Source organism: Intestinibacillus massiliensis, assembly GCF_900155735.1.
GTDB lineage: Bacteria > Bacillota > Clostridia > Oscillospirales > Butyricicoccaceae > Intestinibacillus > Intestinibacillus massiliensis.
Genome location: NZ_LT707033.1, coordinates 1 through 46625 on the forward strand (window position 1 = coordinate 1; position 46625 = coordinate 46625).

43 protein-coding genes and 3 pseudogenes are annotated in these 46625 nt (G+C 49.7%); 25 read left to right on the top strand and 21 right to left on the bottom strand.

What is annotated here, in order from left to right:
• Positions 1 to 386, top strand: a 386-nt coding sequence (locus tag CZ203_RS00690; RefSeq protein ID WP_143436032.1) for a substrate-binding domain-containing protein, incomplete at its 5' end; no start/stop codon positions are given.
• A gap of 189 nt (positions 387 to 575) precedes the next feature.
• Here CZ203_RS00690 and larC read toward each other — a convergent pair.
• The 5 genes from larC to CZ203_RS00715 all read right to left on the bottom strand — a co-directional run bounded on the left by larC (position 576) and on the right by CZ203_RS00715 (position 6658).
• Complete coding sequence (gene larC, locus CZ203_RS00695) at positions 576 to 1784, bottom strand: nickel pincer cofactor biosynthesis protein LarC (RefSeq protein WP_087064194.1); 1209 nt, start codon at positions 1782 to 1784, stop codon at positions 576 to 578.
• Positions 1759 to 2538: a nickel pincer cofactor biosynthesis protein LarB gene (gene larB / locus CZ203_RS00700; RefSeq protein ID WP_087064195.1), complete on the bottom strand. Its 780-nt coding sequence runs from the start codon at positions 2536 to 2538 to the stop codon at positions 1759 to 1761. Before larB ends, larC begins: the two co-directional genes overlap by 26 nt.
• On the bottom strand, positions 2538 to 3287 hold the full coding sequence (gene larE / locus CZ203_RS00705) for an ATP-dependent sacrificial sulfur transferase LarE (protein ID WP_087064196.1): 750 nt from the start codon (positions 3285 to 3287) through the stop codon (positions 2538 to 2540). The genes larB and larE overlap by 1 nt, the downstream gene beginning before the upstream one ends.
• 67 nt (positions 3288 to 3354) lie before the next feature.
• Positions 3355 to 4482: an aldo/keto reductase gene (locus CZ203_RS00710; RefSeq protein WP_087064197.1), complete on the bottom strand. Its 1128-nt coding sequence runs from the start codon at positions 4480 to 4482 to the stop codon at positions 3355 to 3357.
• A gap of 496 nt (positions 4483 to 4978) precedes the next feature.
• The gene (locus CZ203_RS00715; RefSeq protein ID WP_087064198.1) at positions 4979 to 6658 is read right to left on the bottom strand and encodes a recombinase family protein; all 1680 of its coding nucleotides are present in this window, start codon (positions 6656 to 6658) and stop codon (positions 4979 to 4981) included.
• A gap of 233 nt (positions 6659 to 6891) precedes the next feature.
• Between CZ203_RS00715 and CZ203_RS14095 the strand changes: the two genes are divergently transcribed.
• A complete protein-coding gene (locus tag CZ203_RS14095) occupies positions 6892 to 8133 on the top strand; it encodes a hypothetical protein (protein ID WP_143436034.1) in 1242 nt (413 codons plus the stop codon).
• Positions 8134 to 8184: 51 nt separating this feature from the next.
• Here the strand turns inward: CZ203_RS14095 and CZ203_RS00720 are convergent, their stop codons facing one another.
• The 12 genes from CZ203_RS00720 to CZ203_RS00775 form a co-directional block, all read right to left on the bottom strand.
• Positions 8185 to 8727 (bottom strand): hypothetical protein, encoded by a 543-nt coding sequence (locus tag CZ203_RS00720; protein WP_143436036.1) that lies wholly within the window; start codon positions 8725 to 8727, stop codon positions 8185 to 8187.
• Positions 8728 to 8966: 239 nt separating this feature from the next.
• Entirely contained in the window at positions 8967 to 9509 is a 543-nt protein-coding gene (locus CZ203_RS14100; RefSeq protein ID WP_143436038.1) for a hypothetical protein, read from the bottom strand.
• Positions 9510 to 9541: 32 nt separating this feature from the next.
• Positions 9542 to 9823: a winged helix-turn-helix domain-containing protein gene (locus CZ203_RS00730; RefSeq protein WP_087064201.1), complete on the bottom strand. Its 282-nt coding sequence runs from the start codon at positions 9821 to 9823 to the stop codon at positions 9542 to 9544.
• Positions 9824 to 9848: 25 nt separating this feature from the next.
• A complete protein-coding gene (locus CZ203_RS00735; protein ID WP_207651254.1) occupies positions 9849 to 11513 on the bottom strand; it encodes a transcriptional regulator in 1665 nt (554 codons plus the stop codon).
• Positions 11434 to 11742, bottom strand: a complete 309-nt coding sequence (locus CZ203_RS00740) for a hypothetical protein (RefSeq protein ID WP_087064203.1) — start codon at positions 11740 to 11742, stop codon at positions 11434 to 11436. The genes CZ203_RS00735 and CZ203_RS00740 overlap by 80 nt, the downstream gene beginning before the upstream one ends.
• Before the next feature lie 14 nt (positions 11743 to 11756).
• Complete coding sequence (locus CZ203_RS00745) at positions 11757 to 12557, bottom strand: helix-turn-helix domain-containing protein (RefSeq protein ID WP_087064204.1); 801 nt, start codon at positions 12555 to 12557, stop codon at positions 11757 to 11759.
• 14 nt (positions 12558 to 12571) lie between these two features.
• Positions 12572 to 14044 (bottom strand): LlaJI family restriction endonuclease, encoded by a 1473-nt coding sequence (locus CZ203_RS00750; RefSeq protein ID WP_087064205.1) that lies wholly within the window; start codon positions 14042 to 14044, stop codon positions 12572 to 12574.
• Positions 14041 to 15984, bottom strand: coding sequence for an McrB family protein (locus CZ203_RS00755; RefSeq protein WP_087064206.1), 1944 nt, complete (start codon positions 15982 to 15984; stop codon positions 14041 to 14043). Before CZ203_RS00755 ends, CZ203_RS00750 begins: the two co-directional genes overlap by 4 nt.
• Before the next feature lie 12 nt (positions 15985 to 15996).
• Positions 15997 to 17349 carry a restriction endonuclease gene (locus tag CZ203_RS00760; protein WP_087064207.1) on the bottom strand — a complete coding sequence of 451 codons (1353 nt, stop codon included), beginning with the start codon at positions 17347 to 17349 and terminating at the stop codon, positions 15997 to 15999.
• Positions 17350 to 17351: 2 nt separating this feature from the next.
• On the bottom strand, positions 17352 to 18410 hold the full coding sequence (locus tag CZ203_RS00765) for a DNA cytosine methyltransferase (protein ID WP_087064208.1): 1059 nt from the start codon (positions 18408 to 18410) through the stop codon (positions 17352 to 17354).
• Positions 18407 to 19468, bottom strand: a complete 1062-nt coding sequence (locus tag CZ203_RS00770) for a DNA cytosine methyltransferase (RefSeq protein ID WP_087064209.1) — start codon at positions 19466 to 19468, stop codon at positions 18407 to 18409. Before CZ203_RS00770 ends, CZ203_RS00765 begins: the two co-directional genes overlap by 4 nt.
• Positions 19469 to 19484: 16 nt before the next feature.
• The gene (locus CZ203_RS00775; protein ID WP_087064210.1) at positions 19485 to 19685 is read right to left on the bottom strand and encodes a helix-turn-helix domain-containing protein; all 201 of its coding nucleotides are present in this window, start codon (positions 19683 to 19685) and stop codon (positions 19485 to 19487) included.
• 641 nt (positions 19686 to 20326) lie between these two features.
• Here CZ203_RS00775 and CZ203_RS00780 point away from each other — a divergent pair.
• From CZ203_RS00780 to CZ203_RS00870, 20 genes and pseudogenes are all read left to right on the top strand, one after another.
• A complete protein-coding gene (locus CZ203_RS00780) occupies positions 20327 to 20647 on the top strand; it encodes a hypothetical protein (RefSeq protein ID WP_087064211.1) in 321 nt (106 codons plus the stop codon).
• Between the two features lie 286 nt (positions 20648 to 20933).
• Positions 20934 to 21143, top strand: coding sequence for a hypothetical protein (locus CZ203_RS14105; RefSeq protein ID WP_143436040.1), 210 nt, complete (start codon positions 20934 to 20936; stop codon positions 21141 to 21143).
• A 228-nt stretch (positions 21144 to 21371) separates the two neighbouring features.
• Positions 21372 to 22501: pseudogene (locus tag CZ203_RS00795) on the top strand (DUF2800 domain-containing protein).
• Position 22502: 1 nt separating this feature from the next.
• On the top strand, positions 22503 to 23078 hold the full coding sequence (locus CZ203_RS00800) for a DUF2815 family protein (RefSeq protein WP_087064213.1): 576 nt from the start codon (positions 22503 to 22505) through the stop codon (positions 23076 to 23078).
• 14 nt (positions 23079 to 23092) lie between these two features.
• Entirely contained in the window at positions 23093 to 23311 is a 219-nt protein-coding gene (locus CZ203_RS00805) for a hypothetical protein (protein WP_087064214.1), read from the top strand.
• 65 nt (positions 23312 to 23376) lie between these two features.
• Positions 23377 to 25257, top strand: coding sequence for a DNA polymerase (locus tag CZ203_RS00810; RefSeq protein WP_087064215.1), 1881 nt, complete (start codon positions 23377 to 23379; stop codon positions 25255 to 25257).
• A gap of 139 nt (positions 25258 to 25396) precedes the next feature.
• Positions 25397 to 25792, top strand: a complete 396-nt coding sequence (locus CZ203_RS00815; protein ID WP_235847424.1) for a hypothetical protein — start codon at positions 25397 to 25399, stop codon at positions 25790 to 25792.
• Positions 25792 to 28041, top strand: a complete 2250-nt coding sequence (locus CZ203_RS00820) for a phage/plasmid primase, P4 family (RefSeq protein ID WP_235847426.1) — start codon at positions 25792 to 25794, stop codon at positions 28039 to 28041. Before CZ203_RS00815 ends, CZ203_RS00820 begins: the two co-directional genes overlap by 1 nt.
• A 23-nt stretch (positions 28042 to 28064) precedes the next feature.
• Positions 28065 to 29429 (top strand): annotated as a pseudogene (locus tag CZ203_RS00825) (SNF2-related protein).
• Positions 29430 to 29484: 55 nt separating this feature from the next.
• Positions 29485 to 29715 carry a hypothetical protein gene (locus CZ203_RS00830; RefSeq protein WP_087064217.1) on the top strand — a complete coding sequence of 77 codons (231 nt, stop codon included), beginning with the start codon at positions 29485 to 29487 and terminating at the stop codon, positions 29713 to 29715.
• Positions 29712 to 30137: a hypothetical protein gene (locus CZ203_RS00835; protein ID WP_087064218.1), complete on the top strand. Its 426-nt coding sequence runs from the start codon at positions 29712 to 29714 to the stop codon at positions 30135 to 30137. The genes CZ203_RS00830 and CZ203_RS00835 overlap by 4 nt, the downstream gene beginning before the upstream one ends.
• 118 nt (positions 30138 to 30255) lie before the next feature.
• Positions 30256 to 30615, top strand: a complete 360-nt coding sequence (locus tag CZ203_RS00840; RefSeq protein ID WP_087064219.1) for an HNH endonuclease — start codon at positions 30256 to 30258, stop codon at positions 30613 to 30615.
• A gap of 120 nt (positions 30616 to 30735) precedes the next feature.
• On the top strand, positions 30736 to 31278 hold the full coding sequence (locus tag CZ203_RS00845; RefSeq protein WP_087064220.1) for a P27 family phage terminase small subunit: 543 nt from the start codon (positions 30736 to 30738) through the stop codon (positions 31276 to 31278).
• 2 nt (positions 31279 to 31280) lie between these two features.
• The gene (locus tag CZ203_RS15575) at positions 31281 to 31769 is read left to right on the top strand and encodes an S-adenosylmethionine synthetase N-terminal domain-containing protein (protein WP_456236172.1); all 489 of its coding nucleotides are present in this window, start codon (positions 31281 to 31283) and stop codon (positions 31767 to 31769) included.
• Positions 31770 to 31823: 54 nt separating this feature from the next.
• On the top strand, positions 31824 to 32063 hold the full coding sequence (locus tag CZ203_RS15580; protein ID WP_456236173.1) for a hypothetical protein: 240 nt from the start codon (positions 31824 to 31826) through the stop codon (positions 32061 to 32063).
• Positions 32063 to 32461 (top strand): annotated as a pseudogene (locus CZ203_RS00855) (DNA modification methylase); the annotation flags it as partial. The gene CZ203_RS15580 and the pseudogene CZ203_RS00855, both read left to right, overlap by 1 nt.
• A gap of 184 nt (positions 32462 to 32645) precedes the next feature.
• Positions 32646 to 32825 carry an SHOCT domain-containing protein gene (locus CZ203_RS00860; RefSeq protein ID WP_087064221.1) on the top strand — a complete coding sequence of 60 codons (180 nt, stop codon included), beginning with the start codon at positions 32646 to 32648 and terminating at the stop codon, positions 32823 to 32825.
• Positions 32826 to 32865: 40 nt separating this feature from the next.
• Positions 32866 to 33675 (top strand): recombinase family protein, encoded by an 810-nt coding sequence (locus tag CZ203_RS14830; protein ID WP_200809397.1) that lies wholly within the window; start codon positions 32866 to 32868, stop codon positions 33673 to 33675.
• Positions 33676 to 33711: 36 nt separating this feature from the next.
• Complete coding sequence (locus CZ203_RS14835; protein ID WP_200809398.1) at positions 33712 to 34473, top strand: zinc ribbon domain-containing protein; 762 nt, start codon at positions 33712 to 33714, stop codon at positions 34471 to 34473.
• A 110-nt stretch (positions 34474 to 34583) separates the two neighbouring features.
• Entirely contained in the window at positions 34584 to 35906 is a 1323-nt protein-coding gene (locus CZ203_RS00870; protein WP_456236174.1) for a recombinase family protein, read from the top strand.
• A gap of 306 nt (positions 35907 to 36212) precedes the next feature.
• On the opposite strand, the gene CZ203_RS00875 is transcribed toward CZ203_RS00870, so the two are convergent.
• On the bottom strand, positions 36213 to 36398 hold the full coding sequence (locus tag CZ203_RS00875) for a hypothetical protein (RefSeq protein ID WP_087064222.1): 186 nt from the start codon (positions 36396 to 36398) through the stop codon (positions 36213 to 36215).
• A gap of 121 nt (positions 36399 to 36519) precedes the next feature.
• Here CZ203_RS00875 and CZ203_RS00880 point away from each other — a divergent pair, with 121 nt between their 5' ends.
• The 3 genes from CZ203_RS00880 (at position 36520) to CZ203_RS14110 (ending at position 40165) form a co-directional block, all read left to right on the top strand.
• Positions 36520 to 37122 (top strand): hypothetical protein, encoded by a 603-nt coding sequence (locus CZ203_RS00880; protein WP_143436041.1) that lies wholly within the window; start codon positions 36520 to 36522, stop codon positions 37120 to 37122.
• 553 nt (positions 37123 to 37675) lie between these two features.
• On the top strand, positions 37676 to 38083 hold the full coding sequence (locus CZ203_RS00885) for a DEAD/DEAH box helicase (protein WP_087064224.1): 408 nt from the start codon (positions 37676 to 37678) through the stop codon (positions 38081 to 38083).
• A 939-nt stretch (positions 38084 to 39022) separates the two neighbouring features.
• Positions 39023 to 40165, top strand: coding sequence for a hypothetical protein (locus CZ203_RS14110; RefSeq protein WP_143436043.1), 1143 nt, complete (start codon positions 39023 to 39025; stop codon positions 40163 to 40165).
• A 437-nt stretch (positions 40166 to 40602) separates the two neighbouring features.
• Here CZ203_RS14110 and CZ203_RS00900 read toward each other — a convergent pair whose 3' ends face one another.
• The 3 genes from CZ203_RS00900 to CZ203_RS00910 all read right to left on the bottom strand — a co-directional run bounded on the left by CZ203_RS00900 (position 40603) and on the right by CZ203_RS00910 (position 46094).
• Entirely contained in the window at positions 40603 to 43284 is a 2682-nt protein-coding gene (locus CZ203_RS00900) for a DEAD/DEAH box helicase family protein (protein WP_235847425.1), read from the bottom strand.
• Positions 43274 to 44860 carry a site-specific DNA-methyltransferase gene (locus CZ203_RS00905; protein WP_087064227.1) on the bottom strand — a complete coding sequence of 529 codons (1587 nt, stop codon included), beginning with the start codon at positions 44858 to 44860 and terminating at the stop codon, positions 43274 to 43276. Before CZ203_RS00905 ends, CZ203_RS00900 begins: the two co-directional genes overlap by 11 nt.
• A 346-nt stretch (positions 44861 to 45206) precedes the next feature.
• Entirely contained in the window at positions 45207 to 46094 is an 888-nt protein-coding gene (locus CZ203_RS00910) for a recombinase family protein (protein WP_087064228.1), read from the bottom strand.
• Between the last annotated feature and the right edge of the window lie 531 nt (positions 46095 to 46625).

Genomic DNA, 46625 nt, shown 5'->3' on the forward strand with positions numbered 1-46625 from the left:
GCTGGAAGCTCAACATGGTGTTCGAGGACGCATGCGACTGGGACCGCGCCAAGGCGATGGACAAGATGCAGCAGTTCCTGGGCACCGGCAAAACCTATGACGTCATCATCGCCAACAACGACGACATGGCGCTCGGCGCGCTTGAAGCGCTGACCAGCGCGGGCACGTCGGACTACCCGCCCATCGTCTCCATCGACGCGAACCAGGAGGCGCGCACCGCCATCAAGGACGGCCAGATGGGCGCGAGCGTGTTCCAGGATGCGGACGGCCAGGGCACCGGCTCCCTGCAGTGCGCGGTCGACCTGCTGGACGGCAAGGACGTGGGCGTCTACAACTGGATCCCCTTCCAGCTCGTCACCAAGGACAATGTCGCCGACTTTGACTAAAACAGTTGTTGCTCGCTGTTTTTCAGCCCATACCTCAGGCTCATGTAAATCTCCTCTTTTCATTTGCCGGGATCCCTCAGTCCCGGCCGACAGCGGCAAAGCGCCCGCAACCAAAACTGGTTGCGGGCGCTTTGCCGCTTATTGTGAGGTTTTCCCGGACGGGATACGCGGCAAGGCTGCCCCACCGCGTTAACTTTTGTCCCCGCCGCCTTCCAGCCGACCCGGGGCAAATACCGCGCGCTGCACCTGCTGCAGCGATACGTTTTGTTCCCGTGCAATCCGGGCGAGGTCTTCATATTCCGCTTTTTCCCGCGCAACGCCCCATCCGGAGGCCCGTTTGATGCGGATCTGCCCGAAAGGGCTTTCCGCGACATCCATACTGCGGGCGAGCGTATAGCGACGGCAAACCGTCTCCCGCAGGCCGAGCGTGGTGGTGTGCAGGAACAGCAGGCGGATCATTTCCTCCCGCTGCCCGGCACGGCACATACATGTTAGCAGCACACCGGGGCGGTTCTTTTTCATGCCGACCGGCACGGTATAAACGTCGAGCGCGCCAGCTTCCAACAGCCGTTCCATGGCAAAACCGACCGCCTCGGGCGTCATATCGTCCAAATTGCAGCACAGCTCGATCACGCATTCCTGCCCCCCGTCCGTCTCGCCGAGCATGGCACGGACACAGTTTGCACGCTCAAAATCCTTTTTACCAAAGCCATAGCCGATTTTCTCCACGCACATGACCGGCTGCGCGCCAAACGACTGCACAAAATGCCGGAGCAGTGCCGCGCCGGTCGGGGTACAAAGCTCGCCGCGCACTTCTCCGCCATAAGTGGGGATACCGCGCAGCAGCAAGGCGGTGGCGGGCGCCGGTACCGGTAAAACCCCATGCGCACAGCGCACCTGGCCGCTGCCCACATGGACGGGCGAGGCCAATATGCGCCCTGGCGCAAGTTCATGCATCAGCAGGCAAACCGCCGTCACGTCGGCCACGGCGTCCAGCGCCCCGACTTCATGGAAATGGATCTCTGTAACCGGTTTGCCGTGCACCTGGCTCTCCGCTTCGGCGATCAGGCCGTAAACGGCTAGGACGTCGTCCCGCACAGGCTTTGGCAAATCCAGATGCGAGACAATGTGCGCAATGTCATGCATCCCATGGTGGCCATGCCCCCCATGGTGATGCCCCTGTGCGCGGCCTTCCTCCGCCCCATCCACGAGCACCGCCATTTGGGTGCCGGTAATGCCGCATTTAACGGCCGGGGCTGAGCGGAATTCCACCTTTGGCAGCCCAAGCGCGTTCAGCCGCCGGACAAACCCGGCGGGGTCGGGATGAAGCTCGAGCAGCGCCGCAGTAAGCATATCGCCCGCCGCGCCCATATTACATTCCAGGTAAAGTGTTTTCATTGCCGCCTCCCATATGGTTGATCATGCTTGCCAGGTATCCGGCGCCAAACCCGTTGTCGATATTGACCACGCTGACGCCGCTGGCGCATGAATTGAGCATAGCCAGCAGCGCGGCCAGACCGCCGAACGCCGCCCCGTAACCCACGCTCGTCGGCACGGCGATTACCGGGCAGTCCGCCAGGCCGCCGATCACGCTGGCAAGCGCGCCCTCCATCCCGGCGATCGCGATAATGACCCGCGCGGACATGATGTCCTCGCTGTGCGCAAGCAGCCGGTGCAGCCCGGACACGCCGACGTCGTACAGGCGGGTCACCCGGTTGCCGAAGGCCTCGGCCGTCTGCGCCGCTTCTTCCGCGACGGGCATATCGCTGGTGCCGCCGGTCGCGACGACGATTTTCCCCACACCGTCCGGCTCCGGGAGCGTCCCAGCCACGCCGACGCGGCTCAACGCATCATACCGGAGCGGCACGGCCGCGCCGACATAATCCGCCGCCTGCGCATCCATCCGGGTGATCAGCACCGTGCGCTGGCCGCGCGCGAGCATGGCCGTCGCAATCGTGCAAATCTGTTCCGGCGTCTTGCCCGCGCCGTAGATCACCTCTGCGATCCCCTGGCGCAGCGCCCGGTGATGGTCGGGCTTGGCAAAGCCCAAATCCTCAAACGGCGCCCCCTTGAGCCGCAGCATCGCTTCCTCTATCGGGAGGGCGCCCGCCGCGACCTGTTCCAGCAGGCTGCGGATTTCCTTTTGTTCCATTAAGACGGCCTCCCTTCCAAATCCAGCAGGACGGTTTCAAAATAGGGCTTTAGCGCATCCAGCACGCCCTGCCGGCTATCCAGGGCGCGCCGCATCTGATCCTGCGGCAGTTGCAGGCGCGCCGCGCCATGAAACAGTCGGACGCGGAAATCCGTGAAGCCCAGAAGGGACAGCGCGCGTTCCGCGTGCTCGATACGCGCCAGCTCGTCCGCGGTCAGTGGCTGCCCCGCCGGGACACGGGTAGCCAGGCAGGCATAGGCGGGCTTGTCCCAGGTGAAAAGCCCCGCCTCCCGCGACAGGCGGCGGATTTCCGGCTTGGTCAGGCCGCATTCGCGCAGGGGCGAGTAAACGTCCAGTTCCCGCAGGGCGCGCATCCCGGGGCGGTCGCCCACGTCGTCCGAAGCATTGGTACCGTCCAGCAGCATGCTATAACCGTCTTGCGCCGCACGCGCTTTCAGGCACCCGAACAGCGCCTTTTTGCAATGATAGCACCGGTCTGCCGGGTTTGCAGCGGCTTTTTCACAGGAGAGGATATCGTATTCGATCACCGCCAGCGTGACGCCAAGCTGCGCCGCCAGCCGCCGCGCGTCCGTTAGCTCGAACGCGGGCTGGAATGCCGTTTTGATAAAATACGGCTGCACATCCGCGCCGTACTGCACCGCGGCGTACAATAAATAGGCGGAGTCCACGCCGCCGGAAAAGCCCAGCGCCGCTTTCGGGTGGGCTGTGAAATACTCTTTTAAGTGCATGTACGTTTCCTCCTGTATACGCGCCGACAGTTTCCCGTGCGGCGTACCCGCGCTTCGTATCGGGATGTCACACGCCGAGCGCGGCCGTTACCTTTTCCAGCTCCTGGCGGATCGCAATGTGCTGCGGGCATACCTGCTCGCACTTCCCGCATTTGACGCACTGCGAGGCGCTTTTCCTGCCATGGCCGCCGACAAGCCAGTTTTCCTGCGACAAAGCAATTTCCTTGTTCCCATACAGCGTCAGGTAATTCATGGCGGTAAAAGCGCCGGAAATCCCGATGGCATTGGGGCACACTTTGGCGCAGTAATTGCAAGCCGTGCAGGGGATCAGCGGGATCCGGCTGAGCGCTTCCTGCGCCAGGCGCAACGTTTCGCGCTCCGCATCGGACAGGGATACGAAATCCTTCATATAGGACAGGTTATCCTCCATCTGCTCCAAGTTGCTCATGCCGGAAAGCACGGTGATCACGCCATCCAGGCTGGCCGCAAACCGGACGGCCCAGGATGCATTAGACGCCTTGGGATCGGCCTGGCGGAAGATTTCGCCCACCGCTTCGGGCGGGTTTGCCAGCAGGCCGCCCTTGACCGGCTCCATAATGACGATCGGCTTGCCATGTTTCCTTGCCACTTCATAACAGGCGCGCGACTGCACCGCCGGGTTTTCCCAGTCGGCGTAATTGATCTGCAGCTGCACGAATTCCATTTCCGGATGGCGGCTTAAAATCGCATCCAGCTCCTCCGGCGTGGAATGGAACGAAAAGCCGACATGCCGGATCAGCCCTTCCCGCTTCTTTTCCTGCACCCACGACCACAGGTCAAATTTGTCAAAAACCTCTGTGCGGCTCTCCCCCAGGTTGTGAAGCAGGTAAAAGTCAAAATAGCCCGCCCCGGTCTGCCGCAGCGAGGTATCGAATTGCGCGATGGCCTCCTCGCGGGTCTTGCAGCCGATCCACGCGGCGTTCTTGGTTGCAATCTGGAATCGCTCACGCGGGTAACGCTCGACCAGCGCCTGGCGGATCGCATCCTCGCTGCCTGCATAAGCCCACGCCGTATCAAAGTAGGTAAACCCCGCCGCAAGGAACCGGTCGACCATGGCCTTGACCTGTTCCACGTCGATGGCCTCCCCGTCCTTAGGCAGCCGCATCAGCCCGAAGCCGAGTTTTTTAATCCCTTGTCCCAAATATGTAGTTTCCATTATTGTACCTCATTTTTTCCTGTTCCGATAGTGTGTGATTTGTTTTATGGCCTGGCAAGGGTTTTGTCCAGGCAGGCAAGCGCGTTCCGGGCGCATGGGAAACCGGCTTACGGAAGGCACACCGTCAGCGCGCCCGGCAGGGTATCCTTGCCGGGCACCTGCCGCTCATGTCCCGCAACCTGTGCTATCTCTATCTTGCACCTTGGAGTGCGCTCCATGTCAAGCATTATTTTCACCCGGCTTCCGGGCATACCGCCCCCCTTGGTACGGGTAACGTATTTGGGACAGGCTGCTGCCAATGGGATTACATGGGCAGTACCTTATGATACGCCAGCTTAAGTATGATGTGGCGTATCACGGCGGGGCAAACGGCTACGCGCATTATGTAAACAAAGGCCGCCAGTATTGCACCGGCAGCCTTTATATCCCGGATAATAGGGAAGGCCGGTCAAAGCCTCATGGTTTTGACCGGCCTTCTAGCAATTGCACAGCTTAATTAGCCGCGCGCAGCCAGACCCTGCTCGTAGGATTCAATCATCTTCTTGAACGTGTTACCCGAACGACGTTCGAGTTTCTCCAAGTAACGCGTCGTAGTTTCACCGGAAAAAACCCTGATTTCCAGCCGCAGCGTATCTTCCTCCGGCGTTACAAAGATGCGGTCGATATACTTTTCCACAAAGGCGCGCGTGATCATACCGTTTTCCGCATCCTGGACGGCGGCGCGCATCGTCTCACGAAGCTGCTGCAGATGCGCCTGCAATTCCGCGCGGCTGAGCTGCTGCTGTTCCAGCTCATACAGTTCCTGCTCGGCTTGGCTGATTTCCCGGTCGCACGCGGCGTTCATGGAAAGAAAATCACGGTCGCTGATCTGTCCGGAAGCATTGTAGCCGAGCAGCTTACCCTTCTTCTTTTGGGCAAGCTCTATTTTTTGGTGAAGCGCATCCAACTGCACCACGACGCCGTTATCGTCGTTTTCCAGCGAGCGGTACATCTCCAGATAGCGTTCGATCAACGCCTCCGTATCCGCCCGCGTACCCTGGAATACGCTGAACAACACCGGCTTTAATTCGTCCTCATACAGCGGGACGGAGGGGCAGGAATCCGCGCCGTTTTTGATTTTGCCGGAACAGACCCATTTACTGTTCATATTACCCTGTTTGTCTTTGGAATCGCGGCGGTAATACGCCGTGCCGCAATGGGTACAAAACAGCTTCCCCGTCAGCAGGTTGCTGTGGTTACATTGGTTCTGACGGCGTTTTACATCGGTACTGCGCCGGGAGAGGACGGCGTTTGCTTCGTCCCAAAGCTGTTCGGGCACGATGGCGGGTACGATGTCTCCGGTTTCATCCTTAAACATCACCCACTCCTCCGGCGGGAGGAATTTTTGTTTTTTGGTGAACATATCCACAATGCGCACCTTGTTGCCGACATAATACCCCTTGTACTTCGGATTGGAGATCATACCGGACATCGTTGTATGTGCGATACGCTTGCCGTTGTGGTTGCGGTAGCCCTTTTTCCAGAACAGGTCTTCGATCTGTTTCATACTGTATTCGTCGGTCGCGTACAGCTCAAATAACTTGCGTACCATCGGCGCTTCGTCCTCATCAATCACAAGGCGCTTGTCCTGCTTGCGGTAACCGAAAATACGGCCGTTACCCAAAACCACGCTGTTCTTGATCGCCTGCTGGTGGCCAAATTTTACGCGGGAGGACAGCTTGCGCAGTTCATCCTGCGCAATACCGGACATAATCGTCAGCCGCAGCTCAGAATCTTCGTCAAAGGTATTAATGTTATCGTTCTGAAAAAAAATGCCGACCCCTGCGGCCAGGAGGTCGCGGGTATATTGAATGCTGTCCAGCGTGTTGCGCGCGAAACGTGTGATTTCTTTTGTGATAATCAGGTCAAACAGTCCGGTTCTGCCATCCTCGATCATGCGGTGAAAATTTTCGCGTTTTTTCGTGGTCATGCCGGAAAGGCCCTCGTCGATATAGCCCTCCACGAACGTCCATGCCGCGTTGCGCGCGATCAGATCGCGGTAGTAGCCGATCTGGTTGTCCAGCGAATTGAGCTGTTCATCGCTTTCACTCGAGACGCGCGCATAAAAGGTGACGCGAAGAGGAATATCATATACCGAGCGGGTCTTGAGCTGCTGCCGGATGCTATGGATGTCCATTTTCGTGCCCTCCCCTACAAAAGTCATTGTATCATGTTTATAATATCACAGAATGTCTTTCATGGCAACAGCGGTCTGTTGACAGGAAAAATGAAGAGGTGTAAAATGTACGTAAAATTACATTGTTCCGTGTTTTTTGTTCTTTGTTCTCCAGGATACAGTAAAAAATATGTTTATAGCCGCACCATATTTATAAAATTAATAAGATATCAACATAAAAAGAAAGGCACGATATGGCAAACAAATTGGGGGAAACGACAAGGTGTTGTTTATACCACTGGCGTTATGACGATCTGACAGAGGGCTGTTTTGTCGTGGATGACGAGACAGGCAAAGTAATAAAAAAACGTGTATTTGACAATAGGCATCGGGAATCAAAAAAAGATAGGATAAAGTATCAAAAGAAAGAAAAATCCGATGCCGATAAAAACGGGCGAACTTTTAAAACAAAAAAACTAAAACTCCATGTGGGCATCAATTACATTAAGCATTACCATTGTGAAGCTACACATATTAAGAACGGCTTAGAAGAATTTACAACTATGCTATCTATTTGCGGCAGTGATGAGGTACAAAGGGCACAAGCCATTCAGCTGGTTAGCGGCCTGCTGTCTGCTTACATTGTACGAAAGGCGGCGAATACAGGTGCGCTTGATGATTTTTCCAAACACAAATGGCGTGGGCTGATTTTTTCGTGTCCTTACAGTACGGGTGCATTCGAAACGATTGCCCAAATTGTAGCAACCGTTTCCGTGGATACTATTTATCAAAACAAGGGGGCTGATTTCCTCGTCTCCGCATCTGTGCTTTTACCAGATAGGGCGGTCTCAAAATCCCTGGCAGGCGATGCGGTAATTTATTTTAATGGAGGCACCCAATGTCATAACAAAAAATTTGCGCTTCCCGCACAATATCGGGATACTTGTGTCTTGATAGATGGCCGAGCATATTCTACAGGGGATATCCGAAACTTTGAACGGCGTAATTTGTGGAATACAATCGTCGTATATGGCAAACCTGCATCGGTCTCACTTGTTGATACTATTCCACTGAAAAGTGAGTCCTTTGGAGAAAATCATCTAAAATTTAATTACAAGCCTGTACGCAAGCTATGTCGAGGCTTTGCTGGTTGGATCGGAAACATGAAAAAAAAGAAGTTTTCTAAAACATTGCAAAATGTATGGAACGATCTGCTAACATATAATTGCGCATTCCGCACCGCGCGTATTAAACGCGGCGATTTGTACCACACTTTTTTGCAAGTGTCTGCTCTAACATTATTTTTGAATTACATTTCTATGTTCCTACCGTATTGGATACAAAGAAAAAGCCCTTCTTCGGCACATAAAATACCGAAAAATGGCATAAACCAAGGGCTTTCGAGGTCAATCGCTGACTTCGGAAGCCCTTATTTGCTTTATGGAATTGTGGTATGCCGGCCGGCTGCACGATGCAGTGTCAACCTTGCGGTGTAGTGAAAATCGAATAATTAAAAGGTGAAAAGAGTGGATGTCGAAAACATTTACTCACTCCTCTTTGCCCTTTCCTCCGCGAGGATACGGTGCTTTATCTCTCCATTCAACACCATTCTTGGTGTGATACCTCTGCGAATGCCATGGAACTTCATGTTCACGTGGAGACGATCGTTCTCTGCTGTCCGAGTGAGGCGAGCTGTAGCTATCGTCGTCAACAGCATATGACTTCTTATCATCTGTTGATGAGTCGCTCCTCACATCATCAGGGTGAGGTGTTTCCTTGGAACTATTACCAGAAGATGTTGCTGCATCAATTATTGCAGGAATTGTTGTCACCAAAAACGTGATGACGCCACCAACAATCTCTCCCTTGTGGTCGCGCCACAACTGTTTGGCTGTGTTTCCAACACCAGTAAAAAAATGCTTAACCCCATCGGGCTTCATAGCATTCTTTTTAAGAGGTGGCTGATGGGCTGTACCTGTAGAATCAGAATGCTCAAACTGCCTTGGGGTGCTTTCCTTCACCGGTGGTTCTGCATATAAAGACTCAGCGGACTCAGTGGATTCGGCCGCACAGTCTGTTTCTTCATTCACCCCAACCACCTCTGCAATAGGTTGGCTCTATGTTCCTACCGTATTGGATACAAAGGCAAAGCCCTTATCCGGCACAGAAATACCGAAAAAGGGCATAAAACAAGGGCTTTCGAGGTCAATCGCTGACTTCGGAAGCCCTTGTTTGCTTTATGGAATTGTGGTCTGCCGGTCGGCTGCACGGTGAAATGTCAGCCTTGCGGTGTAGTGCAAAGCGAATAATTAAAAGGTGGAACAGTATCTCATATATACAGCCATCTATTGCCATCCCAGTAAGGTTGTTCTTGATTCCGGGACTCATGCAATTCGTCAAACAAATTAAACGCTACCACCCTTGCCGTGTCGAAGTCGGTAATCTTTCTGCCGTGATACTCCCAACGCTGAGTTCCTTTGAAAATAATACCCCAGCCTGAGCCGTATTTGCTCTTCATGATAGTAATATAGTCGCCCTTGTAGCGTAGTGTAAAGTTGCCGGTTTCGGGCTTACGATACCACTCTTGTTTCATGAAGTTTTTCCTTCGGTTTACACGGTTTTTTAGGTTACGCTCTCGTTCTTGAGGAGTCACATAATCGCATATCATTTTTGAAGCACAATCGCATCCTACTCTTATCTCGCCATCATAGTCGGGGTGTTTAAGCAGATGGACATATCGGATTTTTTCCTTTCCACACATTTCGCATTGCTCATACGGAATAGGTTCATCAGGGTAAACATTCTCCCCCAAATCCTCCATCCCAATATAATCCCACCCCTTATGTGGAATATCTGGTTTATTCCAACGCAACAAAATCACCCCTCGCAATAATCATATTGGTCTCATTTTCCCCTTTTATCGGCTACAAAGTTCAAACTCCAGTACACTCTCTGAGGATTTTGAATGATCCCCTTTTTCTTCAAATCAGTCCTTATCCATCTCATCTGATATGCAAATTCTGTACCAGTGCAATTTGCATCTTCGATTTCCAAGACTTCTTTAGGAATCTTTAGGCGAAATGCAACTTTTGTATTGATATCGGCAGCTTTAAGCATCTCCTGTGTTTCCGAAAGAACCAAAACAGTTGCCTCTGCAAGTAAACTCTTTGATGGTAATACGCCCATGATAACCTCCAGAAAAAATATATGTTTATTCCGTGCCGGTCATCACCGGCAGATTTTTGGATACCAACATATCGTTACATTCGTGAATTGATCCCATGTAAAGGTGGTTAAGAAAGAAATTATACATCAAGTGAGCCTCGTTCTGTGCCAATCGCAATGTAAAGCCAGATCTACTGATAAGTGCATTACTCAACTCTGGCGGCAGATTCATACCAATACACACAGCAACCACACAGTCAACATTTTTGGGGTATGCCGGATTGTTTCGCATACGCTGAACCAACTTTGTGGAAATAAGAGCCTTTTCTGCCAGGGTCTCTTCGGAGATTTCTACCCATTCCATAAGGTAGAGCAAGGCGGCACCAAATTGGGCTGCTAGTTCTTGAAGAACTCGTTGAATCTCCATTTCTCGTGCAAGGATGGCATCTGCTTTTCCCATAACATCAGCGCTGACCTCTTTGGCAAAAGTGGTCTGGAACACAATGCCAGAATCCACATCTCTAAAGAGAACGCACTCTTTATAAAATTCCTCGCCGTATTTATTCGTTGCCTTTACTTTCAGTTTGAAGACCAGGCAACATTCATCAATGTGCAAACGACCATACTCGGTCATCTTCACAGTATTATTTTCGTCCCTGGTGACATACTTCGGATCGTTCAAACACATATGCGAATCCACATATATGTATGAGCCCTTTTGAGATTGAGCAGAAAGGCGCATATCGCTGAAGGCGATGATTTGGGCATCGTCCGCGCTGATACAGTATGTCTGGTCTTTCTGCAAACTGCCTTTTTTGAAGGCGTGTGGTTTTACATAGTGTCCGTCAATATAAGTAAACGCACCGATAGCCTCTTCGTAGCCTGCATCCACCATACGCATTTTTGCTGCATGGCGTGAGACAACAAAAAAGGTAGCGAGGGCATCAATGACAGCCTCCATCACATCCACGATATGTGCTGCATTCATTTCCCGTTGGAATATACGGACAAATTCGGCAGCTTTTGTCTTAAACGCACCTATCGGCATCTGGATGCGAGGTGCCAGCGAGTTTGCCTGCCACTCCATCCAATCAGCGGCGGTACGGTCGGAAGAACCCTTTGACCCGCCAATGACCATGCACTTTATTTGTGTTGCATCGCGGTTATAAAGCCGCTCCAGTTCAAAGGCTTTTCTGTGCTGATCCCAATGGACGCACTCATGTACGATGGTGTTGTTGACAGAACCCAGATTCCTTAAATGGAATGCTTTGGGGGCTACAACGATGGTTTTTGCCGGAAAGTGAGCAGCTTCCACTTTTCCCGTGGCAGAGTTAAATACTTCTGTGGTACAGTCTTGGAAGAAAATCTGTCCAAATACAGAAAAATCCTCCGTCAGTTCCTGGGTAACAACCGAAAGACCGAGCCTATCGGCAAAAACCATAGGGTCAATAGGCATAGGGGTTTGCAGGGCTTCTGGGTAGTATTTTCGCAAAAACTCCGTAGCTATCTTATCGAGGTCGATTTTATAACTAATCGGAACAAGGGAATCTGACAAAGGTTTGTATTGCTTGTTCTTTTGATTGTATTGATCAACTCGAAGGATACGGAGGTCATCCAGATTTTTGGATAAATCAGCCATACAGGAAAGGAATGAACCAAGGGAAACAAGTATCCTCCTCAACATCACGGTGGCGGTGGTGTTCTTTAACATAAACCTCCGCTTCAACAATGACATCAAATGCGATTTCCATACCATCCCTGTCATCTATCCCTACGGACTTAATTGTGAAATCGGAGAGTTCTGCATAATCGGGACTGCTGACCGTGTGGGAACTCAGTTCGATATTATGGCGGTTTTGTATGACATAAGATTTTATGGCGTTGAAGAACTGGTCATAAAATCTGCTGCCGATGTATTCCTTAAACGAACGGTCAGCCACAAAAATCCCTCCTCTTATAGATTCGTTAGTGGTGACATTCCTGACTTTTTCAGGAACTCATTGCACTCATATACTGTGTTGTTGTATGCAGCATCAATAAGGTATTGATACGCTCGTTCTTTTGGGGTCTTACGCAATTGATACCCTGCCGCACCAAGCAGATTCATAATCTGGTGAGGGAACAAATGCAAAGCGATACCAATTGCAACAACATTTTCAAGTGTTGGGCGTTCACCTTCGTCATTTTTGTATCGACGAATTGTGCGGTCAGAAATACCTGTTAATTCAGCTAGACCCTCTTCAGTAACATCTTTCAGTTCCATGAAGAAAGACAACATTCCGCCAAAATTAAAGGGAGGTTCTTGACCACCACCAGATGTGATGTTCCGAAACATTTCTTGAGAAATAGTGTCAATTGATGCGACCTTTTCAGCATGGGCTATCCGCTTACCCTTATATTTTCTGGCAGAATGATATAATTCATTGGGTTTTGGCTTCCTCTCGACAAAGAAATACTCTTCGCACAAGCAAAAAGCCGTCAGTCCATTTTTATCTCCGAAAAGTTTTGGGGAACGAAAAAACGAGTGGACATCAATACTCTGTTCCAACAGGATAATTGCTATCGGACGAAGGACAAAAAGACCATCAATATAAATGTACTTTCCGCTATCAACGGCTCTTCGAAAATCATGATGCCGTTTATAATACGACAGCACCTGCTCTTTCGGTAAGCGAAGGACTCGCTTTTCGGAAAAGACACGTCCGTCTGTATTATCATTTTTCTTTGATGGTGCAGGACGAGCACCAGGAGCCATGTCTTTCCCTCCTTTTACAAGAATAAGGTTTGAATATCGATTTTCGAATTTTCAATGTAGTGCCGATACATCAGTTCTGCAGGCAGTAATCGCACTTGGATGTCCTGCAGTCCTAAATTGCTTAACATAGCAAAAGAAACAGTACCTATTGGAACAATCTCCCTCAAAGCCGTGGGCATAAGGAAACAGTTACGCACCGTGCTAATCTGATGCGCCTCTACAAAGGGCTGATACGCCAACTTGTACAAATACTGCTTAGTTATGGATTCAATACCGGGCTGGCCACGCAGCTTCTTATTGTGTTCCAACTGGATGTTATAATACTTTGCATCGAAAATAACAAACTGATAGTCTTCGTTGATATTGACAAGAGAAACGATGTCTGGGATAAGCGTGTCCTCTGCCAGCTTTGCAAACGGCTCACCGCTCGGTGCAGTTCCAGTCCACTGCGGTTTATCAATCAAATCAATGAGTTTCTTATGCCGCATATCGCAGTATTGCTCTGCTAACGGTACAGGCAGTCGCAGTCCGCCGATTGGCTTATGCAACTGGTTGTCCATTACTTCTGCACAGACCTTTTCCCATACAAGATTGAAGCTATTTGTGCCGAACATACTGAAACAGTCGAGATCGTCCAGTGTACTGCTGTTGGCTATGTAGGCATACAGCGTTTTCAGCAGAAGCTGTTTGCGGGTATTGAACTGGACATTGAGTTCTTTGACAATGCGATCTAGGACATACTCCTTGTCACCAAAGTCTTCGATATGCTCATCAGAAATATCGACACCCATAATATCGAATAAATCTAACAGATCGGCATCTCGTAATTCCTCCGTACAGCGGGTGAGTATACACTCATGCAGGCGCTTGAAGAAATCGAAATCGTCATTCACTCGCTTCATGGTCAACAATTCCGGGTAATACGGCCGGTTGTTGCTTAAAAGTGTGAATGTTTCGTTGATGGTCTTATCCCAAAGAATGTCGCCGGACCCGTTGGACTCGATGATATCCTGCGTGTTGGTATAGGCACCATACTCGAAATAATCCTGGAGGAGGAACAGCATAACAGCCAACATATTAAATGCACTGCTGTCACTCGTATCGTTGTACATACGAATGATTTGTTCCTTGGAATTGTACTTTTCCAAAACCTTCAGCACTTGTTTCAGTTCTGCTTTAGGAGCCGTGGCATCAAGCAGATATTTCGGATAGCATTTCAACACACGACCCTCAATTGTAATAACGCCCACAAAAGTAAACACATACAGATATTCGTTTTCGCCGACCTCAACATCGGCGATTTCTATGTCCTCATCCAACAAATCAGTGAGATCCTTCTGTGTGTCATTTGCTTTTACGGCCTTCAGAACGCCATATTCTTTCAAGCGCTTCAGAATGCGAACAGTCTTTTCCTCGGAGCAACGAAACTCTTTAACCAGGTCTTCCTGGGTATAGCGTTTTTGTTCTTGTAAAAATACTGAAATCATTCTCCATCATCCTCTGGGAAATTATCAATAAACAGACTGCTGATTCCTTCGCAGAAAATATAAACACCCTTGGTGTCAAATTCCCTGCAAATCTTGGAATACTGGTTCTTTGCCTTCTCATCGCAGCCGCCGAACAGCGTAATGCGCTTCTGTTTTGCGGCATCATCAAACAGGTACATAATGACCTTGTTCTTAAAAATACGGGTGAAGACGGCAGGGTCAATCATTTCGCCATCTGGCAGATTCTTCTTGGAAATGAAATACGGACCCATCAGCTTATCCTCGTTCACCTTGTAAGTGAGCAGTTCATTATTGATAGCCTTGCGGAGCGCATTCCATTCCACAATGCGGCGATAATCACTTTGACCGAGGATGACCTTTTTGCCAACGATTCCGGCTTCACTATCATCGATGCCCAAATAGGTGAAATCCCATCTGCGCTTAAACGCCGTATCCATCGGGAATACGCCCTGGTCAGCACTGTTCATGGTGGCCCAGATAAACATATTGTCTGGGATGCGGATTTCAGCGTAATCGTCGGGATTGCCGCCGAGTTCTCCTGCCAGATACTTTTTGATGTCCTCGGATGCCTGAATCGGATATTCGCTGACCTCGTCATCACCACGGTCAAGCAACTGGAATACATCACCGAACACGGCAGCGACATTGGCACGATTGATTTCCTCGATTACAAGCAGGAAAGGTTTGGGGGCATCAGTTCTGCTGTTCAGGAGGGCTTTCACATAAGTACGCATGAACGGACCAGGTACATAGGAATAAGTGATGGCATCCTTGCCATCGCTGTCCTTGCAAGGCACAGGTTTATATGTACCGACAAAATTGGCGTAGGAGTAGTCCGGGTGGAATGTCACACGCTCGTATTCGCCACCATCAGTCAGCAGGATGTCTTTTTCACAGTTCAGAGTAAAACTTTTACCAGTTCCAGGTGCGCCAAAGAGAATGCGGTTACGAGCAAATTCACTCTGATAACCTGTGTTATAATGTATTTCTTGCACAACGCTTCTCTGCTCGACCAAAAAACGTTTATATAGATCCAAGCCAGCAGACAACGAGCCATTACCGCGATTGCGGTTAAATTCCTCAAAACCATCATCTGCCTTAATAGCTGCCTCTGCTCTTTCAAACACTTCAATATCATCGATCTCAAAAATGGACGAGAAGGGGGCGATAGCATCCCCAAAAGTTGTGCTCACCGCTCTCAAGGCGCTAATGTACTGATTCCTGGTATTTTCCGAGTAGTGTTCGCCGTTATCCCTTTCTAGTTCTTCAAACCATGCCTTAAAGGCTGCTTCATTGTCAATAGAAGCGTCAGGCAATGGCTCGTTGTGATTTGCAAGTTCAGTTACGAGAGAACCATGAATCCATTCTGCATTACGAATATAAAAATACATGAACTCTTTGCGAAAAGCGCAGGCATATTCACCAGAGCCTTTATCTTGCTGCACAAATCCCTCTTTCATTGCTTGGGCAATTGTCGCAATTTTGATTTGTTTGGAGATGGGGGTTTCTGCTCCGGCAGTTGAAGATTTCAGCTTCCATGCGCAAAAAATCGTCTGACCGTCACGCCTGTAAACGCCTAATTGAACTGCTAAATGACCGCTTTGCATTTGACCAAAAGCATAGTTGATATATTTGCTTTTTTGCTGAGTGCGCTGTTCATCGTTCAAATTAGAACGACCTCCAGGTGTTGTGCCTTTAGCACAAATGATGACTTTATCTTGTTCAGTCTCTTCAAAAGTGACTTCATATACCTCGGACAAATTATCACTGACTGATTCGCAGTGTACAATATGACCGAACTGCTCAAATGCTGACAAAAGTTCGGTTCGAACTTGTTCAGATGAAAGAGAATCTGTTGCCCGATTATAGTCAGCAGATACAATTTCGCCGTTACCAAGCGCCCATTGATATTCTGGCATAGGTATCCCTCCTTATTCGAAGACTTTTATATGCTTTGCATTCAAAGACTCACGATTGAAAATATCTAATATTTTTGTGGGTTCCTCAATAATTGCATCGATATCCGAACCCTCGACCATTATGATGCATAGGTTCATCGCTCTCATAATCTGATTGGCATACTCTCTAGCAGTTTCGGATACTGTGCCTGTTGTCATTATGACAATGGCATTTGTTCTTAAAACATGAGACAGCCCCACTTCTTTGGCAATCTGATCAAGAGACACTCTGTTTGTGTTTTTGCACTGAACCTGCCATCTGGTATATAACAACCGACTGGAATCAAAGAGGACATCAACCTCTGCGCCTGCTGTTTCGCTTCCTTTGAGGCGTGTCTGAATAAAATCCAGGCCGATTATTCTCATGACTTTTATAGCAAAAGCCTCTAAAGCAAGTCCTTTCAAATGAGTACTGTCAGAATTCATATCCTCTCTGAGTTCAGAAAGGGGCTTTTGAAGGTGTTCTACTATTTCGCTTTCGGTTTTTCCTTCAAGTTGTTGCAGGGTAGGTAAAACAATTTCCCGCATTGTCAATTCCGTCATTTTAATTAACGGAGTTCTAGCGCCATGACCTTCGGTGGTTCTTTGTACTTCAATGAGACCTTTCTGCTGCAATGGCTGAATGACTGCCTGAGAAAAATTACTTTGACCAAAGGCAATACCATATGTAGCTGTTGCCAATCTTCGGATATCCGCCGCCTTTTGGAATTCCAATGTATGGGTGTTACATAATGCACGCAGAAAATAGTATTGCTCCGAGTTCAGCGTTTTTAATAATCTAAACTCTGCCTCGGTTAATTCAGTAAGTTCACTTAACCTGTGTTCGTCAATTCGCCATGCCTGTAAAACCCCTGCTTTGGCTAACCACAACTTCATAACAGGAATATTGTTGGATGTCTGGCTCAGTTCAAATCCATTTGCGTTTAATTTGGCGGCAACAGTTTCCTTGGTTATTTTCTCTCCGTTACGCTTCATACTGCGTAATGTATCGATAAGCACCATACCATTCAAATTTTTCAATATGTGCTTAACTAGGGTTTCGCACTGCTCAGATTCATCTCTGATGCTGTGTAGCCGACGTCCGAATTCTGTGAAATGTACGCCACCGCCAGATTCCATAATTCCGTAAGATACCAAGGAGTTTTTGCAGTTTCCTGCCATAGTACGACGCTCTCGTTCGGCCTTATTGCTAAAAAAAGCAGCTACAATTGCATCGATTAACGGAGCGGTTTCATCTCCTTCGTTTTCAGAAACCAGTTGCAACAATTGAGACAAATCAATTTGATTGGGAGAAAATTGTGTGCCGAAAGGTAATGTATTAGGCATAGTTATCCCTCCTTAAAGTACTGTTCAGCTATTGCAGTTGCGATTTGAGCAACAAGGTGCGGAGGAACAGCGTTACCGATTTGTCGCCATTGATCCTTAAAGTCACCGCAAAATTCGTAATCATCATCAAACGTCTGAATGCGCTTGATTTCATTAATGCGAAGAAAGCGATTTTTCCAATGGAAAGGCCCCATATTGTTAGAGAAACTTGCCTGGATTGTCCACGAAGGTTTTTCAGGAGAAAGTTTCAACAGGAACGACCAATAGCGAGATCTCCACTTGAAAATGGGTTCAGGATAGCCACGTTCTGCAGTGAAATACAGATAATTGTCGCCGGGAGGAACGAGTTTGAGAAGATCTTTATGCTTTGAACCAGCCTGCATATCCTTATCTTCAGGGAGGTCATAGTCCAAATCACCAATAGCATCACCACAGGTAACCCAAGGTTTCTTTCCTAATGCAGCATCGCCACCAGGTTTTTCAGGGTTAAAGTGTGTCTCCTCGGGAAACACGAATGGTTTGCCGATGTCTCGTCTAACGCCAATGCAAATGAAGCGCTCTCTAATCTGAGGAACACCATAATTTGCGGTGTTGATAACCTTAAAGCTTATATCATAACCTAGGGTATCAGCGCGTTCTTTCAGAAGATCAAATGCAGCTTGGTGAGGTTTATAAACAAATCCAAACACATTCTCGAAGAAGAATACCTTGGGGCGAATTTCCTCAAGTGCTCGGAAATACTCATACAGAGTAAAGGAGTTCTCGTCTTCGAGTGCACGTTTCTTGTCAGTTCTGTAAAATCGCGATTTTGAATACGCGGGGCACGGAGGACCTCCCGCTAATACATCGATGTCTTTTACGGTCAATCCGATCTTTGCCAACTCATCAGCATAGTTGACAGTTTGGATGTCAGCACACTTTACTAGTTGACCGACCTTGTTTCTTTCAAGCGTATCACAGGCCGGTTTCCAAAAATCAGTGGAGAAACAGATATCAAACCCAACTCGCTTAAAGCCACAGTCGATTCCACCACCGCCAGAAAAAATACTTAATACTCTCATCCGTCTATGCTCTCTTTCAAAAATTCTATCATCGCCTTGCCCATAAGAGAAGGCACGGCATTACCTATCTGCTTTTGCACGGATCTCCTGTTGCCGTAGAACTTATAGCCTCTGGGAAAGGATTGAATAGCAGCAATTTCAGGCACACGCAGTCTACGATTATCCCAATGGAACGGTCCTACCCATGGGCCAGGTTGAGCAGTAATAGTCCAAGAGGGAACATCTGGAGACAACTTAAGGAGAAAACTCCAAAACCGTTTATCTGCAACAAACTTGGGGTTGGGGTATCCATACCAAGCGGTCAATGCCTTATAATTCATTCCAGGAGGTACCTCACATAGGTCCGCATGGTAAGTGCCGCCCTCTGTCCTTTCTTCGGGTTCGAAGTACTCCGGCCCATCAAAACCAGCGATTACCTCGCCAACTGGAACATATGGCAACAAGCCGGTCCGTACACATTCATCAGGAGGGCAGTGAGTCTTTCTGGGTTCCTCTGTCTTGAACTCACCAGTAGTTCCGATTATAAAAAGTCTTTTTCTTCTTTGCGAAACACCATAATCAAGTGCGTTCGCTTTTACAATTTTATACTTATAGCCGTGCTCAGTAATGATTTCTATAAAGCAATCAACAATCACTTTGTTTGTCGGGTGAAGAAGACTTTCAACATTCTCAAAAACGAAACCGTCAGGGTGCAAGTCTGTAACTACGCGCAAATACTCATCCACAAGAGTTGCTCTGGGATCATTGATACCTCTACGTGTATTATTACCAACCCAATAGCCTGCTTTGGAAAAAGGCTGGCAAGGCGCTCCTCCAATTACGATGAATTTGTCATGAGGGGTTCGATTGACAATATCCATAAACACTTGGCTATCAATTTCATGCAAATCTCCATGGATTACTTCGCTGTCTTTATAAAGGTCATTCATTTTTAATGTTTTGATGCAATCAGCATCAAAGTCTGTGCTAGAAGCAACAGGGACTCCAGCCATGAAACTAGCTACATCCAGTCCACCTGCTCCAGAAAAAAGGCTGATTGCAATAATTTTCTTACTCATATATATCTAACACCTGTTACCTTTCAATTTCTGCAATATCGCTTAATTCACAGTTAAGAACATCACATATCCGTACAAGCACTTCAAGTGAAACATATTCGTTTCGGCTCATTTTTGCAAGTGTACTCGATGCAATATCTGTTTTCTTTCTCAAATCCGTCTTTGTCATATCCTTGTCTATTAGAAGTTTCCAAAGCCGCTTATAGTTAATTCCCATAATACACCTTACCTTTCTTGCAGTTGCTCGTAGCACATCTAATATAATATTATACACCTAAAAGAGCGAGATGTCAATGATTTTTGACGAGTTCTCGAATTTAATGTTGCGACTGTCGTGTAAATAATCTGTGAACTCATTTTGGAATCTATTAACCTTTTTATTTAATAGTATCAAAAACCAAGTCCAATAAACGGGACTGATGTGCTTGAACATTAAGCGATAAAAAAATTTTTGGGGTTGCTGGACATGATTTGTCCAGTCTTGTAGCGGTTCTTTGTTCTCATATGAATAAATTCTCCCTCTCCTGTTGGTTGTAAAACTACCTGGAAAGGGCTTTTCTGTTTATTACCATCGTTTTTAACGGACACGGCGTGTCCGGGTCAAATAGCAGTCTTTCTTCTATAATTAAGGCACAGTCAGACAGAAAACTGTCGACTTCCATCATCCACAGCATCACTTGATCACTGATGGCTCAACTTTGGGCGATGGACAAGTAAATACCACGGCTGCCCATTGAGCGGGTCAGCCGCATTCCGAAACGGAGATAATCCGTCAGGACTGCGGTTCTTTCACTGCGCCCATTTTGCAGCCGACCCGATTCCTCCGTTTCGAGATTTTCGACAAACGGAGGAATTTTTATGAAAATCAACGACAACCAGCCCTACATCTACATCCGCTCTACCCGTGAGCGCATCCCGGTCACCCAGCAGGAGTTCAACGACTACTACCGTGACATCAATACATTTCGGAAAAAGCAACAGCGCCACGGTCGCTGTGTCTGCCCGGAGCGCAAGCGCCTGGACTGTGACATGGATTGCATGACCTGCCCCTTCCATAGAGCCGGTGATGGGCTATCCCTGGATTACACCACCGTTGATGACGAGGGCAACGAGCAGGCTTGGGCTGACACTTTGGCAGACGATTCACCGCTCATGGACGAGATCATCGCTGACAGCTAGCAGTTAGAACAGCTTTTTACCCGGCTCAAGGAACTGATGCCGGAAGCTATTCAAATCGGTGAGCTTCGTCAGGAGGGTCTGTCTGAGGATGCAATCGCAGCCAAAATCGGGACAGGCCGTAAGACATACGCCTATCGGCTGAAAAAGGTCGCCGCTATCCTTGCAGCCGAGTTCCCAGAATTTTTCTAAAAAAGTTTTGCGGATTTTTTCCGAAACGCCTCTCACGTGTCCAGTGGGAAGTGTAAGGAGCAACCCGACACCGCTCCTTCCAAGGAGGTGAACGAGAATGCATGAGTCCGCAAACAAGATGATGACCCCGGAAGAGGAACTGGTTGATATCCTCCTGGATTTCATCATCGTAGCCGCAAACCTGGCGAAGAAAATCAACCAGGCAGTCAATCAGAAGCAAATCAAGGAAGGAGGCACCGTCAATGGGCAAAGTCAGCGAACTGGACATGGCAATCAGCGACCTTCGCAAAGCTGCTGCCGCTATTAACGATGTAGCGGACACCCTGGCTGGGATGTTCAGCGGTGCCGCCACCGAGGAAGCCCCGGAGCCCCCCTCTCACCCTGGAGCAGGTCAGAGCCGTTCTCGCCGAAAAGTCCCGCAACGGACACACCGCTGAGATTCGCGCTCTGCTCCAGAAGTACGGAGCTGCGAAGCTGTCCGGCATCGACCCCGCCCACTACAAGGCTCTGCTTGCAGAAGCGGAGGTGATGACAGATGCCACCTAAAGCACACGCCACCCTCTCCGCATCCTCATCGAAACGCTGGCTTAACTGCCCACCTTCCGCAAGGCTCTGTGAGAACTTCGAGGACCGGGGCAGCGACTATGCTGCTGAAGGCACCGATGCTCACACTCTTTGTGAGTTCCGGCTGAAGCAGGCCCTGGGGATGCCCACCGAAGACCCCATCGAAAATCTATCCTGGTATAACACCGAAATGGAAGAATGCGCCTCCGGCTATGCCGCCTATGTGGTGGAACTGCTGGAAACGGCAAAGCAGACCTGCTCTGACCCTGTGGTCATGATTGAGCAGCGCGTTGACTTCTCCCGCTGGGTGCAGGATGGGTTCGGTACTGCCGACTGTATCGTAATCGCCGATGGCGTTATGAACATCGTGGATTACAAGCACGGCAAAGGGGTCGAGGTTTCCGCAGTGAGCAACCCCCAGATGAGGCTCTACGCTCTGGGCGCTCTGGAGATTTTCGATGGCATTTACGACATCGACCGGGTCTGCATGACTATCTTCCAGCCCCGCAAGAGCAATGTCAGCACCGACTTCATCGAAAAGGATGCTCTGCCTGAATGGGCAGACGGAGACCTTTCCGAAAGAGCAAAGCTGGCCTACGAGGGGCTTGGTGATTTCCACTGTGGTGAAGGTGTCGCTTCTGCAAGGCGAAAGCCGAGTGCAGAGAACGCGCCGCCGCCAACCTGGAACTGGCTCGTTACGAGTTTGAAGCCCCGGCACTCCTTGAGGATGATGAGATCGCTGACATCCTGGGCAAGGTCGATGCACTGACCACCTGGGCCAACGATGTCAAGGAGTACGCTCTCCAGCAGGCTGTCAGCGGCAAGGAATGGGCTGGCTGGAAGCTGGTCGAGGGTCGCTCTAACCGCAAGTACACCAGTGAAGCCGTTGTCGCCGCCACCGTTGAGAGCGCAGGCTTTGACCCCTATGAGCGAAAGGTCCTGGGCGTAACCGCCATGCAGAAACTGCTCGGCAAATCACGCTTTGAGGAACTTCTCGCTCCCTACATTGAAAAGCCGCAAGGCAAACCCACGCTTGTGCCGGACAGCGATAAACGCCCGGCAATGAACACCGCAAAAAATGATTTTATGGAGGAATTTTAATATGTCTAACAACACAACCAGAGTCAACAACCCTATGAAGGTCATCACCGGTCCCGACACCCGTTGGTCTTACGCCAATGTCTGGGAACCCAAGTCCATCAACGGCGGCACTCCCAAGTTCAGTGTCAGCCTCATCATCCCCAAGTCCGACACCAAGACGGTCGCTAAGATCAAGGCGGCTATCGAAGCTGCCTACCAGGAGGGTCAGTCCAAGCTCAAGGGCAACAGCAAGTCTGTGCCGCCCCTCGCTGCCATCAAAACCCCTCTGCGCGATGGTGATGTCGAGAGACCCGATGACCCCGCATACGCCAATGCCTACTTCATCAACGCCAATTCCGCAACTGCTCCCGGCATCGTGGATGCTGACCGCAACCCTGTGCTGACCCGCTCCGAGGTTAACTCCGGCGTGTACGGTCGCGCCAGCATCAACCTCTACGCCTTCAACAGCAACGGAAACAAGGGCATCGCCTGTGGGCTGAACAATCTTCAGCTCATCCGTGCCGGTGAGCCCCTCGGCGGCAAGGCAAGTGCCGAGTCTGACTTCGCTACCGATGCGGATAATGACTTCCTGGCTTAATGGAGGTGGCGAAGATGGATATTGCAACTGTTCTCTGCATCCTGCTTCTCAGCCTTTACATTCTCCTGGCGCTGTTCTGGATTGTCCGCTCCGTCATCGACACCATCGATGACCGCAAGCGTGACAAAAGGAATGCCGCCTGGGAAGCCGAAAGGCAGCAGCTTGAAAAAGACCGCGCCCTGCGTGAAGTCGAATACCACGAGGCTCGTATGAAAGACCTCGAAGGCAAGTAATCTCGGAATTTGGGTGGCGGGAGCATTCCTGCCACCCTTATGTCCTATGGAAAGGGCGTGAATACATGAAAACTCTGTCAATTGATATTGAGACCTACAGCGACCAGAACCTTGCGAAATGTGGGGTGTATCGCTATGTGGAGTCTCCCGTTTTTGAAATCCTGCTGTTCTCATACAGCGCAGACGGACAGCCGGTGCAGCTTGTCGACCTTGCCTGCGGAGAGAAAATCCCGGACGAGGTTATCACCGCTTTGGAGGACGAGTCTGTCACGAAGTGGGCATTCAATGCCGGATTTGAACGCATCTGTTTGTCCCGCCACCTGGGGTATCCCACCGGGGATTACCTCGACCCGGAAAGCTGGCGTTGCTCCATGATCTGGGCGGCTACGATGGGGCTGCCCCTCTCACTGGAAGGTGTCGGTGCCGTGCTTGGCTTAGAAAAACAGAAGCTGACCGAGGGCAAAGACCTCATCAAATACTTCTGCCAGCCTTGCGCTCCTACAAAATCCAACGGGCAACGCACCCGCAATCTGCCGTGTCATGCCCTGGACAAATGGCTGGCCTTCAAAAAGTACAACATCCGAGATGTGGAAACCGAGATGTCCATTCAGGCTCGGCTGGCAAAATACCCCGTGCCGGAATCGGTATGGGATGAATATCACATCGACCAGGAGATTAACGACCGTGGGGTGGCTCTGGATATGGAACTGGTGCGGCAGGCCATTGTGATGGATGGTCGCTCCCGCTCGGAGCTGACCCAGGCGATGAAGGAACTGACCGAACTGGAGAACCCCAACTCCGTGCTGCAGATGAAACTGTGGCTTGCCGACAACGGTCTGGAAACAGACACCCTCGGCAAAAAGGCTGTGGCAGAGATGCTCAAAACAGCCCCTCCGCAGTTGCAAACAGTGCTGTCCCTCCGACAGCAGCTTGCCAAGTCCTCCGTGAAAAAGTACCAGGCGATGGAAACGGCGGTCTGCTCGGACGGTCGCGCCAGAGGGATGTTTCAGTTCTACGGTGCCAACCGTACAGGCAGATGGGCTGGCAGGATTATTCAAATGCAAAATCTGCCCCAGAACCACCCGGAAGATCTGTCCGAAGCCCGCTCCCTTGTTCGCTGCGGTGATTTTGAAGCCGTGGAACTGCTCTACGAAGATGTGCCGGACACACTCTCCCAGCTCATCCGCACTGCATTCGTTCCCCAGGGTGACCGCAAATTTATCGTTGCCGACTTCTCGGCAATTGAAGCCCGTGTTATTGCTTGGCTTGCCGGAGAGGAATGGCGGCAGAAGGTCTTTGCCGAGGGCAAGGATATCTATTGCGCCAGCGCATCACAGATGTTTGGTGTGCCGGTCGAAAAGCATGGTATCAACGGACACCTCCGGCAGAAAGGTAAAATCGCTGAATTGGCTCTGGGCTATGGTGGCTCGGTCGGCGCTTTGAAAGCAATGGGCGCTCTGGAGATGGGTCTTTCCGAAGATGAACTTCCACCTCTGGTAGATGCTTGGCGACAGTCCACCCCCATGATTACCAGGCTGTGGTGGGCGGTTGACCGTTCCGCAATGGAGGCAGTCCGCTTTAAGTGCGAAACCGAAACCCACGGCATCACTTTTTCCTGCAGGAGCGGAATGCTCTTTATCACGCTCCCCTCGGGCAGGCGGCTTGCCTATGTAAAGCCCAAGATCGGCACTAACAAGTTCGGTGGCGACTGTATCACCTATGAGGGGGTCGGTGGCACAAAAAAGTGGGAGCGGCTTGACAGTTATGGTCCCAAGTTCGTGGAAAACATCGTCCAGGCGACTGCCCGTGACATTCTCTGCTACGCCATCAAGACTCTGCGGTGCTGCTCCATCGTGATGCACATCCACGATGAGGTGGTCATTGAAGCGGATCGCCGGATGTCCTTGCAGGCAGTCTGCGACCAGATGGGTCGAACCCCACCTTGAGCCAAAGGGCTGCAGCTTCGTGCAGATGGCTACGAGACAGATTTTTATAAAAAAGATTGATGCATTTTTCCGAAAACGGACTTTGCTGTCCAGTGGAAAGTAGAGATGGCGGCAAAGTCCATCGTGAAAGGAGTTCCAAATGAGTGTAGATAAATTCAACAGCGAGGGGTATTACGACCCCACCGCATACGAGGCCATGACCACCATTGAGAAAGAGGAACGGGCGCTCCGTGCGTTTCGCCCCATCGTGTATATCTGCTCTACATATACCAGGGAGATTTACAGTGCCAATATTCTGGAGGTCGAAGCCGGAACGAATGGGTTCCAGGGCGGCGACAGCGGTCACGGCAGTCGTGCGTACATCCGAATTGAGGATATGGGCGGGACAGATATTCGCATCAATCCCCTTGGCCGTGACGGCGAGGAGGGCTTTGAACTGTTCCCGGGTGGTGACTGTGAATTGGAACCCATGACCACCGCTCTGAAGTTCATTACCAAAGCCCTGGAAGATGGCGCCAAGGAGGTGCATGATTGATGTTCACCTTATACCATGCCGACTGTATCGGCCAAGCCAACAACTGCCTGTATCCGCACCGGGTGGAAATCACCGATGAGGCTTCTCTGGCCGAAGCTGTCAGCCGTGATTATGTCTGTGCGGAATACGAAGGCAGCTACCGCAACAACGATAACTTCCTCGGCAGCGACTGTCTGTCCGTGGAATGTGACAACGACCATTCGGATGACCCGAAGGACTGGAAAATGCCTGCGGATATTGCAGCCGCTTTTCCCGGTGTAACCTTTGCTGTCCACTACAGCCGCAACCACATGAAGGTCAAAAACGGCAGAACGGCAAGACCCAAGTTCCATGCATTCTTCGCCATCGACCGCATTGAGGATGCCGAGGAGTACAGCAATCTGAAAAAGCTGGTCAACGCCATCTTCCCGTATTTTGACACCAAGGCCCTGGATGCTGCTCGTTTCTACTTTGGTACCCGGAATCCCAATGTGGAAGTTTTCCCCGGCGATATGACCCTCACTGAGTTCCTATCTTTCAATGACTTTGATGCAGAGCTGCCGGAAGGCACACATGGCGGCAATACCGTAATTCCCGAAGGCAGCCACAACGCCACCATGTCCCGCTTTGCCGGTCGTGTCATCAAAAAGTACGGCGACAGCGAAACCGCCTACCAGTGCTTTGCGGAAAAATGCAACCCTCCGCTGGAGCAGTTTGAACTTCAGACCATTTGGCACAGCGCACAGAAGTTCTATGCCAAAGTTCAGCAGCAGGACGGCTATATTGCCCCGGAAGAATACAACCGCGATTATAGCCTGCGCCCCTCCGACTTCTCCGACATCGGACAGGCCAAGGTGCTGGCAAGGGAGTATGCTGCCGAAATGGTCTACACCGATGCCACCGACTATATGCGCTATGTCGGAACCCATTGGGCAGAGTCTAAGCAGATGGCAGTCGGTGCCTACGAGGAGTTCCTTGACCGTCAGCTTGCTGAAGCTATCCTTGCCGTAGACAAAACAAAGCAGGCACTACTGGATACCGGGATCGGACAAGACCTCATCTCTGCCGGCGGTAAGACTCTGGAAAAAGCAATTGATGACAGCAGCGAAAAAGCCTTTGCTGCATACTGCTTCGCCCTGGCTTACAAAGCCTTCGTCATGAAACGCCGGGACATGAAATATGTGACCTCCGCTCTGCAGGCGGCAAAGCCCATGCTCCTGTGCAACATCCAGGAGTTTGACACACAGGAGTTCCTGCTTAATACCCCTGCCGCCACCTACGACCTCCGGCTCGGTATGAGCGGTGCCCACGACCATTGCGCTGATGACCTCATCACCAAAATGACCACCGTTTCTCCCTCCGATGAAGGCGTGGAACTGTGGCTGTCCTCTGTGGAGAACTTCTCCTGCGGTGACAAGGAACTCATCGACTATGTGCAGCAGACCGTAGGTCTGGCGGCAATCGGCAAGGTGTATCAGGAGGCTCTCATCATTGCCTACGGTGAGGGCAGCAACGGCAAGTCTACCTTTTGGAATGCCATCGCAAAGGTTCTCGGTACTTACAGCGGCTCCATGTCTGCCGATGCGCTGACCGTTGGATGCAAGCGAAATGTGAAGCCGGAGATGGCCGAACTGAAGGGCAAACGCCTGGTCATCGCTGCGGAACTGGAGGAAGGTATGCGCCTGAACACCTCCATCGTCAAGCAGCTTTGCTCCACCGATGAAGTTTCGGCAGAAAAGAAATACAAGGACCCGTTCAAATATGTGCCGACCCACACGCTGGTGCTGTATACCAATCGCCTTCCCAGGGTCGGTGCCAATGATGACGGTACCTGGCGCCGCCTGATTGTTATCCCGTTCAATGCCAAAATCCGTGGCAAATCCGACATCAAGAACTATGCCGACTACCTTGTAAAAAATGCAGGCGGTGCGATTCTGGCATGGATCATCGAAGGTGCACAGAAAGCCATCAAAAATAACTTCACACTCTCCGTTCCCCAGGTGGTACAGAATGCCATTACCCAATACCGGGACAACAACGACTGGCTCTCCATTTTCATCGAGGACTGCTGTGAGGTCGACCGCACCTTTACGCAGAAGTCCGGCGACCTGTATCAGGAGTACCGTGCATACTGTGGGCGCAACGGCGAGTATGCCCGCAGCACTACGGACTTTTACACAGGGCTGGAAAACGCAGGCTTTATGCGAAAAAAGACCAAGGCAGGCAATGTCATTCTGGGGTTGCAGCTGAAGTCTGATTTCCTGGAATAATCCAAAAGTCGGAGGAATCCTTGATGAGATACGCACCCCATGATTACCAGACCTACGCCATCGACTACATCGAAACTCATCCCATTGCCACAGTCTTTCTGGACATGGGTCTTGGCAAGACGAGCATCACGCTGACGGCCATTAACGACCTGCTGTTTGACAGCTTTGAGGTTCACAAGGTGCTGGTGGTAACTCCGCTGCGAGTGGCACGGGACACCTGGACGGCTGAAGTCGATAAATGGGATCACCTCCAGAACCTCATCTGCTCTGTGGCTGTCGGCACTGAACCCCAGCGCCGTGCAGCATTCATGCGGAAGGCTGATATTTACATCATCAACCGCGAGAACATCCAGTGGCTGGTGGAGGAAATCGGCATCGCCTTCGACTTTGACATGATCGTGATTGACGAGCTGTCCTCCTTCAAGAACCACAGCACAAAGCGATTTAAGGCGATGTTGAAGGTTCGCCCCAGAGTGAACCGCATTGTGGGGCTGACCGGCACTCCGGCATCTAACGGTCTGATGGATCTCTGGGCAGAGTTCCGCATCCTGGACATGGGACAACGCCTTGGACGGTTCATCACCAAATATCGCACTGACTATTTCCAGCCGGACAAGCGCAACGGGCAAATCATCTACAGCTACAAACCCCTGCCGTATGCGGAGGATGCCATCTACCGACAAATCTCCGACATCACCATTTCCATGAAAGCCACCGACCACCTGCAGATGCCGGAACTGGTGTCCAGCGAATATGTAGTACAGCTTTCTGATGATGAAGCAGACGATTACGAAAAGCTGAAGCGTTAACTGGTGCTGTCACTTCCAGACGGTGAAGTCACCGCCGCCAATGTCGCATCCCTCTCCGGCAAACTGAGTCAGATGGCGAATGGAGCCATTTACGATGACTCCGGCGATGTGGTTCATATCCATGATCGCAAACTGGATGCCCTTGAGGATTTGATTGAAGCAGCAAACGGAAAGCCTGTCCTGGTAGCATACTGGTTCAAGCATGACCTCGCCAGAATCACAGAGCGACTGAAGAAGCTGCACATCCCGTTTTCTCGCCTGGACGATTCCACCAGTATTCGCAGATGGAACAACGGCGAAATCCCCGTGGCTCTGATTCACCCCGCTTCGGCAGGACACGGTCTGAACCTCCAGTCCGGCGGCTCCACCCTCATCTGGTTTGGCCTAACTTGGAGTTTGGAACTCTACCAGCAGACCGTAGCCCGTTTGTGGCGGCAGGGTCAGATCTCCGAAACCGTGGTGGTGCAGCACATCATCACAAAGGGCACCATTGACAACCGCATCATGAAAGCCCTCTCCCAAAAGGAGCATACCCAGACGGCCCTTATCGATGCCGTTAAAGCGGACTTGAAAATCTGAGACAAAATACAACAATCCGTGCCAATCCGAGGATTAAAAATTCGGAGGTACGAATATGGAACCTTATCAGGCATTAGCCAACGCCATCGTAGAACTGGCTGCAAAAGACTACAAAACGGCTCTCAAATATCACTACAAGCACCCGGACAAAAGCGAGTATGCAGCAGAGGTCGATTCTCTGGAGCGGTTCTTCCGTTCCGGCTGGTATGGAATGCTGACAGACCTGGACGGCGAGTATCTGATGAAAGGTGTGCAAGCCCTCGTCCGTAAGGAGGTGGCAGCATGACTGCAAAGGAATACTTGAACCAGGTATACCGTCTGGATCAGCGTATCCAGAGTAAGCAGGAACAAATCGCTTCTCTGAATGACCTGGCTACCAGTTGTTCCGCAACCATGACCGGGATGCCGAGGAACCCCAACCGTGGCGGTTCACGCATGGCCGATGCGGTGTGTAAAATCAACGACCTGGAAAATGAGATCGCAGCGGACATGGAAAAGCTGGTGCAGTTGAAGGCTGAAATCATAGCGACCATCAAAGCCGTGGACTGCATCGAATATCAGCTTATTCTGGAAAAGCGGTATATTAGCGGAAAGTCCTGGCCCGAAATAGCGGTTGACTTAGGCTACAAGATGCGCCACCTGTATAAACTACATGATGAAGCACTCGCCGACATAAAAATTCCTGAAAAATATTTGCCCGTGCAGTGAATGGCACTATTTCACACTCCGCATTAGTGGTATCATTATAATGGCGAAAGAGAATACAGAACGGCCTCATGGGAGCGATCCCGTGGGGCTTTTCTTATGCCTGCAAGGAGGTGAAACGATGCCGAAGAAACCCAAACGCCCCTGTTCTTACCCAGGCTGTCCCAAGCTGACGGACGGCAGGTTCTGCGAGGAACACGCAAAGGCCGAAGCCAAACGCTACGAAAAGTACGACAGAGACCCTGCTGTACACCGTAGGCACGGACGGGCGTGGAAGCGTATCCGTGACAGCTATGTCCAAGCCCACCCTCTGTGTGAGCTGTGCCAGAAGGAAGGTCGGCTTGTTCCTACCGAGGAAGTCCACCACAAGACTCCATTGTCCGAAGGCGGCACTCATGCAATGGACAATCTCATAGACCTCTGCAAGTCCTGCCACTCTCGCATCCATGCAGAGCGCGGCGACCGCTGGCATAACCACTGACCCCAGGGGCGGGTCAAATCTCCGGAGCCTTGCCGCTGGGCAACGGTGCCGGGGTCACGTGCGCAAAATCGCAAAAGTTTTCAGGGGAATAGACCCCCCACCGAAGGAGGTGTATGAAAAATGGGTCAAAGAGGACCTAAACCCGGCTCCGGCGGCAGACCCAAAAAGCCTATCGCCGACAAGATTGCGGACGGAAGTGCAGGTCATAGACCGCTGACTGTCATTGACTTCAAAGACAGCGCGGCAGATCTGGAATGTCAGCCGATGCCGAAGCCTTCCGAGTTCCTTTCCGCTCCGCAGAAGGATGGCTCCACCTTGTGTGCCGCCGAAATTTATGAAACCACCTGGCAGTGGCTTGCCGACCGTGGCTGCGTGGCGATTATCTCGCCCCAGCTTATTGAACGGTTCGCTATGGCAAGCGCCAGATGGATTCAGTGCGAAAGCATCACCAGCCAACTCGGTTTTCTGGCAAAGCACCCCACCACGGGTGCGGCGATCCAATCACCCTATGTGGCTATCGCAGACAAATACATGACCCAGGCAAACCGCCTGTGGTCGGAGATTTTCCAAATCGTCCGTGAGAACTGCACCGGCGAATATACAGGTGCCAGCCCCCAGGATGATGTGATGGAACGATTGCTCAGAGCAAGGAAAGGAAACTGACTATGATTGAAAAAGTAAACCACTGCCACCCGGACAAGGTGACTGACAGAATTGCCGGGGCTATCGTAGACCTGGCGTACAAAAATGAAGCAAACCCCAAAATCGCTGTGGAGGTTCTCATTGGTCATGGTGTGTGCCATGTAATCATCGAGACAACTGCCCAGCTTGACATGGTGGAGATCACCGATGCCCTCTACCGCATCGCTGGGGCGATTGTTCCCAACATCCACATCGTTCCCCAGGATGCCCATCTGACCAGAAACCAGTCCGGCGGCATCCGCTGCGGTGACAACGGCATCTTTAAGGGTATGCCGCTGACCTCCGAGCAGAAGGCTCTGTCCGAAATTGCCCGTGCCATTTATGGCAAGCATCCCTATGACGGCAAATACATCCTGGACAGCGACCGGCTCATCATTTGCCAGAGCAATGCAGCGACCGATGGCCTTGCTGCCGATTACCCCAATGCGGAAATCAATCCGCTCGGTGACTGAACCGGTGATCCCGATGTTGATACCGGCGCGACAAACCGCAAGCTGGGGTCTGACATGGCTGACTCTGTAATCGGCGGTGGTCTCCACGGCAAAGACCTCTCCAAAGCCGATGTATCCGTAAACATCTATACCTGGCTCAAAGCCCAGCAGACCGGCAAGCCCGTAGAACTGTGCTGCGCCATTGGGGATGACACCATTGACGGCAAGCCCTATGCGGAAATTGTCGAAATTGCTCGAAAGTTCATCTCCGACCTGGGCGGCTTTGAGAAGTTCGCAGAATGGGGGTTGTTCTGATGCTGATCGAGAAAAAGAACACCACTGACCTTCTGCCTGCGGACTATAACCCCAGAAAAGACCTCAAGCCGGGTGATGCCGAGTACGAAAAGCTGAAACGCTCCATTGAGCAGTTCGGATATGTGGAGCCTGTCATCTGGAACAAGACCACCGGCAGAGTTGTCGGAGGTCACCAGCGGCTCAAGGTTCTCATCGACATGGGAATCACCGAGGTGGAATGCGTTGTGGTGGAGATGGACGAGGACAAGGAAAAAGCCCTCAACATCGCCCTCAACAAAATCTCCGGCGATTGGGATAAGGACAAACTGGCTCTGCTCATCGCCGACCTGCCGGGCGCGGATTTTGATGTATCCCTCACCGGCTTTGAGCCTGCGGAGATCGATGCCTTGTATAAAGACACCCTCTCTGACAAGTGCCGCACCGTCTGGTGGAACAGCCACCCTGAAGCGGTCAATCGCAAAGCCGTGTACAGCTTCACCTGTGCCCACTGCGGAAAGCCCTTCACAGCCTATGGCAATGCCGGACGGAAATACTGCTCCCACGCCTGCTACATCGCAGACCGTTATAAAGGCGGTGATGAGCATGAGTGAGACGGCATTCCGCGCCGAACTGCAATACCAGACCGCCATATCGATAGCAAAAAACCTCCTGAGTCAAGGGCTTCTGACCGAGGAGGAATATGCCGTAATTGATACAAAACTGCGGGCTGATTTCGAGCCAACTTTGGGTACATTATTATCCGAAAATGACTTGATAAAATAGGCTTTTAGAGTGATATATAGTGTCGGAAAGGAGTGATTTTATGCGTAAAATCAGTAAAATCGAAAACAAAATACCGCATATTCCGAGCCGCAAAAAGGTCGCTGCCTACGCCCGTGTTTCAATGGAGTCCGAGCGTTTGCACCACTCCCTTTCGGCACAGATCAGCTACTACAGCGACCTCATCCAAAAGCACCGCGATTGGGAGTATGTTGGAGTCTACGCTGACAACGGCATCTCCGGCACCAGAGCAGAAGACCGTGCAGAGTTCAATCGGATGCTGGCTGACTGCGAAGCCGGGAAGATAGACATTGTCCTCACAAAGTCCATTTCACGCTTTGCCAGAAACACGGTCGACCTTCTGGAGACGGTTCGCCATCTCAAGGAGCTGGGCATCTCCGTCCGCTTTGAAAAGGAACGCATTGATTCCATGACCGAGGACGGCGAATTGATGCTGACCCTTTTGGTATCCTTCGCCCAGGAAGAAAGCCGCAGCATTTCCGACAATGTGAAATGGGGGACGAGAAAACGCTTTGAACAGGGCATCCCCAACGGACGGTTCAATATCTACGGTTATCGCTGGGAGGGCGACCACCTGGTCATTGAGCCGGAGGGAGCCGCCATTGTCCGGCTCATCTTTGATGACTTCCTGGCAGGGCTTTCGGCAGAAACCACCGAAAAGAAACTGGCCGAAATGGGAGTCAAATCCTACAAGGGTCAGCGCTTCGGGAACACATCCATTCGCCAGATTCTTGGCAACATCACCTATACGGGAAACCTGCTTTTTCAAAAGGAATATGTGGTAGACCCCATCAGCGGCAAGAGCAAAAAGAACTACGGTGAGCTGCCGTAGTATTTCGTAGAGAACACCCACGAGCCGATTATTCCGATGGAGGTCCACCAGGCGGTGCAGGCAGAAAAAGCCCGCCGCAGAGAACTTGGGGTGTTTGCCAACTGGAGCATCAACACCTCCTGCTTCACCAGCAAAATCAAATGCGGTCACTGTGGTTCCAGCTTCGTGCGGAACACCCGCAGGAACAGAGCCAAGCACAAGGCTCCACATGACTCGGATATGTACACCACCTACGGCTGCGGAACGCAGAAAAAGAAAGGCGGCTCCTGTCCGGCAAAGGACATCCGAGAGGACATTCTCCGAGAGAAGTGCGCCGAGGTGCTGGGGCTTGCCGAATTTGACGAGGAAGTGTTCAGTGTCCAAGTGGAGAAAATCATCGTGCCGGAACACGGGGTTCTGGAGTTCTACATGACGGACGGGCAGATTATCCGCACCACCTGGCAGTCCACGGCAAAGAAGGATTGCTGGACGGATGAGCACAGAGCCGCCAAGGGTCGGTATGTGCAAGAGCATCAGCTTGGCCCCAACTCCTCCTGTTTCACCAGCCGAATCCGCTGCGACCACTGTGGGGAGAATTACCGCAGGCAACGCTCCCGCCGCAAGGCTGGCGATTATGTGTCCGTCTGGCGGTGTGCATCCGCTGGCAACTGCGACAGCCCAAGTATAAAGGAGGAAACGCTCAAAGAGTTTTGTGCCGAGGCTCTGGGGACTGACGGTTTCGATGAGACCGCCTTCAGAGAGCAGATCGCCTGCATCCACATCACCGCACCCTTCCCACTCTCCATCCACTTTTTTTGACGGACACACTTTTGAGGGCGAATGGGAAAACAAGCGGCAGATGCCAAAGCACAGCGAGGAACGCAAAGAACACATGAGACAGAAAATGATTGAGAATTGGAGGAAAAGACGTGGCGAAAGTAACGACCATTCCGGCAACGATCAGCCGGTTCACAGCGACACCGATTAACGAAAAGAAGAAACGCCGGGTGGCTTCTTACGCCCGTGTTTCCACCGACAGCGAGGAGCAGCTCACCAGCTATACTGCCCAGGTAGACTACTACACCAATTACATCAACGGCAGGGACGATTGGGAACTGGTATCGGTCTATACGGACGAGGGCATAACCGGCACGAACACCAAGCACCGTGAGGGCTTCAAGCGCATGGTCGCCGATGCCTTGGCAGGAAAAATCGACCTCATCATCACCAAGTCGGTCAGCCGCTTTGCCAGAAACACGGTCGACAGTCTGACCACCATCCGCAAACTGAAGGAACACGGCACGGAGTGCTACTTTGAAAAAGAGAACATCTGGACATTCGACAGTAAGGGCGAACTGCTCATCACCATCATGTCCAGCCTTGCCCAGGAGGAAAGCCGCTCTATTTCAGAGAACTGCACCTGGGGTCAGAGAAAGCGGTTTGCAGACGGCAAGGTCATCGTTCCGTTCAAGCGGTTTCTGGGCTACGACCGTGGCGAGGATAGCAACCTGGTTCTCAACAAGGACGAGGCGACCATCATTCGCCGCATCTACAGTATGTTCCTGCAGGGCATGACACCCCACGGTATCGCCGCCAGACTGACCGCCGATGGCATCAAATCACCATGTGGCAAGGACAAGTGGAACGCCGGAGCGGTTCGGAGCATCCTCACCAACGAGAAGTACAAAGGTGATGCCCTCCTGCAGAAAAGCTACACGGTGGACTTCCTCACCAAAAAGAAAAAAGCCAACGAGGGCGAAATTCCACAGTATTATGTGGAGGGTAACCACGAAGCCATCATCAGCCCGGAGGTATTCGAGATGGTTCAGCAAGAACTGGAACGGCGCAGCAAACGTGGCAGACGAAGTGGTGTCCACCTTTTCTCCGGCAAAATTCGCTGCGGTGAGTGCGGTAGCTGGTACGGTTCCAAGACCTGGCACTCCACGGATAAGTACAAAAAGACCATCTGGCAATGCAACCACAAATTTGATGGCGACAACAAATGCACCACACCGCACCTCACGGATGAGGACATCCACCGCCACTTCATTTCGGCAGTCAACCAGCTTCTTGCCCAGAAGGATGCCATCATCGCATCCTTGACCGGGGGCTTGGCACTTGCCTTTGACCTCGCACCCCTGCAAGCCCAGGAAACCGAGCTGATCGAGGAAGTTCAGATGCTTGCCGATGCGGTCGAAAAGTGTATCTACGAAAACGCTCATGTGGCTCTCGATCAGGCAGAATACCAGTAACGCTATGATGGACTGACCCAACGCTACGATGAAGCCAAAGCCAAACTGGACGCCATCACCAAGCTGATCGCCGACAAAAAGGCACGGAGAGCCACCATTGAGGAGTTCCTCAAGGTTCTGGAGGAGCAGGACGGACTGGTCACTGAGTTCCAGACGAACCTCTGGTGTGGGCTGGTGGATTTTGTGACCGTCCACTCCGCAACCGATGTTCGGGTCACCTTCCGCAACGGCATGGAAATCAAGGCATAAGCACATACGCAAAACACCTCGCAACGGGAGTCTTTTCTCCGGCTGCGAGGTGTTTTTTCACTGTTCCTTTTTACAAATGGTGGGAAGCAACTCCAGAAAGTATCTGCCGATTGCTTCTGCATTGTAGTTATTTGCTTCGCAAATGAACCGCAGTCCATCTGGGGTCAATAGCCGACCATTATTTCTCTCATGGCAAAGCTGCTCATAATCAGCGATTTGCTTTTGGGTCAATGTCCTTTTCATATCTTTCCTCCATAAACGAAAACAGCCGGGAGGTCCCGACCACACTTTACACCCCAAGGATGTGTTTTACACCGCAAAGGCACACTTTTTAATTTTGCCTATCCCTTGTATCCATTTCGGTATGATTATTTCCGAAAAACTCCCAGAAGCAGATCCAAGCCAATACCGGGCGCAAATCTTGAATTGCCTGCTGCCAGATTATCTCGACCTGCCCAAGGACACACGTCCAGTTGAACAACGCGACACGTTTACTACGCACGATGCACAAGATATATTTAAATTTGTACTGAAGAAAATTTTGATACCAGATAACTTTAACCGTTATTTGCGTGTAGAGGCGCACGGGTTATTCGACCAGGAGTATCCCGATAAATCTGATTATAAATACTGGGGCTATATTAAAACATATCAAGATAAGCAAAGTAAAACTAGCTTTTGTGCACTGTTATTTCGGGAAGACGAATTTATTGATTTGATAAAAACACATTTAGAAGAATGTGATCCAAAACAAATTATAAAAGATGTTAAGAAAGAAAAACCAGCATATCTGCATCCAACGGGCAAGGCCCGTATGCCTGTTCATAAAGCAGACCAATCCACCGTTAATGCGATAATACTAAAAATCGACAAACTGGATTTCATTGAGGAAGACATGCGGAATGCCCTGATCACCGGCGAGGCACCAGATTCCGAAATACCGATTGATGGGTCACAGCATCAGTAAAATCGATAGAAAACAACACATAATTTGCTGCACATGTATAAATTTATGTCCTTATTAACAATATAGTAATGCGGAATGATAAAGTATTCAAATATATACTATAACCGCAGACACTATAAAAGGACGTGATCTGCATGAACAACAAAGAAATCTCGGACCAAAAGACGATCGAAGAGCTTTGGCTATTATACTTTAACACCGTCCTGTTTAAAGCGGGCCTTATCTCGGAGACAGAGCGTAATAGGATGACTTATAAAATTAAATCGTAAGGTATGCGACTAAAATTCCACACGATGAAACCGACGCCTCCCTCTCATAGTGCAAAGCATCGGTTGAAAAGCGGCTACTAAGATGGCTATCACATTGGAAAGATTTCCGAGTGATAGCCATCTTTTTGAATTTATAGCCCAGGCAGATGTTCTATTATATATCCTGTCTTTTCAATCAAATTATACATTAACTATAGGCTTAACAGGCTTATAGGGTGACAAAAACAAAGATTTTTGTTAATCCACTTTTTTAGAAAAATCGCTTAATTGGAGGTATATTTTTTATGAGCAATTTACACAAAGAACAGTTAGCGGCTATTTGCCAAAAACTTGGGATTGAAAAGCTAAAACCGTTTCAAAAGGCTGTTTGTAGTGAACTCATGAGTGGCAACAACGTGATTGGCCTAACCAGAACTTCTGACGGCAAGACCCTATGCTTTATGGTGCAGGCGTGCTTACATTCGGATGCGCTTATGCTGGTGATTACACCCACGATTTCCTTAATGCGCGATCAGGTGAAGGAATGGAAGCAGCGCACCGGTTTAGCGGTCGCCTGCCTATATACTGGCAACAAGGATAATGCCATCACGTTAAAAAACTTGCGAAGTGGGACGTTACAGGTACTCTTTCAAATGACATTATTCCCGAATAAAACTGCTTCTTGCCGGTTAAAGCTTTTAAATGGGTGTTAAGCAGGTAGCTATTGCACCTTGCATGTCCTGTAACAAGCATGCTTATATTGCGGTAGTTCAAGCACATTTGTCTTATTAATCTCGACGAATCCGATCACCTAAAATAATATACACTATTTAAGAGACAAGGTTTTCTTGACAATTATAATCACAAAAAGTAAAATAATGTTATATAGATAATCAACTTTAGAAGTAAAAATTATGTGCATAATAAAACACTTACAGAACACTTCGCTCATTGGTGGAACAACGCTTGAAAAGGCAACTAGCGTATCTTCCACATGAAAGAGAACTTATGAAACTCTGTATTTCCTTCAAAATTTAAAATAGTAGTGGTACCTTGATGGGTTTACCACTGCCATCCTACAAAAAAGCGGCTATTGTGATGAAAAAGAAAATCTATTCTATCCTTTCCTACATATTATTGCTGACTTTCACAGCCAAACGCACTTACTTTCTATAACAGAATATTTTAACGCATTTGTGAGCCTCACCCCCTTTCCCATTATAAAGAATGGTTTAAAATTAGTCGATATAGCAACATACTCCTCAACATTTTGCCCTTGCTACCACTAGGCGCTTTCTTCGTTATTCCCTCTGTTAATGCGTCCTCGGCACATGTGGACTCCCCATTGTTTTCACCGTTTTGCAAGCCGTCTTGCGATGCAGTATGATTTCTACAGATCAACTACTGTTGAGAGTAGCAAGAAGTTTTATCGGCTATTTTCTTGTTGGCAGAATTTTTTCACTCATCGGCCTCACCTCAGCTAAAAACGCCTGCAATGCCCAATGTTTAAATGGTTTGCAAGAACACCATATGACAAATTAACTATACCGGTAAATTTACATCTTAACGGCGCTGGACATTGCAACTGTTCAAGTGATTCATGTCCAGCACCTTATCTTTTAAATCTTGTGAAAAGAACATGAGGTAAAGTTATGCGGAAGTGTTTATTGATTGTGCTGGGACTATGCACACTGTTAGCGGGTTGCACCGTTAGCCCGCAAGAGGATCATCCTTCATTAAGCTACGAACTTGATCACTTAGATACCAAAGGGATATTTGATAGCACAGATTCCGTAGAAGTATTGGATAGCAAATCAGATAAAGTATTGCTGTCCATATCCAAGCGTTATCAAGAAGGCGATGATTATGCAGTAGAACAAGGTTATAATAGCTATACAACCCGTGTTGTGCAGTATTCACTCAGAGATAACGAAATAGTTAGCGAGTATACAGTATCACCAGGCACCTTTTGCGCAGATGGTGTACTGTTGGATAATGGGTTTGATTTGATCGAAGTGGATATTAGCAGCCGCAATGAGGGGGCTTATACTTATAATGTATGTCGTATACAATCGAACCGGGAAATACTGAAATCCGACTTATGCTCATCTTTTGTAGGTGCACCTACCATGGTATCACTAGGCGATAATAATACAGCGTATAACTTTTATAATCCAATAACCAAAGAATTTGGAGTTTGTATTATTCATAGTGATGGCCGTATATCCGATTCTATACGCTATGTCGAAAGCGCCGATCACACGCCACTTGGATCTAAGTTAGAAGGGAATGGACAATGCTACCTATACTATATGGGGCTGGATTCGAGAGGCACATTATTGGTTGGAGATAATGAAAAGGTCATCGGCCAAGCACAATTAGGGCAATCTGAGCGGATGTATAGCTATACACTGCTCCAAGATAGTATTTTAATGTCAACGATTGACCAGTCTTCCACTTCCAATAAAGATGAATTGATGGGAACAGTTAGTGTCAGGAATTTTGAGGGTAAAATATTGCAATCCACTGAGCATTTGCCCCTGTATAAATTAACATCAGATGGCATATCAACTGCCATTGGGGTAAATAGCAAACAACAAGTAGAGCACATCGCCGTGTATGAAAAAGGCATCCGCACATATGCCGTTCCAGAATACGCAAATAATACAGAATACTTTTTATATCCTTTTTCAATTTCTGAAAATGAATTTGGCGTTTTGGAGTGGAAGGGCAGTTCAACAGGTATTGCCCAACTGAAATTCACTTCAGGCTCCGATAAGGGAGAAATAGCCTGAATAGTAGCTTAGTCTATTTAAACAGTCAAGTAAAATGCAAATATAAACGGTATAGAAGATAAATCGTGCAATCTTATGGCGGGTGGTCAAATTTTGACCATCCGCCGACTTGTATTATAATTGCTACTATATCTGTAATTTAAATGATTTTTGCCACTACTGCGCAAAATAGATATCGGTAAAAAGGGTCCCCGCCCAGGGGCGAGGCGCGAGTGCATCGTAAATTCGCTGCCGCCAAAGGCGGCGGAACCCTGCAATCATGGAATGATTGTTTGCCTCCATAGTGAGGAAAATGCCCCTCATCCCGCGTTCCCATTCTTCACGAATCAGAATCCAGCGCAACGGGCGACGCTCATCTCGAAGAAGGTCCTGCCATAATCAAGCCCTTGTCAATCATTGTATCTGCATATTTCGGAAAGGGTACTTACTTCATCCATTCAGCCTTCATGGAACTGTTTTGAAAGCTGCGCAAATGTCGAATTAGGCAGTACCTGTTTAGCGGGAATAAAGAGATATCGCCACGGCTTATATCCGTTTGCTTTGCACCACCGGGTCGCCACATCGCAATATTGAATGCCCCGCTTTTTCTTGGCAATTACATCCGGGTCTTCCATGTCCTTTTCCGCCTTGACCTCGATCAGATAACAGCAATCCGCGGTTTCTACCACAAAGTCCGGTTCATAACGCTTGCCTCGGTTATAAGTAATATTGAACTCATTGGGAGCAGGGCGCAGCCACTTCAGCACGTCTTCGTCTCTTTCCAGAACACGAGCCAGCGTGAGTTCGCCCTCCTTAGAATCGAACTTCGCCTCCGCAAAGACCCCTTTTTTTATTCCTTCAAACAGGACGGAGTGGATGTCACCCTCAAAATCTTCATATAACCCCACGCGCTGCTTACAGCCCAATTTCTGTCGCAGATTACTGCATTTCAGGTCAATGACTTCCTCCTGCAAAAAACCATTCTCACAGTAGAAGTGCTTCATCATTTGCATGTAGATTTTGTTGGCAAGGTCGCGCCGGTACATCATCACGATATTCTGCATCCCATTTTTCCCAAAAGCGGCCTCATAGTGGCCGCATGCCTGGGTAATGAGCTTGAACAGCAAAACCGAACAGCGTTCATAATCGATCTCCGGCTTTTTGCGCAGCTCCTCCAAAATGACCTTTGGGGGGTTGTAGCCCTCAAAGTCAATGGCATCTCCCTGGATTCGCTGCCGGTCGCTCATGTCCTCAAGATTTTGGATCAACAGCTCGTTTCGGATAGGAGTATGGGTAAACACAGACAAATCAAGGTCAAAGTCAACGAACACATATTCCTCCACACCGGTATCCGTCACACGGATACGGGGAATGGGAATATATTTTCCCATAATCATGGTATAGGTCTGTTCGCTTTCCTCCCCAATCCACGCAAGGAATGGGTTCTCGTTGTCCTTAAAGGTCTTGCCCAAATCCTGATGCTCTTCTATCTTTTGTTTTACCGCCTGTACGATCTTATGCTTCTCCGGCTCGGCTGGGACAGTGGGGGAGTTCCCGCTATGCGCGATATAGCGCTCCGTTTCCTCCCGAAGATAGTCCTTTACCGTTTTCAGGAGCGCATCGTTCTCCTCACACTCCACAAGTCCGGTCTGCGCATAGGCCCGCTCCAATTCCCGGTCTGGTTCAATAGCCAGTGAGAGCTGGGTATAGACAACCTCCTCAGGCTCGTCCAGTTCCTCCTCTGCCTTGATGACATTACCTGCCTTAAAAATGGAATCCCCTTTTTGCGCCTCTGCCAAAATGTCCTGAAACTTGTCGTGGGCGGTCAGCATGACGGCGTCCACATCCCTATCCCCGGTACGCTCGCCATAGGGCAGACGCAGTCCCCGTCCCACCATCTGCTCCCGCAGGATTTTGGAGGCGGCCGTACGGAGAGGTACGATGGTGTAGAGGTTGTTGACGTCCCAGCCCTCCTTCAGCATATTGACATGGATGACGATCTCAATCGGGTTGTCCGAGCTCTCTACATCCAACAGCAACCGAGTATTGGCCTCGGTCTCCGCGCCCTTCTGCTTGGAATGGACGGTGATCGTCTTACCGCGGTACGCGCCATTTCGGAACTCATCCGATTTGATAAAATCCTCCACCCATGCCGCATGGCCAGTATCCTTGCATACCACCAGCATAAAGGGCTTCACGGTCCGCACCGGTTTCTCTGGTGTGCTGTGATTGGCTGCGTATACCTCCAGCTTCGTTTTTGTCCTTTCGTGGCAAGCGATACCGTCCAGAAGCATCATTTTATCAAGTTGCTCGTCCCCAAAGTTGTAAAAGTCGATATCGGAGCGGGTCACAGCAAAGGGCGTTCGGGTATAGCCGTCCTCAATTGCTTTCGACAGTGGGTATTCGTAGACCACATTCTTAAAGGGAACCTGCTTTGTACCACTTGATACAAGCGGCGTTGCGGTCAGTTCCAGGCCCAATAGCGGATGCAGGTCGTTCAGCGCCTGCGCGCCTTTCTCCGCCCGGTAATGGTGGGATTCGTCCATAATCAGGACCATATCAGGCAGGTTGGAAAGATACTGATAGAACGAGTCGCCCAGCAGCTCGTTCACCTTGCGCATATTTGCGCCCTCTTTGTTGAACTTGTCAATGTTGTAGATAAAGATATGAATATCTGAATCGTACAAGGAGATTGTCTTATCTCGATAATCATCATCTGTGATAATCTGTGGCAGAACAGGGAAGCAGCCCAGGCCTTTAAAAACATATTTTTGACTGTTGCTATCGCTCAAGTCCTTTTTCAGCTTGTCATAGATGGTAGTATTGGGCGCAACTACAAAGAAATTTTTGATATTGTGCTGGGTGTACAGATAGGCTATGAATGCCCCCATCAATCTGGTTTTGCCTACGCCGGTAGCCAAGGCAAAGGTCAGGGACATGAAATCCCGCTCAAAGTCCGAGCAGGTGGGGTACATCGCGTGGACGCTTCCCAGCGCCGCCTTTAAATTCATGTCCTTGCGGAGATTGACAGAGGTGACGATCTCCTCCAAAATCTTTAGTGAAGCAGTCTGCGGCTTGCGCAAAGACATCACGCCGCTGATATAATCCGTGGTGTATAAGGGGAAACGCTCATTCATCATGTGCCACCTCCTCATCCTCATAGACCGGAGGATGTACAATGTTCAGACTATAATCGTCCCTGCCAAACTCACAGCGGTCAAGGAGCATTTGCGGTATTTTCTTCACCGCGATCGTTTCATATGCCCTATCCAGCCCCTTGTCATAGGAACGGCAGGCAATCACCAGATACTCCCCTTCCTCCATGCTGCCCTTGATAGATTCCAGATAGGCTGAGGTCAGGTGGCGGGTCGTGGTAAAGAGGAAACTGTTTTCGTTCCCGACCGCCTGCTTCCAGAATAAGTCGGCGCTCGGTTGATAGGTAAAGCCTTCGTGGAGGGCCACTGCCGCGGCCAGCGCGTCAGCGTCATAATCCGGATTAATAATCGCTTCTCCAAAGGCATCCATATTGATTAGGGTGGGGGCAAGCTCGTAAAAGCGGTAGCCACCGCCACCTTGCCAGTTTTGGCTTTTGGTAATACCGCCCTGGTCTTCCCCTGCGATCACCTTATCCAAACGCACCTTACAGTGGGTGTAAGCATGCTCGCCCATCTCTATGCCGATGTACCGGCGTCCCATCTTGTGGGCGACGGCGGCGGTGGTGCCGGAGCCAAGGAAGGAGTCGAGGACAAGATCGCCGGGGTTGGTAGCAATGTAAATGATACGCTCAATGAGGCGTTCCGGTTTGGGTGTATCAAACACATTTGCTGCACTAAACAAGGAAATAATTTCCTTTTTTGCTTCTTGGTTATGACCAACTTCTTTATTTGTCCACCATGTCCAAGGGATTACACCTTCATGTTCTGATAAAAACGTTTTTCGGCGAGGCATAGCACAACCATCCGGACCAAACCAAATCCTATTTTCAGCTACTTGCTGAAGAAAAACTGCCTCTATATTCTTCCAACATTTACCGTCTGGTGGCGTAAATGTTGTTCCACCAGGTGTTGTAATTTCATACATTTGATTAGGCCGATATCCTTGCGCAGTATAATCGGCAGATGTCCAGTCGCCACGAGGATCATGATCCGGATTCTTATAAGTTGACGCCTGCTCTGCGCTTAAGGGCAACCTATTTCTGACCTTTTTGAATTTTTCTCTGTCTTTAACATAAAGCAAAATATACTCATGCCCATCACTGATAACTGCTCGCATATCGGGGGAAGTACGTTTTTGCCATACCATTGATGACACAAAATGTTCCCTTCCGAACAGTTCGTCACAGAGGACCTTCATATATGCTTGTTCATCATCATCGATGCTGATCCAGATACTGCCCTCCTCACGCAGAAGGTTCCACAAAATTTCCAACCGAGGCCGCATCAAATTCAGCCACTGGCTATGCTCCAGATTGTCGTCATAGTGTTCAAAGGCGGAGCCTGTATTGTATGGAGGGTCGATGTAAACACACTTCACCTGCCCGGCAAACTTCTTCTCCAGCGCCTTCAGCGCCAGCAGGTTGTCGCCGTGAATAAGCATGTTATCCGTATCTGGGGCAAGGGTGCAGTTGGACAAGGCTGGAGCTTCTATCAGCAGTCGCGGCTCCACCTTGATCGGCTCGTCCTTCCCATACCATGTCAGCTCCAGCTTGTTTGCCATTACCGTGTCCTCCATCCGTAGGATTTGCGTCAAAACACGCTCATTCCACAAAAATATATTTATTCGTGTACCATAAATACACCAAGATGGTAAAACCCCTTCACCATCTTTCGGTAGCCGCCAGGCTTTTTAAGCAAACACCAAAGGTGCTGTTTGAATAACTCCCGATGAGTTCTTAGTTAAGCTGCTTATAAAGGCCTTAATGAAACGTGACAGTAAGACCGAGCGTATCATCCATACACTTAAACTTACGAAAATTGCATAGTCGCAATTCCAAAGTGATCATGACTATTTATTTATTATATCACAGAATATTCTATTTGTACCGTGCTTTTGATGTGTCCCTTCATTTCTTGGACCTATTAAAAGTCATCTGGTCAATGATTGGTTCGTGGGCGTCTTCCACCAAGTACATTGCAAGTTGGCCTTGATTTTTCACCTGTCTGCCGGTTAGAAAATCCGGTGTGTAGGACTTCTGCATCAGCACCCGTCCGATGTATTTCATGTTGCTCAGCATCCGGTCAATGGTGGACGTGCTCCACTCCGCTTTGCCCGTCACTGTTCTGATTCCATGTTCCTCTAAGTATCGCTTTATCTTGCGGACTCCGTTTCCTTGAAGATACAGCTCGAAAATCTTTCGCACGATTTCGGCTTCCTCTGGGACAACCTTTAACTCACCATCGCGGCCTTTGGTGTAGCCCAGAAACTGCGTGTGGTTGAGGAGTGTCCTGCCGCTCTCCATTCGACGGCGCATACCGAACTTTACATTCTCACTGTGGGACTGGCTCTCTGCCTGGGCCAGCGTGGCATATTGATCAATAATGCTGTCACTAGTTGTTAGAGTATCGAATCTGCCGACTTCAAAGTAAACCCCTATACTCATTTTCTTTAGCCTGCTGATATCTTTGATAGTTGTTAATGTGTCCCTGCCGAATCGGCTGATGGACTTGGCCAAGATCAAATCAATTTTGCCATTCTTACGATCTTTCATCATCTGCTGATAGCCGGTTCTCTTTTTTATTCGAACGCCGGAAGCATTGTCGGAATAGATGCCCGCGAGTGTCCAGTTGATTTGTTTACGGATGTAGTCGGTATAGAACTCGATTTGATTTTCCAAACTTCCAAGCTGCTCCTTGCTATCGGTACTGACCCGGCAGTAGGCTGCCACCCGAAGGGGCTGTTCCACGAGTGGCTTTTTTACCGTTACTGGCTGTATATCAATTCTTTTGGACATGACAAAACCTCCATGATCATTACTGAAAATCAGTATATCATGGAGGTTTTATTAAAAGTAAAAGCTACATTTCAGCCCTGTAGAGCAAGGCTAAAATGTAGCTTATGAGTTGGTCTGAGTAGTGGGACTTGAACGCACAGCCTCTTAAGCCCAAAGAAACCTGGGAAAATTTTCAGATTTCTTTATAGCCGTTCCCGATAGTTCACGCTCAGTTTTACTTTCTCTTTGACACTCTTATGTCCGCTGTTTCCATGTATTCTGCAGCTTTTTTGAAAATAAATGTGGTAAAAAACGCTTTCCGCACCAAGCTGACGATACTTCACTGATTCTGGCTGCAGTGACCGCATTAGAGTATGTGTCCATATAAAAGACACAAACACAACCAATATCTTGACCTATTCGCCGTTTATATCAGGGATGGTACAAAAGATAAACACTTCCCGGCTCATTACGTTGATCATTCTAACCTCAACGGCGGGTAAGCTGAGGGCCCCAGGCACAAAGTCAAAGCCTTGGTGGTGCATGATCTCC

Bases quoted from the DNA above. Each gene is read 5' to 3' on its own strand.
- CZ203_RS00770 (WP_087064209.1), bottom strand. From the start codon at position 19,468: ATGAGTAAGAAAATTATTGCAATCAGCCTTTTTTCTGGAGCAGGTGGA.
- CZ203_RS00805 (WP_087064214.1), top strand. From the start codon at position 23,093: ATGGATATTGCAACTGTTCTCTGCATCCTGCTTCTCAGCCTTTACATT.
- CZ203_RS00815 (WP_235847424.1), top strand. From the start codon at position 25,397: ATGAGTGTAGATAAATTCAACAGCGAGGGGTATTACGACCCCACCGCA.
- larE (WP_087064196.1), bottom strand. From the start codon at position 3,287: ATGCACTTAAAAGAGTATTTCACAGCCCACCCGAAAGCGGCGCTGGGC.
- larB (WP_087064195.1), bottom strand. From the start codon at position 2,538: ATGGAACAAAAGGAAATCCGCAGCCTGCTGGAACAGGTCGCGGCGGGC.
- CZ203_RS00755 (WP_087064206.1), bottom strand. From the start codon at position 15,984: ATGCCAGAATATCAATGGGCGCTTGGTAACGGCGAAATTGTATCTGCT.
- CZ203_RS15575 (WP_456236172.1), top strand. From the start codon at position 31,281: ATGATTGAAAAAGTAAACCACTGCCACCCGGACAAGGTGACTGACAGA.
- CZ203_RS00840 (WP_087064219.1), top strand. From the start codon at position 30,256: ATGCCGAAGAAACCCAAACGCCCCTGTTCTTACCCAGGCTGTCCCAAG.
- CZ203_RS00900 (WP_235847425.1), bottom strand. From the start codon at position 43,284: ATGATGAATGAGCGTTTCCCCTTATACACCACGGATTATATCAGCGGC.
- CZ203_RS00735 (WP_207651254.1), bottom strand. From the start codon at position 11,513: ATGTTAAAGAACACCACCGCCACCGTGATGTTGAGGAGGATACTTGTT.
- CZ203_RS00745 (WP_087064204.1), bottom strand. From the start codon at position 12,557: ATGGCTCCTGGTGCTCGTCCTGCACCATCAAAGAAAAATGATAATACA.
- CZ203_RS00750 (WP_087064205.1), bottom strand. From the start codon at position 14,044: ATGATTTCAGTATTTTTACAAGAACAAAAACGCTATACCCAGGAAGAC.
- CZ203_RS00775 (WP_087064210.1), bottom strand. From the start codon at position 19,685: ATGGGAATTAACTATAAGCGGCTTTGGAAACTTCTAATAGACAAGGAT.
- CZ203_RS00810 (WP_087064215.1), top strand. From the start codon at position 23,377: ATGAAAACTCTGTCAATTGATATTGAGACCTACAGCGACCAGAACCTT.
- CZ203_RS00760 (WP_087064207.1), bottom strand. From the start codon at position 17,349: ATGCCTAATACATTACCTTTCGGCACACAATTTTCTCCCAATCAAATT.
- CZ203_RS00880 (WP_143436041.1), top strand. From the start codon at position 36,520: ATGATTATTTCCGAAAAACTCCCAGAAGCAGATCCAAGCCAATACCGG.
- CZ203_RS00830 (WP_087064217.1), top strand. From the start codon at position 29,485: ATGGAACCTTATCAGGCATTAGCCAACGCCATCGTAGAACTGGCTGCA.
- CZ203_RS00885 (WP_087064224.1), top strand. From the start codon at position 37,676: ATGAGCAATTTACACAAAGAACAGTTAGCGGCTATTTGCCAAAAACTT.
- CZ203_RS14830 (WP_200809397.1), top strand. From the start codon at position 32,866: ATGCGTAAAATCAGTAAAATCGAAAACAAAATACCGCATATTCCGAGC.
- CZ203_RS14835 (WP_200809398.1), top strand. From the start codon at position 33,712: ATGGAGGTCCACCAGGCGGTGCAGGCAGAAAAAGCCCGCCGCAGAGAA.
- CZ203_RS00835 (WP_087064218.1), top strand. From the start codon at position 29,712: ATGACTGCAAAGGAATACTTGAACCAGGTATACCGTCTGGATCAGCGT.
- CZ203_RS00875 (WP_087064222.1), bottom strand. From the start codon at position 36,398: ATGAAAAGGACATTGACCCAAAAGCAAATCGCTGATTATGAGCAGCTT.
- CZ203_RS00845 (WP_087064220.1), top strand. From the start codon at position 30,736: ATGGGTCAAAGAGGACCTAAACCCGGCTCCGGCGGCAGACCCAAAAAG.
- CZ203_RS00905 (WP_087064227.1), bottom strand. From the start codon at position 44,860: ATGGCAAACAAGCTGGAGCTGACATGGTATGGGAAGGACGAGCCGATC.
- CZ203_RS14105 (WP_143436040.1), top strand. From the start codon at position 20,934: ATGCATGAGTCCGCAAACAAGATGATGACCCCGGAAGAGGAACTGGTT.
- CZ203_RS14110 (WP_143436043.1), top strand. From the start codon at position 39,023: ATGCGGAAGTGTTTATTGATTGTGCTGGGACTATGCACACTGTTAGCG.
- CZ203_RS00715 (WP_087064198.1), bottom strand. From the start codon at position 6,658: ATGGACATCCATAGCATCCGGCAGCAGCTCAAGACCCGCTCGGTATAT.
- CZ203_RS00730 (WP_087064201.1), bottom strand. From the start codon at position 9,823: ATGGGCGTATTACCATCAAAGAGTTTACTTGCAGAGGCAACTGTTTTG.
- CZ203_RS00710 (WP_087064197.1), bottom strand. From the start codon at position 4,482: ATGGAAACTACATATTTGGGACAAGGGATTAAAAAACTCGGCTTCGGG.
- CZ203_RS15580 (WP_456236173.1), top strand. From the start codon at position 31,824: ATGGCTGACTCTGTAATCGGCGGTGGTCTCCACGGCAAAGACCTCTCC.
- CZ203_RS00800 (WP_087064213.1), top strand. From the start codon at position 22,503: ATGTCTAACAACACAACCAGAGTCAACAACCCTATGAAGGTCATCACC.
- CZ203_RS00780 (WP_087064211.1), top strand. From the start codon at position 20,327: ATGAAAATCAACGACAACCAGCCCTACATCTACATCCGCTCTACCCGT.
- CZ203_RS00910 (WP_087064228.1), bottom strand. From the start codon at position 46,094: ATGTCCAAAAGAATTGATATACAGCCAGTAACGGTAAAAAAGCCACTC.
- CZ203_RS00765 (WP_087064208.1), bottom strand. From the start codon at position 18,410: ATGAGAGTATTAAGTATTTTTTCTGGCGGTGGTGGAATCGACTGTGGC.
- CZ203_RS00820 (WP_235847426.1), top strand. From the start codon at position 25,792: ATGTTCACCTTATACCATGCCGACTGTATCGGCCAAGCCAACAACTGC.
- larC (WP_087064194.1), bottom strand. From the start codon at position 1,784: ATGAAAACACTTTACCTGGAATGTAATATGGGCGCGGCGGGCGATATG.
- CZ203_RS00860 (WP_087064221.1), top strand. From the start codon at position 32,646: ATGAGTGAGACGGCATTCCGCGCCGAACTGCAATACCAGACCGCCATA.
- CZ203_RS14095 (WP_143436034.1), top strand. From the start codon at position 6,892: ATGGCAAACAAATTGGGGGAAACGACAAGGTGTTGTTTATACCACTGG.